The sequence below is a fragment of the Streptomyces sp. NPDC050674 genome (genome assembly GCF_040654575.1).
Classification (GTDB): domain Bacteria; phylum Actinomycetota; class Actinomycetes; order Streptomycetales; family Streptomycetaceae; genus Streptomyces.
This window is the reverse complement of sequence record NZ_JBFAIG010000012.1, coordinates 1-54,731: the sequence shown is the minus strand read 5'-3', so window position 1 is coordinate 54,731 and position 54,731 is coordinate 1. Positions and strand designations below refer to the sequence as shown.

Below are 54,731 nucleotides of genomic sequence, written 5' to 3'. Positions count from 1 at the left end.
GACGCCGTCCCGGGGCCTGGGGGCGGCCGCCCATGGAGGGACTGCCCGAACTGCGCGAGTGGTTCGCGCGGAGCATCGGCGGCGCGGTCACGGCCGCCGAGGTGCTGATCACCGCGGGCGGGCAGTCCGCGCTCACCACCGCCCTGCGCGCCCTCGCCCCGCCCGGCGCGCCGGTCCTGGTCGAGTCGCCGACCTACCCCGGCATGCTCGCCATCGCCCGGGCGGCGGGCCTGCGCCCGGTGCCCGTCCCGGTGGACGCCGACGGCGTGCGACCTGAGCTGCTCGCCGACGCGTTCCGCGCCACCGGCGCCCCGGCCTTCGTCTGCCAGCCGCTCTTCCAGAACCCCACCGGCGCCGTGCTCGCGGCCGGGAGGCGCGCCGAGGTGCTGCGCATCGCCCGGGAGGCGGGCGCGTTCGTCGTCGAGGACGACTTCGTGCGGCGGCTGGTGCACGAGGACGCCGGGCCGCTGCCGCGCCCGCTGGCCGCCGACGACCCCGACGGCGTCGTCGTCCACGTCTCCTCGCTGACCAAGGCGACCTCGCCGAGCTTCCGGGTCAGTGCCCTGGCCGCCCGCGGCCCGGTCCTGGAACGCCTGCGCGCCATCCAGGTCGTCGACACGTTCTTCGTGCCGCGCCCCCTCCAGGAGGCCGCGCTCGAACTCGTCGGCTCGCCCGCCTGGCCACGCCATCTGAGGGCGCTCTCCGCGGAGCTGAAGACCCGCCGCGACGCGATGACCGGCGCCCTCGCCCTGCACCTGCCCGAACTCGCCCTGCCGCACGTGCCGTCGGGCGGCTACCACCTGTGGCCGCGCCTGCCCGACGGCACGGACGAGTCCGTGCTGACCTCCGCTGCCCTGCGTGCCGGCGTCGCCCTCACCCCCGGCCGCCCGTACTTCAGTGCCGAACCGCCGGCCGCGCACCTCCGTCTCAGTTTCGCCGCGGTCGCCGGGACCGGGGAGATCGCCGAGGGCGTGCGGCGGCTGCGCACCGCCTGTGACGAGGTGTGGGGATAACCGCTCGACGGGTCTGCGGACGGCTGCGAGCATCGCGGACATGACCGACACGCCGCGCCCGCCCGAGGGCTACGAGATCTCCACCGACCCCGGTCGCGTCGACCGCGACCGCGTGCACCACTGGCTGTCCACCGACGCGTACTGGGCGCTGGGGCGTTCGCGCGAGCAGCAGGACCGTGCGATCGAGGGGTCGCTCAACTTCGGTGTCTACGACGCGGTGTCGGGGGAGCAGGTCGCCTACGCCCGGGTGATCACCGACCGGGCGACCTTCGCGTGGCTGTGCGACGTGTACGTCAGTCCGTCGGTGCGCGGCAAGGGCGTCGGGACCGCGCTGGTGGGCGCCGTACGGGACGAGACGCGGTCCTACGGGGTGCGGCGGGTGCTGCTCGCCACGCACGACGCGCACGGGGTGTACCGCAAGCTCGGGTTCGCCCCGCTGGAGCGGCCCGAGCACTGGATGGCGCTCCTCTTCGGCCGGTGAGGGCCGCCGCCTCTCGGTAACTCGTAGGTAACACCTCTTGACCTGCGTACTTGCGGCGCACACCATCGCCGCATGCCACTGAGGGTCACGTTCGTCGCCGCCGCGCGCAGCTCCGCGCCGCCCGCCGAGCGTTTCGAGGACGACCGGCCGCTGGACCAGGCCGGCTGGGGCGAGGTGGAGCGCGTCGCCCAGGGGCTGCTGCCGCTCGCCGCGGCGGAACTGCGCTACTGCTCGCCGGCCCCGCGCAGCCGCTCGACGGGGGAGGGGCTGGGGTACGCCCCGCTGGTGCAGCTGGGGCTGCGGGACTGCGACATGGGCCGGTGGCGCGGGCTGACCCTCGGCGAGGCCATGGCCCGGGAGCCCGACGCCGTGGACGCCTGGCTGGCCGACCCCCGCGCCACACCGCACGGCGGTGAGTCCCTGGTCGACTTCATCACCCGCGTGGGCGGCTGGCTGGACACCCGGCCCGTCGAGGACGGCTGCCGGGTGGTGGCGGTGGCCGAACCGTCCGTGATCCGGGCCGCCCTGGTGTACGTCCTGAAGGCCCCGCCCTCGACGTACTGGAACCTCGACGTCCGCCCGCTGTCGGCGACCTCGGTGACCGGCCGGGCGGGCCGCTGGAACCTGCGTTTCGACGGGGCGCCCGATCAGCCCTCGCGCGCGTAGCCGGTCCGCAGCACCAGGTCCTTGGCGGGGCCCCTGACCCGCCACACCGTCCGCCAGTGGTCCGCGTCGCGGACGGTGAACTCGCCGCGGTAGAGGTCCGCGGAACACGGGTGGCCGGCGACATGCCGGCCGGTGCTCAGGTCCAGGTCGTGGAACGGCCGCATGTCGGCGAACCGCACGTCGGCAGTGCCGTCCGGGCCCGGCAGGAAGCGCAGGGTGCGCTCCGCGGGCCGGGCGACGCCCTGCCAGACGAAGGTGCCGGACTCCAGGTGCAGCAGTGCGCCGGGCTCCTCCCCGTCCGCACGGAACTCGGTGACGCCGGTGAACTGCCCTTCCGCGCCGCTCGCGAGATCCCGCACCGAGCGTGACACCCGCCAGCGCCCGGCCAGATACCCCAGTACGTCCGGCACTGGCCAGAACCCGCCCATCCTGCCCCGCTCTCCGTCCCGGCCGTTGCTGCGCGACCCATTGACGCGCATCCGCCCCCTCCCTATCTTGCCGTTCGAAGTGCTGACCAATGTCTGATATTTCGAACACTCCTCTACCAGAGAGCCGCGGAGTATCCATGCCACGCACCGCCGCCCGCACCCGCCGGAGAGCCGGTCTCGCGACCACCGCCCTCCTGACGGCCATAGCCCTCGTACCGGCCCCCGCGCACGCCGAGGACGTCACCGACTACGCGATCACCGTCGACCCGTCCGCCCAGGGCGCGAAGATCGACGACACGATGTACGGCGTCTTCTTCGAGGACATCAACCGGGCCGCCGACGGCGGTCTGTATGCCGAGCTCGTGCAGAACCGGTCCTTCGAGTACTCCACCGCCGACAACGGCTCCTACACGCCCCTGACCGCCTGGACGGTCGGCGGTACCGCCGAGGTCGTCAACGACTCGGGCCGGCTCAACGAACGCAACCGCAACTACCTCTCCCTGGCCGCCGGTTCATCCGTCACGAACGCCGGCTACAACACCGGCATCCGGGTCGAGCAGGGCAAGCGGTACGACGTCTCCGTGTGGGCCCGCGCCGAGAGCGGCAGCACCCTCACCGTCTCCCTGAAGGACGCCGCGGGCAGCCTGGCCACCGCCCGCCAGGTCGCCGTCAAGGGCGGCTGGGCCAAGTACAGGGCCACGTTCACGGCGACCCGCACCAGCAACCGCGGCCGGCTCACCGTCGCCTCGACGAACGCCGCCGCGCTCGACGAGGTGTCCCTGTTCCCGCGCGAGACCTACAAGAACCAGCCGAACGGCCTGCGCAAGGACCTCGCCGAGAAGATCGCCGCCCTGAAGCCCGGTTTCGTGCGCTTCCCCGGCGGCTGCCTGGTCAACACCGGCTCCATGGAGGACTACAGCGCGTCCTCGAACTGGCAGCGCAAGCGCAGCTACCAGTGGAAGGACACCATCGGCCCCGTCGAGGAACGCGCCACCAACGCCAACTTCTGGGGCTACAACCAGAGCTACGGACTCGGCTACTACGAGTACTTCCGCTTCTCCGAGGACATCGGCGCCATGCCGCTGCCGGTCGTCCCCGCCCTGGTGACCGGCTGCGGGCAGAACAAGGCCGTCGACAACGAGGCGCTGCTCAAGCGGCACATCCAGGACACCCTCGACCTCATCGAGTTCGCCAACGGCCCGGCGACCTCCACGTGGGGCAAGGTGCGCGCCCGGATGGGCCATCCCAAGCCCTTCCACCTGACCCACATCGAGGTCGGCAACGAGGAGAACCTCCCCAAGGAGTTCTTCACCCGCTTCCAGCAGTTCCGCGCCGCCGTCGAGGCCAAGTACCCCGACATCACCGTCATCTCCAACTCCGGCCCCGACGACGCCGGTTCGACCTTCGACACCGCCTGGCAGCTCAACCGCGAGGCCAACGTCGACATGGTCGACGAGCACTACTACAACAGCCCCACCTGGTTCCTCCAGAACAACGACCGCTACGACTCCTACGACCGCAAGGGTCCCAAGGTCTTCCTCGGCGAGTACGCCTCACAGGGCAACGCCTGGAAGAACGGCCTGTCCGAAGCCGCCTTCATGACCGGCCTCGAGCGCAACGCGGACGTCGTCAAGCTCGCCTCCTACGCCCCGCTGCTGGCCAACGAGGACTACGTGCAGTGGCGGCCCGACCTGATCTGGTTCAACAACCGGGCCTCCTGGAACTCGGCCAACTACGAGGTCCAGAAACTGTTCATGAACAACGTCGGCGACCGCGTGGTGCCGTCGAAGGCCACCACCACGCCGAACGTCAGTGGCCCCATCACCGGCGCCGTCGGCCTGTCGACGTGGGCGACCAGCGCCGCGTACGACGATGTGAAGGTCACCTCGGCCGACGGCGCGACCCTGCTGAGCGACGACTTCGCCGGTGACGCCTCGAAGTGGAAGCACTCCGGCGCCGGCAGCTGGAGCATCCAGGACGGGGCCTACGTCCAGACCGACACCGCCGCCGAGAACACCCTGGTCACGGCGGGCGACCCGGCCTGGAAGGACTACGACCTGCATGTGAAGGCCACCAAGAAGTCCGGCAAGGAGGGTTTCCTCGTCGCCTTCGGCGTCAAGGACACCGGCAACTACTACTGGTGGAACCTGGGCGGCTGGAACAACACCCAGTCCGCGATCGAGCAGGCCGTGGACGGCGGCAAGAGCACCCTGATGACGAAGGCCGGGTCGATCGAGACGGGCCGGGCCTACGACATCGACATCAAGGTGCGCGGCCGTCAGGTCACCCTCTTCCTCGACGGCAAGGAGTGGGGCGCCTTCAAGGACGACAAGCCGGCCGAGCCGTTCCGCCAGGTCGTCACCAAGGACGCCAAGACCGGTGACCTGATCGTCAAGGTCGTCAACGCCCAGTCGGCCGAGGCCCGTACGGCCGTCGACCTCGGTGGCGCCAAGGTGGCCTCCACGGCCCGCGTGACCACGCTGGCCGCCGACGAGGACGCCGTGAACACCGAGACGGACACCCCGGTGACGCCGGTGACGTCCACCTTCCGGGGCGTGGCGGAGAAGTTCACCTACACCTTCCCGGCGAACTCGGTGACCTTCCTGCGGATCAAGCAGAAGTAGGACCCGCCGGCACGGGCCGCCGTCCCCCGGGCGGCGGCCCGTGCCGTGGCCGTCACTGGTAGCAGAGCCCGTTGCAGGACCAGGTCCACAGGGTCCCGCAGCCGCTGTCGGAGCGGACGCACGAGTTCTGCACCCAGATGCAGCTGCTGCCCCAGCACTTGTCGCTGTAGGTGTTGCACTCGCAGTCCGGCAGCGCGGCGGCCTCGGCCGGTCCGAGCGTGGCCAGCAGCGCGTGGGCCTCGGCGGGTTCGAAGGCGGCCTCGGCGGCTTCGTCGATGCGCAGGATCTCGTCGGTGCCCCGGCGGCCCCGCTCGAACTCGAACGTCGACACCCGCGACGCCGCCGCCCGCGCCCGCTCCACCACCCTGACCTGAGCGGGTGTCAGGTCGGCGTGGGCCGCCCGCCACCGGTCGATGTGCTCCACCCACAGCGCGCTGCGCACCCCGGCGGGCAGCGCGGCGTGCACGGCGCGGCGGTGGGCGAGCGGCAGGGCGGCCACGTCGTCGTAGCGGGTCGGCAGCCGGCCGGTGTGCTCGCGGACCCAGTCCTGGGCCGCCGCCGCGTCCCTGTCCCTGGCGAACGCCGGGGTCGTGCCCTTCACCAGGACGGCCGCGGCGACCGCGAGGCCCCCGCCCAGACGCAGGAACTCGGCACGACCGAGCCGCCCCCGGGCCGGTGTGCTCTCGGCGCGCGCCCGCCCCAGGGCGCGCAGCACCCGCACGGAGGACCGCGGCCCCAGCCGCCGGGCCAGCGCGACGGCGAGCCCGGGGCCGGTCCACGCCCGCACCCGTGCGCCCTCACCGCCGTCCACGGCCAGCAGCGTGGGCACCCAGGGGGCGTCCGCGCCCAGGGCCCGCTCACGCCGGTCGCGTACGTCCTGGCGCCCGAGCGGCACCACTTCCAGCTTGCCGTCGCACGCCTCGTACACGAGCGAGGAGATGGCGCGGCAGGCCCCGCAGGAGCTGTCGAAGGCCAGCATCCAGCGCACCCCGGAATCACGCATGGAGCACTCCGTCCTCCGCGTCGCGGCACGGCGACGCGGTCGCCGTGGTCAGTTGAAGCAGAGTCCGTTGCACGGATAGATGTAGAGGCTTCCGCAGCCCATGCTGGTGTGGCGGCAGCCGTTGTCGATGCAGTCGCCGTCCCAGCCGCAGTACACGTCGATCCTGTTGCACTCGCAGTTGGGCGGTGGCGCCGCCTGCGGCGCCGGACCGAGGACGGCCAGCATCGCCCTCGCCTCGGCGGGGCCGAACGCGTCGCGGGCCGCCTCGCCGAGCTTCGCGACCTCGGCGGGCGGCTCGCCCTCGAAGGTCGCCGGGTCGGAGGCGACGGCCAGGGCCCGGTCCAGTACCCGGCGCTGCGCGGCGCTCAGCTCCGGCCGGGCGGCACCGAAACGCCGCAGGTGCTCCGACCACAGACCGCTGCGGGCCTTCGCCGGCAGCGCCTCGTGCAGGGCGCGGCGGTGGCTCACCGGGAGTGCGGCCACGTCGTCGTAGGTGGTGGGCAGCGCGTCCCGGTGTGCCAGGACCCAGCGGCGTGCGGCCTCGGCCTCGTTCTCGGCGAAGGCGGGAGTACTGCCGCGCATGATGACCCCGGCCGCCACCACCAGCCCGGCCCCGGCCCGCAGGAACTGCGCACGGCGCAGGGTCCGGCCGGTCACCGGCCGGTCGGCGGTGTGGCGGGCGTCGGCGCCGCGCAGGTCGCCGAGGGCGCGCAGCACCCGCAGCGCCGAGCGCGGGCCGAGCCGGCGCAGCAGCGGCACGGTCATGGCCCCGCCGGTCCAGGCGCGCACCCCGCCGCTGCCCGCCCGCAGCAGGGTCGGCGCCCACGGGGCGTCCGTGCCGTAGGCCTGCTCGCGCCACTGCCCGACCCTGCTGTCGTCCAGCGGCAGCACCTCGAGTCTGCCGTCACAGGCCTGTGAGACCGCGCTGGAGATCTTCCGGCAGGTCGCGCACGACCCGTCGAAGGCGAGCACCCAGCGTGGATCCGGTTTCTCCATGGCTGCTTCCCCTCTGTCCGCCCGGCGGCCGACATCGCTGACGCCGAGTCTGGCCAGGAGCCCCACCGGGCGCACCGCCTTTAGAACGCAGTCGAAAAGCCCTCGTCGCGGCGTTCAGGCGGCCGAGCCGGGACGGCCTTCGAGCAGGCCCGCGCCGAGCGGCGTGACGGTGTGCAGCACGGCGTTGCCGAGCCGGTGGGTGCTGAGCAGGCCCGCGTCCCGCAGCACGGAGGCGTGGTAGCTGGCGGTGGCGGCGGAGACCCCGGTGCCCTGCGCCAGCTCCGTGGTCGTGGCGCCGTCGCCGGCGGCGTGACGGAGGATCTCCGCCCGGGTCCGCCCCAGCAGGGCGACCAGCGGCCTGGCCGGGGTGGCGGTGCCGTCGGCGGTGGGACCGGCCGGGTGGGAGCCCTCGTGCGTCATGGGGTAGACGACCACCGGAGGCAGCGCGGCGTCCTTGAGGACCGTCGGGTAGCGCCAGCAGAAGTAGGACGGCAGGACCAGCAGTCCGCGTCCCCGCAGGTGCACGTCCCGCTCCACGCGCAGGCCGCCCACCGTCAGCACGGGCGGCCGCCAGTGCAGTTCGGGGTGCAGGGTGCCGAGCAGACTGCCGGCGCCGGCGGCCGGTGTCCGGCTGCGCACGGCACGCTCGGCCTCGAAACGGGCGCGGACATGATCCCAGCAGGGCGCCAGATGAGTCGTGAAGTAGTCCCGCACGGTGCGCCCCAGATGGTGCACCGCCTCCGCGTCGCCGGCTGCCAGGGCCCGGCCCCACGGCGGCAGCCTGCGTCCCGAGGCCGCCAGTTCGAGCAGGTCGTGGCGCAGCCGCGCGCGGGGCGTGGACAGCAGGGCGTCGATGCCCGGTTCCAGACCGCCCTCGCCGGCGGCGGGTGTGAGGAAGTCCGGCGAATAGCCCACGGGCGGTGCCAGACGCAGCAGTTGGCGCTCCGGTGCGCCGAGGGCCGGGCGCACCCCGGCGCGCCAGCGGCCGAAGACCGCCCAGCCGTCCCGGCTCTGGAGCATGTGCATGCTCTGCAGGGTCTCCCACATCGGGTCGGGTGCCTGGGCGAATCGGATGCGGGTGAGGTCGTCGTCGGTGAAGTGAATGCGCAGGGCCATGCGAGCCATCCCCGTGGACACCGTGGGCATCCCCCGTGGTTGCCCCCCGGCGCCGGTCCACCCATGGTCGGCTTCCGTCCCGCGCGTCGCGAGGGCCTTCACAACATACCCACGCCGGGTACGGCCCCGTACGCCTCGTTCCGGCCACCGGGCCCCAGCCGCGCGGGCGCCGAGGTGGCGGGCCGGATCAGCCGCCCGCGGTCCAGCCCGGAACGGTGGGCAGCACCTTCTCGGCGACGCCCAGCAGCACCGCGTCGTCCGGCACCCCTCCGTCCGCGCGCCACAGCACGACGTCCAGGGAGCCGCCGCGGTCCTTCGCGTCCCGGGCCACGCTCAGGGCCCGGGCCGGGACGCCGGGACCGCTGTCGGCGTCGCCGCCGTCCAGCCGGAAGCTGATGCTGAGGGTGCGCTCGGAGTAGAGGACCCCCGGACGGCCCAGGACCTTCCGCCGGCGGGCGTCGCTGCCGAGCAGGGACTCCGACCCGGCCACCGGCAGGCCGTCGTAGGTCGCCGCCAGCGTCACGGTGTACGTCTCGAACTCCACCCGTGCCTGCGGTGTGCGGATCTCCTTGCCGCTGCCGGTCTTGAAGGAGCTGTCGCTGCCGTAGGCGGTCTGCGCGATCTCCGCCGGCGTGCCGAGCAGCGCGGCCAGGTCGGACCGGTTCAGCGCCTCGCAGAGCTGCGCGCCGGAGAGGTGCCCGCCCTTCGGGGCCGGGGTCTCCTCGTCGGAGCAGGTGGCGGGCTTCGGCTCGCTCTCCGCGGCCGACGTCTTCGCGAGGCCCCAGAACCCCGCGCCGAGCGCGCCCACCAGCACCACCGCCGCGAGCGCCTGCCCCCACGCGCTCGCGCTCGTCATGGTGTCGTTCTCCTCGGCCATGTCCCCCCACCCGCCGTGATCCCCTGAATCGTGCCCGGGGACCCTAACCTGTGGTCATGGCCAGGACAAACCTGGTTGTCTGGCGTCACGTTCGGTCACGCCGGTCTCCCATCGGGCAAGCGGCGCTTCGTCGTGGAGTCGAGGTCAGTGGAACCAGGTGACGAGTCGCACATGCTCTGCTCCATGGAGTCCGCTGAGTGTCCGCATCACGCTCCAGACCGGCCCCCAGTGGGTTTGGTTTCCGGCAACCGATTCTCGGCTTCGCGTGCCGGAGCTGTCTGTTTCCTGCCAGTCGGTCGATGCGAGCTCGGCCCACGTGATCCATGTCGTGCCGTGGGTGTCAGGAGATCCGCCGTAAGCGGCGTACTCGGTCTGGAGCCCCTCGGATGCGTCGCTCGGAAAGCCGCGGCTTTCGGCCAGAGGGCGGAAGCCGAAGTGGTTCCGGATGCCGAAGAGGCAGGCGAGGGCGTCGTAGGCGTTGCCGTTGTTGAGCAGGAAGAGGTCGATGGCGGCGTGCCACACGGAGTCCTCGTCGTCGGGGCCCCAGAGGCGGGCACCTGGCCGGCACTCGATCATCCCGCTGACTTCGGTAGACATGCACGCATGCTGCCCGCACGGCCCGTGATTCGGCACCTGCTTTTCCTGCGACCCGCTTCGCCAAGTGCGCAGGTGCCGCTATCCGCCATCAGGAGCGAGGGCCTCGCGGGCTGAGGTCCAGATGCTTCCTGGCGCTTGCGGTCGTCGAGCACCGGGGACAGGGCCTGGGAGTGGCGTCTGGCGGTTGATGAGGCCCTGCCGCTCACTGCGGCTGAGGTGCCAGCCCTCACCGCGCCGCGGCCACATCCATGCATGGGATTGCATAAACGTGCAGCGAAACGTATAGTCATGCCCTCTGAGGAGGAGGTTCCATGGCGGTACGTGCGGCAGTGGCCGGAGCGAGTGGATACGCGGGCGGGGAACTGCTGCGTCTGCTCCTGGCGCACCCCGAGGTCGAGATCGGCGCCCTGACCGGCAACTCCAACGCGGGACAGAAGCTCGGTGCGCTCCAGCCGCACCTGCTGCCCCTGGCCGGACGGGTGCTCCAGGAGACCACCCCGGAGGTGCTCGCCGGACACGACGTCGTCTTCCTCGCGCTGCCCCACGGGCAGTCCGCCGCCGTCGCCGAGCAGCTCGGCCCGGACGTGCTGGTCGTCGACATGGGCGCCGACTTCCGGCTCACGGACGCCGCCGCCTGGGAGAAGTTCTACGGCTCGCCGCACGCCGGGACCTGGCCCTACGGTCTTCCCGAACTGCCGGGTGCCCGCGCTCGGCTTACGGGGTCCAAGCGCATCGCGGTGCCCGGTTGCTATCCGACCGCCGTCTCCCTGGCCCTCTTCCCGGCGTACGCCGCGGGGCTGGCCGGGTCCGAGGCCGTGATCGTCGCCGCCTCCGGCACGTCCGGCGCCGGAAAGGCGCCCAAGCCGCACCTGCTGGGTAGCGAGGTCATGGGCTCGATGTCCCCGTACGGCGTCGGCGGCGTGCACCGGCACACCCCCGAGATCACCCAGAACCTCAGCGCGGCCGCCGGGCAGCCGGTCACCGTGTCCTTCACCCCGACCCTCGCGCCGATGCCCCGCGGCATCCTCGCCACGTGCAGCGCCAAGGCCGCCGACGGGATCACGGCCGAGTCCCTGCGCGCCGCCTACGAGAAGGCCTTCGCTGACGAACCGTTCGTGCACCTGCTGCCCGAGGGGCAGTGGCCCGCCACGGCGTCCGTCCACGGTTCGAACGCCGTTCAGGTGCAGGTCGCGTACGACGAGGCCGCGGGACGGATCATCGTGATCAGCACCATCGACAACCTCACCAAGGGCACCGCGGGCGGTGCCGTCCAGAGTATGAACATCGCTCTGGGTCACGACGAGACCACCGGGCTTTCCACGATCGGAGTCGCACCGTGAGCGTCACGGCAGCCAAAGGGTTCACGGCGGCGGGCATCGCCGCCGGGATCAAGGAGAACGGCAACCCGGACCTGGCCCTCGTGGTCAACAACGGGCCCCGCCGCGCCGCCGCGGGCGTCTTCACCTCCAACCGTGTGAAGGCCGCCCCGGTCCTGTGGTCCGAGCAGGTGCTCAAGAGCGGCCAGGTCTCCGCCGTCGTCCTCAACTCCGGTGGCGCAAACGCCTGCACGGGTCCGAAGGGCTTCCAGGACACCCACGCCACCGCCGAGAAGGTCGCCGAGGTCCTCGGCCGGGGCGCCATCGAGGTCGCCGTCTGCTCGACCGGCCTCATCGGCGTCCTGCTCCCGATGGACAAGCTGCTCCCGGGAGTCGAGACGGCCGCGGCCCAACTGTCCCAGCACGGCGGCGAGAAGGCCGCCATCGCCATCAAGACCACCGACACCGTCCACAAGACGTCCGTCGTCACCAAGGACGGCTGGACGGTCGGCGGCATGGCCAAGGGCGCGGGCATGCTCGCCCCCGGCCTCGCCACCATGCTCGTCGTCCTCACCACCGACGCCGCCGTCGACGACGCCGACCTGGACAAGGCCCTGCGGGCGGCCACCCGCACCACCTTCGACCGGGTCGACTCCGACGGCTGCATGTCCACCAACGACACCGTGCTGCTCCTGGCCTCCGGCTCCGCCGAAGTGACTCCCGCCTACGAGGAGTTCGCCGAAGCCGTACGGCAGGTCTGCGACGACCTCGGCCAGCAGCTCATCCGGGACGCCGAGGGCGCCAGCAAGGACATCAAGGTCGAGGTGATCAACGCCGCGAGCGAGGACGACGCCGTCGAGGTGGGCCGCTCCATCGCCCGCAACAACCTCCTCAAGTGCGCCATCCACGGTGAGGACCCCAACTGGGGCCGCGTCCTCTCCGCGATCGGCACGACGTCGGCCGCCTTCGAGCCCGACCGGCTCAACGTCGCCATCAACGGCGTGTGGGTCTGCAAGAACGGCGGCGTCGGCGAGGACCGCGACAAGGTCGACATGCGCTACCGCGAGGTGCACATCGTCGCCGACCTCGCCGCCGGGTCCAAGACCGCCACCATCTGGACCAACGACCTCACCGCCGACTACGTCCACGAGAACAGCGCGTACTCGTCATGAGCAGTGGAGCGACACGCAAGCACACCGCGCTGCCCAAGGCGCAGATCCTCATCGAGGCCCTGCCCTGGCTGGTCCGGCACAACGGCAAGACCGTCGTCATCAAGTTCGGCGGCAACGCCATGATCGACGAGGACCTGAAGGCCGCCTTCGCCCAGGACGTCGTCTTCCTGCACCACGCCGGCCTCAAGCCCGTCGTCGTGCACGGAGGCGGCCCGCAGATCAGCGCCGCCCTCGACCAGCACGGCATCGTCAGCGAGTTCAAGGCCGGCCTGCGGGTGACCACCGAGGACGCCATGGACGTCGTACGGATGGTGCTGGCCGGTCAGGTCCAGCGTGAACTGGTCGGACTGCTCAACCAGCACGGGCCGCTCGCCGTCGGCCTCACCGGCGAGGACGCGCACACCATCACCGCCACCAAGCACCAGCCCGAGATCGACGGCGAGCTGGTCGACATCGGGCGCGTCGGCGAGATCACCGCGATCGACACCGGCGCCATCGAGGCCCTGCTCGCCGACGGCCGCATCCCGGTCGTCTCCTCGATCGCCCGCTCCCAGGACGACGGACATGTCTACAACGTCAATGCTGATACGGCGGCTGCGGCACTCGCTGCTGCACTGGACGCCGAAACCCTCATGGTCCTCACGGACGTCGAGGGCCTCTACGAGGACTGGCCGCACAGCGACGAGGTGATCAGCCGCCTCACCGCCACCGAGCTGGAGCGGCTGCTGCCGGACCTGTCGTCCGGCATGGTGCCGAAGATGGAGGGCTGCCTGCACGCCGTGCGCAACGGCGTGACCACCGCCCGGGTCATCGACGGCCGGGTCCAGCACTCGATCCTGCTGGAGATCTTCACCGACGAGGGCATCGGCACGATGGTCGTGCCCGACGAGCAAGAGGGGGACGCCGTATGACCGCCCAGCAGGAGTACGCCGAGCGGTGGCAGGGCGCGCTCATGAACAACTACGGCACCCCGCTGCTGCCCCTGGCACGCGGCGAGGGCACCCGCGTCTGGGACGCCGACGGCACCTCCTACCTCGACTTCGTCGGCGGCATCGCCACCAACGCCCTCGGCCACGCCCACCCGGCGATCGTCGAGGCCGTCACCCGGCAGATCGGCTCCCTCGGCCACATCTCCAACTTCTTCATGGCGGAGCCGACCGTCGCCCTCGCCGAACGGCTGCTGCGCCTGTTCGGCCGGGACGGCAAGGTCTTCTTCTGCAACTCCGGCGCCGAGGCCAACGAGGCCGCCTTCAAGATCGGCCGGCTGACCGGGCGGACCCACGTGGTGGCCACCGAGGGCGCCTTCCACGGGCGGACCATGGGCGCCCTGGCGCTGACCGGCCAGCAGGGCAAGCGGGAGCCGTTCCTGCCGCTGCCCGGCGACGTCACCCACGTGCCCTTCGGCGACGCGCAGGCCCTGGCCGCCGCCGTCACCGAGGAGACCGCGCTCGTCGTCCTGGAGCCGATCCAGGGGGAGCTGGGTGTCGTCGTCCCGCCCGCCGGCTACCTCAAGGCCGCCCGGGCCATCACCGCCGCGACCGGGGCGCTCCTGGTCCTCGACGAGGTGCAGACCGGCATCGGCCGCACCGGGCACTGGTTCGAGTACCAGGCCCACGAAGGCGTCCTGCCCGACGTCGTCACCCTCGCCAAACAGCTCGGCGGCGGTTTGCCGCTCGGTGCGACCGTCGCCTTCGGGCGGGCCGCGGACCTGCTCCAGCCCGGCCAGCACGGCACGACCTTCGGCGGCAATCCCGTGGCCTGCGCGGCCGGGCTCGCCGTCCTCGACACCATCGAGAACGAGGGGTTGCTGGAGAACGTCAAGCGGCAGAGCGAGAGGTTGCGGGACGGAATCGAGGCTCTCGGCCACCAGTTGATCGATTTCGTCCGGGGCTCGGGACTCCTCCTGGGTATCGTGCTCACCGAGCCGCTCGCGCCCCAGGTGCGCCAGGCGGCTCAGGAGGCCGGATTCCTGGTGAACGCGCCCGCCCCCGACGTCGTCCGGCTGATGCCGCCGCTGAACCTCGGCGACGACGAGGTGGACGCGTTCCTCGGGGCGCTGCCCGGCATCCTCCATGCAGTGAACGGGGACGGACGATCCGGGGAATGAGACGACGATGAGCCAGGCGCAGGACCACGAGCAGCCGGGGGCGAACGGGCCCGCCGTGCCGCAGACCCGCACCGCACGCCACCGCCGGATCGTGGACATCCTCAACCGGCAGCCGGTCCGCTCCCAGAGCCAGCTGGCGAAACTGCTCTCCGACGACGGGCTGAGCGTCACGCAGGCGACGCTCAGCCGGGACCTGGACGAGCTGAACGCGGTGAAGATCCGCAACACCGACGGTGACCTGATCTACGCGGTGCCCAGTGAGGGCGGTTTCCGTACGCCCCGGGCGCCGCTGGGCGGGTCGGCGAAGGAGGAGCGGATGCGGCGGCTGTCGCAGGAGCTGCTGATCTCCGCGGAGGCGTCGGCGAACCTCGTGGTCCTGCGTACCCCTCCGGGGGCGGCGCAGTTCCTGGCCTCGGCCATCGACCAGGCCGAGCTGCACGACATCCTGGGGACGATCGCGGGTGACGACACGCTGCTGCTGATCAGCAGGGAGCCGACGGGTGGGCAGGCGCTGGCCGACCACTTGCTGAGGTTGGCGCAGAACGGGCACTGAGGGTTGTCGTCCGGGCGCGGGTGCGTCGTGGCCGTTCGCGCAGTTCCCCGCGCCCCTGAGTCGGCCTGCTGCGGGCGGCCCCGCTGAGGGCTTGGTGCTGAGGCTGGCGCGGAACGGGCACGCGTCGTAGAGGTGCGGGTGGGTGGCCGCGTGCGGGTGCGTCGTGGCCGTTCGCGCAGTTCCCCGCGCCCCTGGGTCGGCTCAGCCGCGGGCAGTCGTGCCGCCAGGGCGGCACGGGTGGGCGCGGCGGCGCCCCGCCACGCCGGGCTGCGGACCCACCCGGCGCCGGCACCGGCTCACCCCAGCCGCGCCGCCAACCCCGCGGTGCATCGGACCTCATCACCAGCCGTGATCAACAACGCCTCCACACCCGGCAGCGACTCCAGCCACTCCAGACCCTCCCGTGAGCCCATCGCGAACGCCGCCGTCGCCCAGCAGTCCGCCCACGTCAGCCGGGGACCCACCACCGTCACGGCGACCAGGTCGGTCACCGCCGAACGGCCCGTGCGCGGGTCGACGATGTGCGCGCCCCGTTCCGCCGTACCGGACGTGGCCACGGACAGCTCGTCCACCCCGGCCGCCGAGATCACCGCCGCCAGACCTCCCGGCCGCAACGGGTCGGCCACGCCCACCCGCCACGGCCGCCGCGCCCCCGGCGTCCCGAGGAGCTGCACGTCCCCGCCGCCGTTGAGGTTCACCCCGCACACCCCGGGCACCTCGGCCAGCCGGCGTGCCGCCCGCTCGACGGCCCAGCCCTTGACGATGCCGGTCGGATCGAGACGGCCCTCGTACGAGGTGCTGAACCAGCCGCCGCTCAGCCGCTCCGCCTCGGCGGCCAGTTCGAGGATCTCGGCGACCTCGGGATCGCACTCCTCGACCGTCACCTCGCCGCGCTGCAAACGGGAGATCTGGCTGTCCTCGCGGTAGGTGCTGAACACCGCGTCGACCCGGTGCAGTCCGGCGACCGCCTCGTCCAGGGCCGCGCGCACCGCGGCCGGTTCCCCGCCGCGGACGTCGAAGGAGAAGACGGTCCCCATCGTCTCCTCGGCGTGACGTACCGCGGCGGGTGCCTGTGCGGGATCGGCCACCGTGTCAGCCACCGGCCTGGTCCAGCGCGGACTGGAGGGACTTCTTGTAGCCGGCGCTGGTGTAGGTGGCGCCCGAGACCGCGTCGATGTCGGCGGTTCCGGTGGCGACGGCGGCCTGGTTGAGGCGGGGCACCGAGCTCGAGGTGATCTGGTCGCTGCGTCCGCCCTTGGGCGCCTGGACCGCTTCGGCCTTGGTGATCTTCCCGCCCGAGACGGTCACCCGCACCTGGACCGGGCCGTACTGGGTCTGCGCCACGCTGCCGGTGAGGGTCTGAGTCGCGGCCTGGCCGCCCCCCGAGCCCGCGGCCTGCGAGGAACCGCCCCCCGCGGGGGCCGCCTTGTCCAGGGCCGACTGGAGGGACTTCTTGTAGCCGGCGCTGGTGTAGGTGGCGCCCGAGACCGCGTCGATGTCGGCGGTTCCGGTGGCGACGGCGGCCTGGTTGAGGCGGGGCACCGAGCTCGAGGTGATCTGGTCGCTGCGTCCGCCCTTGGGCGCCTGGACCGCCTCGGCCTTGGTGATCTTCCCGTCCGCGACCGTCACCCGCACCTGGACCGGGCCGTACTGCGTCTGCGCGACATCGCCGGTCAGCGTCTGCGCGCCGCCGCCCGACCCCTGTTGCGGTCCGGCCGACGCCTTCGCCTTGTCCAGGGCCGACTGGAGGGACTTCTTGTAGCCGGCGCTGGTGTACGTCGCCCCGGACACCGCGTCGATGTCCGCGCTCTGCGCCGCCACGGCCGCCTGGTTCAGGCGCGGCACCGAGCTCGCGGTGATCTGGTCGCTGCGTCCGCCCTTGGGGGCCTGGACCGCCTCGGCCTGGGTGATCTTGCCGTTGTTCATCGTCAGGCGGACCTGTACGGCGCCGTACTGCGTCTGCGCCGCGTCACCGGTGACCGCGCCGTTCACACCGCCCTGCGGTGCCTGCCCGGCCGCCGCGGGCGGAGCCTGCCCCGCCGCCTGGGCAGACCCCGGGTCGGAGGCCGGCTTCAGGGACAGCAGCAGCACGATCCCGGAGACGGTGGCTGCGCCGGCGAGCACGGCGCGCCGGACGGGGTGAGACTTCCTCATCGTTTCCCAAACTCCTGAAGGGCTGTTGGTGTCCCGTCGCTCACATCTCGAACGACTCGTGATGGATACGGCGGGCGGGTACTCCCGCGCCGCGCAGTGCCTCGTAGACCGTCTGCGCGAAGCCGGGCGGCCCGCACATGAAGACGTCGTGGTTCTCGATGTCCGGGATCTTCCGCTGGAGGGACTCCGCCGAGATGTCCGGGCGTTCCCCGTCCGGGCTGTTGACCGCGTACATCAGCCGTGCGCCGCGCTCGTCGGCGATCTTGGCGAGTTCGCCCCACAGGGCCAGGTCCTGGGTGCTGTTGGCCCGGTAGAGGAGCGTGATGTCACCGGACGCGCCCGGCAGCGTCTCGAACAGGGCCCGCATCGGGGTGATGCCCACACCGCCCGCCACCAGCAGCACCTTGCCCCGGCTGCGGCGCTGCGCGGTCATCGCCCCGTACGGCCCCTCGGCCCACACCCGGGTGCCGGGCGTCAGTTCCCGCAGCCGCTCGGTGTGGTCGCCGATCGCCTTGACGGTGATCCGCAGCATGTCGGGGCGGGGCGCCGCCGACAGGGAGTAGGGGTGCGAGCTGAAGCGCATGCCCGGCGCCATGAACCGCCAGCGGAAGAAGTGCCCGGCCTCCGCGCCCATCCGGTGCAGCTTGCGCCCGCCGATCAGCACGGACACGATCCCCGGGGTCTCCTCGATGACCGCCTCGACCCGCATGCGGTGCCGCAGGTTCAGCCGGATCGGGGTCAGGATCCGGTACCAGAGGACCAACGCGGTCACCGCGCCGTACAGCCCGTACCAGAAGGTCTTGGCCGTGGGCTCGACGGCGAACTCGTTGCCCGTCGTGATCTGGTGCCAGAACGTCAGGTACACCGCGGCGTACGTGAGCAGGTGCACGTGGTACCAGGTGTCGTAGCCGATCAGCCGGCGTACGCCGCCGATCGACAGGATCCCGATGAGGAACAGCAGGCCGGTGCCGATGGCCGCCTTGCCCATGTCCGGCAGCTGGTTGATGGAGTCGGTCGTCTGCTGGACGATGTCGCCGAGCCCCTTGCCCGCCTGGAGGGCGTACCCCCACATGGTCAGGAAGACATGGGCGAGGACCAGGCAGAGCGTGTAGCGGCCGGTCATGGCGTGCCAGCGGGCGACCCGGTCCGTTCCCACCCGGCGCTCCAGCGCGGGCACCCGGGCCATCTGGAGCACCACCAGTGCCATGAGGTAACCGGCGAGGAGACCGGTGATCCGGCCCGCGGCCAGGATCTTGCTCGGGGTGTCCGCGAGGGACGGGGTGTTGTCCCACCACAGCCACAGCACGGCGGCCGCACCGGCCCACAGGGCGATCAGCAGCGGGACGGCCGGGGAGCGGCGCGGGCGGATGCGGCGCATCGTCTGGCGGCGGGCGGCACGTCCGCCTGCGAGCGTGGTGGTCACGGTTCCTCCGTGGGGACTTGACCCTTGGCCCACAGATACGTGCCGCGGCACGGGAGTGTTCAGCCACCTGCCGAGTCGTGCGCGAACAGCAGTGACCACTGGTAACACTCAGCCGGGCCGGCGGCCCTTCACAGACGCGTGACGGCCGTGCTCCCGCTCTGCGTCCCCACGGCGATGTGCGGCCGCCGCGCGGGGTCGGCCCAGAGGAGGATCCGCCGCATCGCGTTCCCGGGGACGGAGACACAACCGGCGGTCGCCCCCCGCCCGTCGACGTGGAGGAAGATGCCCGCGCCGCGCCCACGCACGGGACGCTCGTAGTTGAAGCCGATGACGAGTGCGTGCGCGTACTGCGGGCGATAGGTGATCAGGTGCTCCGACTCGGCGGCCCGGCAGTCGGCCGCGCGCGGCTCGCTCCAGCGGTTGTAGGCGCGGGAGTCGTTGTCCTGGCACCACCAGGAGTCCTGCCGCACCCGGCGGTAGCGGTACGCCGTCCCGTCCGGCGCCGCCTCGATGCCGAAGGCGTACGGCAGGCCGTACAGGCCGGTGGGCGTGGTGTTCGTGCCCTGGGTGCGGGAGGTGCCCCCGACGAGTCCGTTCGCCCCGAAGCGCGCGGGCGCAGAGCCCTGCTTCACCCAGCGTCCGCCCCGGTCGCGGTCCCACCAGGTGACCGTGCCCGTCGTCGAGGCCCGCTTCGGGGCCACCGCGGTGATCAGCTGAGTGCCGCCACCGGTGTCGGCCATCCGGGCCGGCAGTGGCGGAGCGGGGGCGGACGGCCCGGTGCCGGGCACGACGAGACAGCAGACGGCGAGGGCGACGGCACCGGGGCGCATGCCTCAGACCGTAGAGGGGGGCAGCGGCAACGGCAGCCCGGGCAGTCCGTCCAGGCTGGTGGCGATGTACTCCTTCTTGGTGAAGTAGGCGCTCAGGGAGGCGTCGTCCTCCCGGGCGAACCGCTTGGCGTGCAGATCGCGGTCCGTCTCGTACGCCATGAAGGGCACCCCGTAGCCGCAGGTGTCGCGGACGAGTTCGGCGGTGACGACGATGATCGCGCGCAGGCCGTGCCGTGCGGGGTCGATGTCCGGGAAGTGTGCGAGGAGTTCGGGGAACCGGGGGTCGTCGCGGAAGACCGGTTCCCCCTTGCCGTGCACGCGGACGATGTTCGGCGGGCCCTGGAAGGCGCACCACATCAGGGTGATCCTCCCGTTCTCCCGCAGGTGGGCGATGGTCTCGGCGTTGGAGCCCGCGAAGTCCAGGTAGGCCACCGTGTGCTCGTCGAGCACCGCGAAGGAACCCGTGAGGCCCTTGGGGGAGAGGTTGACGGTGCCGTCGGCGGTCAGCGGGGCGGTGGCGGTGAAGAAGACCGGCTGCGCCTCGATGAAGGTGCGGAGCCGGCCGTCTATGCGCTCATAGGTCTTTCCCATGTCGAACAATTATGGTCGTAGATCTTTCGAGCGTCTAAAGAATTGCGGGATCCGGTCACCTCTGCCGGATCCCGCGTGCAGGCGTCGTCCGTGGCCGCCCCGGCCGGCGCTCCCACGGGGCGGCCACAGCGCCTGTCACCTCACTTGGTGAGCGTGCAGGCGGCCAGGGAGTCCAGGCCCTGCGGCTTGGCGGCGGTGCGGCCGATCGCGGTGGCGATGCGGTTGACCGTGGAGACGCGCTTGTCCTTGAGGGGGCCGAGGATGGCGTTCTGGACGAAGTTGGGGCCGCCCTGGCCGACGGTGTCGACCAGGCGCTTGTTGGCTTCCTGGATCTGCGTGTTGAGCAGGGCCAGGTTGCGGTCGACCTCGGCCTTGGCGGAGGCGGGGACGGCCGGGAGCTTCGAGCGGACGTCCGGGCAGGAGATCGTGCCGGCGCGGCCGCCGTTGCCCGCGTTCCCGCCGTTGCCCGCGTTCCCGGCGTTGCCCGCGTTGCCGGCGTTCCCCTGGTTCCCGGCGTTGCCCGCGTTGCCGCCGGCCTGCGGCTTGCCGGCAGCGCCCCCGCCCGCGTTGGTGCCCGCCCCGCCCAGCGTGCAGGCGGCCAGGGAGTCCAGGCCCTGCGGCTTGGCGGCGGTGCGGCCGATCGCGGTGGCGATGCGGTTGACCGTGGAGACGCGCTTGTCCTTGAGGGGGCCGAGGATGGCGTTCTGGACGAAGTTGGGGCCGCCCTGGCCGACGGTGTCGACCAGGCGCTTGTTGGCTTCCTGGATCTGCGTGTTGAGCAGGGCCAGGTTGCGGTCGACCTCGGCCTTGGCGGAGGCGGGGACGGCCGGGAGCTTCGAGCGGACGTCCGGGCAGGAGATCGTGCCGGGGCCCGCGAGTGTCCGGACGCTGGTCCCGTCGCTCTTGGAGCCCTCCCCGGCGAGGGCGAACCCGGCGATCACCGTGCCGGACAGCGCCACCGCGGCGGCGCCGCCGATGAACGTGACGCGACGCTTGTTGTACTTCGGAAGAGCCCTGGACATGCGGATGCCTCACTAGGGGTCGGGGGGTTCGTCGGTCGAAACGCGGCGCCTGCGTTCGGCGAGAGGTACGGGTAAGCGGTTTCCCGTGTTCAACGGATCTTCAAATTCTTCTCGCGGAGGTCCGGAACCCGGCCCGCCCCCCGAGTTCGATTGACGAATCATGCAGAGCTCTGCATACTCATGCATAGCGATCGCGGCCCGGCGGGACCTCGCGCACGCAGTAGCGTGACGACCCCCTCCCCGGCAGCGGGGAAGCGGTGGCACATCCACACCCACAGAGGAGTGCAGCAGGTGAGCAGCAACAGCGGTGACATCCGGCTCTGGGGCGGTCGTTTCGCCGACGGTCCCGCCGAGGCCCTGGCGAAGCTGTCCGCGTCCGTCCACTTCGACTGGCGGCTGGCGCCGTACGACATCGCCGGTTCGCGTGCCCACGCGCGTGTGCTGCGCAAGGCGGGCCTGCTCACGGACGACGAACTGACCCGCATGATCGCCGGACTGGACCAGCTGGAGACCGACGTCGCCGACGGCTCCTTCGTGGGCACGATCGCCGACGAGGACGTCCACACCGCCCTGGAGCGCGGCCTCCTGGAGCGCCTCGGACCCGACCTCGGAGGCAAGCTGCGCGCCGGCCGGTCCCGCAACGACCAGGTCGCCACCCTCTTCCGCATGTACCTGCGCGACCACGCCCGGATCGTCGGCGGTCTGATCGCCGAGCTCCAGGACGCGCTGATCGGCCTCGCCGAGGCCCACCCGGACGTGGCGATGCCCGGCCGCACGCACCTCCAGCACGCCCAGCCCGTCCTCTTCGCCCATCACGTCCTGGCCCACGTCCAGTCCCTCTCCCGGGACGCGGAGCGGCTGCGTCAGTGGGACGCGCGGACGGCGGTCTCGCCCTACGGCTCGGGCGCCCTGGCCGGTTCCTCCCTCGGGCTGGACCCGGAGGCCGTGGCGAAGGACCTCGGCTTTGAACACGGCAGCGTGGGCAACTCGATCGACGGCACTGCCTCCCGGGACTTCGTCGCCGAGTTCGCCTTCATCACCGCCATGATCGGGGTCAACCTCTCCCGCATCGCCGAGGAGGTCATCATCTGGAACACGAAGGAGTTCTCCTTCGTGACCCTGCACGACGCGTTCTCGACCGGCTCGTCGATCATGCCGCAGAAGAAGAACCCGGACATCGCCGAGCTGGCCCGCGGCAAGAGCGGCCGTCTCATCGGCAACCTGACCGGCCTGATGGCCACCCTCAAGGCCCTCCCGCTCGCGTACAACCGCGACCTCCAGGAGGACAAGGAGCCGGTCTTCGACTCCATCGACCAGCTGGAGGTCCTGCTCCCGGCCTTCACCGGCATGATGGCCACCCTCACCGTCCACCGCGAGCGCATGGAGGAACTGGCCCCGGCCGGCTTCTCCCTGGCCACGGACATCGCCGAGTGGCTGGTCAAGCAGGGCATCCCGTTCCGCGTGGCCCACGAGGTGGCCGGCGAGTGCGTGAAGGCCGCCGAGGCCGAGGGCAAGGAGCTTGACGAGCTGACGGACGAGCAGTTCGCCAAGATCTCCGCCCACCTGACCCCCGAGGTCCGCACGGTCCTGAACGTCCCCGGCGCGCTGGCCTCCCGCAGCGGCAGGGGCGGCACGGCCCCGGGCGCGGTCGCCGTCCAGCTGGCCGAGGTGAAGGCCGATGTGGCGGCCCAGCACGAGTGGGCGGTGGCCGGGAAGCAGGCCTGAGGGGATCGCCCTCAGGGGTGCGGGGAACCGCGCGAACCGGCGCAGGCGGCCCGCACCCGCCGAAACACCGCAACGGCCGAGCTCAGGGACGAAGGTCATCGCGGGTTACGTTGGTCGTCAGCCGCCGACCGAACGGAGCCAGCGATGCCCTTCGCCCGTCTCGCGAACGCCACGACCCCCACCTGCCACATCGGCCTCGGCCTCGCCGCCGTAGGGCGCCCCGGCTACATCAACCTCGGCCGGGACGAAGACCTCGGCGAGGACCGCAGCGTCGAGACGCTCCGCGACCGCACCCACGAACTCCTCGACGCCGCCTACGCCCAGGGCGTGCGCTACTTCGACGCCGCCCGCTCCTACGGCCGCTCCGAGGAGTTCCTCGCCGGCTGGCTGAGGGACAGGCCCGGCCTCGACGACATCGTCGTGGGCAGCAAGTGGGGCTACACCTACACCGCCGACTGGTCCACGAACGCCGAGAAGCACGAGGTCAAGGACCACACCCTGGCCACCTACGAACGGCAGCGCGCGGAGAGCGACGCCCTGCTCGGCGACCGGCTCGACCTCTACCAGATCCACTCGGTGACCCCGGACAGCCCGGCCCTCACCGACAAGGAACTGCACGCGAAACTCGCGGAAGCCGCCACGCAGGGCCTCACCGTCGGCTTCTCCACCAGCGGCCCCGCCCAGGCGGACGCGATCCGCGCGGCCCTCGCCGTGACGGTCGACGGCGAACCCCTCTTCCGCACCGTGCAGTCGACGTACAACGCGCTGGAGACCTCCGCCGGCCCGGCCCTCGCCGAGGCGCACGACGCCGGACTCACCGTGATCGTCAAGGAGGGCATGGCCAACGGCCGCCTCGCCGGGCCGCACGCCCCCCACGCGCTGAAGGAGGTCGCCGAGCGGACCGGACTGGGCTGCGACGCGGTCGCCCTGGCCCTGATCCTCCGGCAGTCCTGGGCCGGTGTCGTCCTCTCCGGGGCCGCGACCACCGCCCAGCTCGCCTCCAACCTGCACGCCGCGGTGGTCGACCTCGACGAGGACCAGCTGGCCCGCCTCGCCGCGCTGGTCGAGGAACCGCACGCGTACTGGCAGCGGCGCGCGCAGTTGCCCTGGCACTGACCACCCGCCCCTCTCCGGTGGCGCGCACCTGGCGTGCATGCATCGGTGAATCACGCATGCCCGTCATGAGACATCAATGTCTCATCTGGGTTATGGTTGTCTCATGGCTGTCGATCCCGAGCATGTGCTGCGCGCGGCCGCGGCCCTGCTGACCCGCAAATCCACCGCGACGATGGACGAGGTCGCCAAGGCCGCCGGAATCAGCCGGGCCACCCTGCACCGGCACTTCGCCGGGCGTGACGCCCTCGTCCGGGCGCTGGAGGCACTCGGCATCGCGGAGTGCGAGGCGGCCCTGGACGCGGCCCGGCTGGAGGAGGGCACCGCGAGCGAGGCCGTACGCCGACTCGTCGGAGCCGTCGAACCGGCGGCCGGACTGCTGGCGTTCCTCTACACCGAGAACCAGCTCTTCGAAGGCGAGGAGCAGAACGCGGGCTGGACCCTCCTGGACGACCGGATCTCCGCCCTGTTCCGGCGCGGCCAGCTCAGCGGTGAGTTCCGCATCGACCTCACGCCCGCCTGGCTCACCGAGGCGCTGTACGGCCTGCTGGCCTCCAGCGCCTGGATGGTGCAGAGCGGCAAGGGCGCCCCCAAGGACTTCCAGCACATGATCGTCGAGCTGCTGCTCGGCGGCGCACTCAGAAGAGAGGAATCATGACCAGCACCCTGCGGCCGGCGAACCGCACCGAGACGGCGGAGCGCCCGGGCCGCTGGCTCGCGCTCGGCGTTCTCGTGCTCGCCGTGCTGCTGGTGGCCGTCGACGCGACCGTCCTCGGTCTCGCCACCCCCTACATCAGCGAGGACCTCAAGCCCTCTGGCACCCAGCTGCTCTGGATCGGCGACGTGTACTCGTTCGTCATCGCCGGCCTGCTCGTCTCCATGGGCAGCCTCGGCGACCGGATCGGCCGCAAGCGGATCCTGCTGGTCGGCGCCACGGCGTTCGGCGCGATATCCGTCTTCAACGCCTACGCCACGACCCCCGAGATGATGATCGTCGCGCGGGCGCTGCTCGGAGTCGCGGGCGCCACCCTGATGCCCGCCACCCTCGCCCTGATCCGCAACCTCTTCCACGACCCGCGTGAGCGCAGTCTCGCCGTCGGCATCTGGGGCGCCACCGCCTCCGCCGGTACGGCCGTCGGCCCGATCGTCGGGGGGTTCCTGCTACAGCACTTCTGGTGGGGCTCGGTCTTCCTGATCAACCTGCCCGTGATGGCCGTGCTGGTGCTCGTCGGCATCAAGCTGCTGCCCGAGTCGCGCACCGCGAACCCGGGGCCCTGGGACCTGATCAGCGTCATGCTGTCGCTGGTCGGCATGATCGGCGTCGTGTACGCGATCAAGGAGGCCGCCACCCACGGCTTCGCCTGGGGCGCCCTGGCCGCGGGTCTGCTCGGTGCGGCCGCCCTGTACGGGTTCGTCCGCCGACAGTTGCGGCTGCCGATCCCGCTGCTGGACATGCGGCTGTTCCGCCACCGCGGCTTCAGCGGGGCGGTGCTGGCCGACCTGCTGACCATCCTCGGCCTGTCCGGGCTGGTGTTCTTCCTCTCCCAGTACCTGCAACTCGTCCAGGGCAGGCGCCCGTTCGAGGCCGGCCTGGCGGAACTGCCCGCGGCCGTCGGCGCGGTGGTGGCCGGACTGATCGCGGGCCGTGCGGCCCGGCGCTTCTCGGTACGGGCCGTCGTCTCCGGTGGCCTCGCGGCGATCGGTCTCGCGCTGGCCGCGCTCACGGTGCTCGGGCAGTCCACCGGCTATCCGCTGCTCGGCACCGCGCTGCTGGTGGTCGGTGCCGGCGCCGGTTTCTCGTTCACCGTGACGGCCGACGTGATTCTCTCCAGCGTGCCCAAGGAGCAGGCGGGCTCCGCGTCCGCCGTGTCGGAGACGGCGTACGAACTCGGCGCCGCGCTCGGTATCGCCGCGCTCGGCTCGATCGTGACCGGCGTCTACCGCGACTTCACCGGCCCCGCGGGCACACCGGCCGCGGCCCACGAGTCCCTGGGCGGCGCGGTCGAGGCGGCGGCACACATGCCCGCCCACCGCGCCGACGTGATGCTGGACGCCGCCCGCTCGTCCTTCGTCGACGGCCTGGCCCTCGCGGCGGGCGTCGGAGCGGCGGTACTCCTGGCGGCGGCGGTGGCGGCATGGTTCCTGCTACGGGGCCAGAAACTGGAAGACAGCGAACCACAACCGGCATGAGAGCAACGCCCCCTCAGGGGCGCGTGGAACTGCGCCACAAGCCCCCACGCACCCGCAGCCACCCACGATCCGAAGCACCGACGATCCGAAACCGCTCAAGCCCGGGGCGGCGACCCCGGGCCCGAAAACTACGCCGCTTCCTTCGCCTTGCTCGCGTACATGTCCACGTACTCCTGCCCGGACAGCCGCATCACCTCGGCCATCACCGAGTCCGTCACGGCACGCAGCACATACCGGTCCCGGTCCATCCCCTCGTAACGGGAGAACTCCATCGCCTCACCGAACCGCACGGTGACCTTGCCCGGCCGGGGCAGCCCCGCCCCACCCGGCTGAAGCTTGTCCGTGCCGATCATGGCGAACGGCACCACCGGCGCACCCGTCATCAGGGTCAGCCGCGCGATCCCCGTACGCCCCCGGTACAGGCGTCCATCGGGCGACCGCGTCCCCTCCGGGTAGATGCCGAACATGCGGCCTTCCTCCAGCACCCGCCGCCCGGTCATCAGCGCGGCGACACCACCCCGGCCCCCGTCGCGGTCCACCGGGATCATGCCGACGCCCGTGAAGAACCAGGCCATCAGCCGGCCCTTGAGGCCCTTGCCGGTCACGTACTCGTCCTTGCCGATGAAGACGACCTGACGGTCGCAGACCAGCGGCAGGATCATCGAGTCGATGAACGTCAGGTGGTTGCCGGCGAGGATGACCGGGCCACTGCCGGGAATGTGCTCCGCACCCTCCACCTGTGGGCGGAACATCAGGCGCATGATCGGACCGAGCACTGCCTTGATGAGCGCGAAGCGGGACAACGGACCCTCCGGTGTCAAGGGGTTCTGTATGAGTCTGTGCAGGTGAGGACGATACTCGTGGCCCCGGGCATCGCGCACATCGGGCACGGCGACTTCACCGAGGTCTTACGCACTGTTGACGCGTGTTTACCTGCGGTGGCGTGTCGCCGACGACATGTCACACGGTCGACACGATGTGACGCACATCGCCCGGGAGCACACCGGGCGCGTTCCCAGAACGCGCGGGCCGAATCGAACGGATACGACGAACCGTCAACTCATCCTCCTCACCAGCCACTACGACATCCGACATCACCCGCGTGTTCCACCCGGGGTCTCCCGCCGGTCATGTACGCGCCCCTACGATCGCCCCGCACCGGCAAGCCGAACGGCCAGGGAGGGCGCTCATGGGAACGCAGGAGTCGAACGAAGAAACGAGCGGTACCGGACGACGGGCCCTGCTCGGCGCCGCGGTGCTCGGCGCCGGTGGCGCGGTCCTCGGCATGGCCGGAACGGCCCGGGCCGACGGCGCCCGGCACGGCGGCGGGGGAGTGCGCAGCCTGCCCAGGCCGACGATCATCGGCCACCGCGGTGCCAGCGGCTACCGCCCGGAGCACACCTTCGGGTCCTACCAGCTGGCTCTCGACATGGGGGCCGACATCGTCGAGGCGGGCGACCTGGTCCCGACCAGGGACGGCCACCTGGTCTGCCGTCACGAGCCGGAGATCGGCGGCACCACGGACGTCGCCGACCACCCCGAGTTCGCCGGTCGCAAGAAGACCAAGCTGCTCGACGGTGTCTCCACCACCGGCTGGTTCACCGAGGACTTCACGCTCGCCGAGCTGAAGACGCTGCGCGCGGTCGAGCGCATCCCGGCCAACCGCCCGCACAACACCCTCTACAACGGCCGCTGGGAGATCCCCACCTTCGAGGAGGTCCTCAGGTGGCAGGACGAGCAGACCCGCAAGCGCGGCAAGCAGGTGTGGATCTACCCCGAGCTCAAGCACCCCACCTACTTCCGCAAGCAGGGCCTGCCGCTGGAGGAGCGCGTGGCCAAGCTGCTGCACAAGCACCGCAAGGACCGGCGCACCTCCCCGGTCATCCTCCAGTCCTTCGAGCCGACCAGCGTCCAGCGCCTGCACAGGCTCGTCGACAACCCGCTGGTCGTCCTGCTGTCCTCGGCGGACTCGCGCCCCTGGGACTTCGTCGAGACCGGCGACCCGCGCACGGTCGCCGACTTGATCAAGCCGGCCGGCCTCAGAGAGATCGCCTCCTACGCGCAGGGCATCGGCCCCACCCTGGACCTGGTCGTCCCGCGTGACGCCCAGGGCCGTCTGACCCGTCCCACCACGCTGGTCTCCGACGCGCACAAGGTGGGCCTGCTCCTGCACCCGTACACCCTGCGCAACGAGAACCCCTTCCTGCCCGCGGACTTCCGCAAGGGCACGGAGGCGGACGCCTACGGGGACGTCTTCGGCGCGTACCGGACGTACTTCGCGACCGGCATCGACGGCGTCTTCACCGACCAGCCCGACACGGGTCTGCTGGCCCGCGCCGACTTCCGCGGCTGAGGTCGTCAACACCGCACCTCACACCCCCCGGTCGAGTGAGCTTCGGCCGCCCGGGCAACCCATCGCCCGAGCGGCCGCGTCGCTCCGCATATGACGCACGACCTGGTCACCGCCCTGCGCCCGCTGCTCACCGCCGAGGCTTCCGCGGAGGCATATTCCGCCGGAACCGAGCCGGGCGACCTGGAGCAGGCGGTCTGGCTCCGCCTGCTGGAGCGCCTCGACACCGAGGGCCCGCCGCTCGACCCCGAGGAGTGGCTCCGCAGGGCCGTCCGCTCCGAGGCGCGCCGCACCCGCCGTACGAGCCGCCTCGAACGGCCGTACGCCGTTGAACCGGTCGACGACGGCGGTCATGACCCCGAACAGCTCGCCCTCGACGCCGCCCGTGGCCGGGCCCTGCGCGAGGCGGTGCGCCGCCTCCCCGGCCGCTGCCCCCGGCTCATCGAGGCCCTGCTCTCCCCGAAGGACCTGACCTACCGGGAAATCGCAGGGGAGTTGGGTATGTCACAGGGGAGTCTTGGACCGGAACGTTCCAGATGCCTGGGATGTCTGCGGAGATTGCTCACACCGGAGGTTGCGGCCCGCTGAGGACGGGGATAGGAGTGAGGGACCACCGGTGATCAGATGAGCGGGAGGCGTGCGCACATGGGCATGAGCGTGACCATCTCTACGGCGACCGAGCAGGACGCGGAGCAGATCTTCAGGCTGCAGTACCTGTGCTTCCAGACGGAGGCCGCGCTGTACGGGAACTACCGCATCGACCCGCTCGTCCAAACCCTCGACTCGGTCCGCGAGGAAGTCGCCCGCGACTGCGTCTTCGTGGCCCGGCTCGGAGACGAGGTCGTCGGCTCGGTCCGCGGGTCGGTCACCGAGGACGGCGCCGCCGCGATCGGCAAGCTCTGCGTCCACCCCCGCCTCCAGGGCCACGGCATCGGAGCCCGCCTGCTGCGCGCGGCCGAAGCGGCCCTCACCGACCGGCACGGCGCCACCCGCTTCCGCCTCCACACCGGCCACCGCAGCGAGGGCAACCTCCGCCTCTACCGCAAGGTCGGCTACGAGACGGTGGGCACGTCCCAGGGCTCCGACGGCGTACCGATGATCATCCTGGAGAAGCCGGCCGGCACCTACGCGGCGACGGCGTGATGTTCGGCCCTCTTTAGGGGCGCGGGGAACTGCGCAACGAGCCACGGACGGCCCGCGGCCGCCTGACGAACCTCAGGCGGCATCCCCATGGCGCGCACGCGAAGCCCGCAGCCAGTAGATGGCGGACACCGGCAAGATCACCGGAATGAAGAGATACCCCATCCCGAAGTCCGACCACACGGTCGCGTCCGGGAAGGCGGACGGCTCGACCAGGGTCCAGGTCCCCACCGTCAGCACCCCCGCCAACTCGGCGACGCAGCACGCCAGTGCGGCCTTGCGTGCCGTCTCTCCGCCCCGCACCAGCGAGTACGTGATGAACCCGTACACGACACCGGCCACCGCCGACAGCGAGTAGGCGAGCGGAGCCCGGTCGAACTCCGTGGCGATCTGATAGGCGGACCGGGACACCGCCCCCACGACCATCACGCCGTACAGCCACACCAGCAGCGTGCCCGGCCCGCTGATCAGCCGCCGCCGGCCCACCTCAGCCTCCCCAGATGTCATAGAGACGCACCTCCAGCACCGCCAGCACCACGCCGCCCGCGGCGACCGTCACCGAGCCCCACCGGGTCCGCTCGGCCAGCGACATGAACCCCGCCGCCGGGACGCACGCGAACGCCCCCAGCAGATACGCCACGAAGATCGTCGTGCCCTGCTCCGGCTTCTCGCCCCGCGCCAGCAGCACGATCCCCACCACCAGCTGGATCAGCGACAGCAGCGTGACCACGGCCATCCCGATGAAGTGCCAGTCCTTCGTGGGCTGGTCACGGTAGGCCGCCCAGCCGCACCAGGCGGCCAGCAGCAGCGCGGCGACGCCGGTCACCAGCGTCAGGACATCAAGCATGCTGCGACCTTATTACGGCCGAAAAGGCCCGATGCCCGCGGCCCCGGCCCGCACCGTAGGGTCGAGGGCATGACGATCCACGCCCAGGCCCTGCTCTTCGACAACGACGGAACCCTCGTCTCCTCCCTCGCCTCGGTGGACCGCTGCTGGACGCGGTGGGCCGGGGAGTACGGGATCACGGCCGAGGAGTTCGCGCGCGTGGAGCTGCACGGCCGGCCGGCCGCCGAGATAGCCGCCGACCTGCTGCCCGCCGAGGTCGTGCCGCAGGCCGTCGCGCGGATCGAGGACCTGGAGGTGGACGACGTCCCCAACGGCGGGGTGCACCTGCTGCCGGGTACCCGGGCCCTCCTCGACGCCCTGCCCGCCGACCGCTGGGCCGTCGTCACCTCCGCGACCCGGCGCCTTGCCGAGGCCCGGCTCGACGCGGTGGGCATCCTGCCCAAGACGCTGGTCGCCGCCGACGACATCACCCGCGGCAAGCCCGACCCCGAGCCCTACCTGCTGGCCGCCCGCGCGCTCGGCGTCGACCCGGCGCACTGCGTGGTCTTCGAGGACGCCCCCGCGGGCCTCACGGCCGGCCGCGCCGCCGGCATGACCACCGTGGCGTTGACCACAACCCACCAGGCCCACGAACTCCACGCCGACCTGGTCGTCGAGAACCTGTCGGCCCTGTCCGTACTGGTCACCGAGCGGGGCGTGGAGATCTCCCCGCGCGGCTGAAACGCACCGGCCCTGTCCACGACTGTCCAGCATCCGGACAAGGCGGGGCGGGTCAGGACCGTACGCATGTTTTACTGACGGCATGACCACGACGAGCGACCGCATCCCCGCGACCGAGGCGACCATGACGCCCGGTGCTCGTTGTATGTGTCGAATGTGCGCCTTCTAGAGGGCCCCCGCACCACCCCCTGAGCTCGCGCCCCGAAGCGAGACGCGGCCCGTCCGCACGCCCTGAGCGCTGCGCGACCGTCGCCGCCCCGCGCACATGTTCTCCCCGGTCGCACTCCCCAGCGAGAACCGTGTCGCGTCTTCGACCGAATGCACCTGTGCCCGGGCACACCCACGCCCGCGCACTCGACAGTGACGGAATCCCAGTGATCACCACCTCGGGCCTGACCAAGGTCTACCGTGCACGCGGCCGCGAGGTCACCGCCCTGGACGGCGTCGACCTGCACGTCCGCGAAGGCGAGGTGTACGGCGTCATCGGCCAGTCCGGCGCCGGCAAGTCCTCGCTCATCCGCTGCGTCAACCTGCTGGAACGCCCCACCTCCGGCACCGTGACCGTCGACGGGCAGGACCTCACCGCCCTGGCCGGCCGCGGCCCGCGCGCCGGAAGGGAGCTGCGCCGGGCGCGCAGCCGGATCGGCATGGTCTTCCAGCACTTCAACCTGCTGTCCTCGCGCACCGTCCAGGACAACGTCGAACTGCCCCTGGAGATCCTCGGCACCTCCGGGCAGGAGCGCTCCCGCAAGGCGCTGGAGCTTCTCGACCTGGTCGGCCTCGCCGACAAGGCGAAGTCCTACCCCGCGCAGCTCTCCGGTGGCCAGAAGCAGCGTGTCGGCATCGCCCGCGCCCTCGCCGGCGACCCCAAGGTGCTGCTGTCCGACGAGGCCACCAGCGCCCTCGACCCGGAGACCACCCGCTCGATCCTGGCGCTGCTGCGCGACCTCAACCGCCAGCTCGGCCTGACCGTCCTGCTCATCACCCACGAGATGGACGTCGTGAAGTCGGTCTGCGACTCGGCCGCGCTGATGGAGAACGGGCGCATCGTCGAGTCCGGCACGGTCGGCGAGCTCCTCGCGACCCCCGGCTCCGAACTGGCCGCCGCCCTGTTCCCGCTCGGCGGTGAGGCCTCCGGCGAGGACCGCACGGTCGTCGACGTCACCTTCCAGGGCGAGAGCGCCACCCAGCCCGTCATCTCGCAGCTCGCCCGCACCTACAACATCGACATATCGATCCTCGGCGCCGCCATCGACACCGTCGGCGGCCTCCAGGTCGGCCGGATGCGCATCGAACTGCCCGGCCGCTACGAGGACAACGTCGTGCCGATCGGCTTCCTGCGCGAACAGGGCCTCCAGATCGACGTCCTGGGCCACGAGTCCGTACTGGTGAAGGAGAGTGCCAAGTGACCTGGTCCGAGATGCAGCCCCTGCTGGAGCAGGCGTGTTGGGACACGCTCTACATGGTCGGCTGGTCCACGCTCATCGCTGTCGCCGGCGGACTGCCGCTCGGCATCCTGCTGGTCCTGACCGACCGCGGCGGCCTGTTGCAGAACCTCGCCGCCGGCAAGGTCATCGGGCAGGTCGTGAACATCGCCCGCTCCCTGCCGTTCATCATCCTGATGGTCGCGCTGATGGGCTTCACCCGCTCGATCACCGGCACCACCATCGGCCGCGAGGCCGCCATCGTGCCGCTCGCCGTCGGTGCCATCCCGTTCTTCGCGCGGCTGGTCGAGACGGCCGTCCGCGAAGTGGACCACGGGCTCGTCGAGGCCGTGCAGTCCATGGGCGGCAACACCTGGACCATCGTCCGCAAGGTCCTCGTCCCCGAGTCCCTGCCGTCGCTGATCTCCAGCACCACCACCACGATCGTCGCCCTCATCGGCTACTCCGCCATGGCGGGCACCGTCGGCGCCGGCGGCCTCGGAGACATCGCCATCCGCTACGGCTACCAGCGCTTCGAGACCCAGCTGATGTGGATCACCGTCGCGATCCTCGCCGTCGTCATCTCGGTCATCCAGTTCGCCGGCGACTACGCGGCCCGCTCCCTGCACCGACGCGGCGCCCACTCGGGCCCCGCCCCCAAACTGCGGCTCCTCAAAGCCGCCTCCTGAACCCCCCGTACACCCATCACGGGGTCGCACCACTCACAGGTCATAAGGAAAGGCACTTTTCGTGCGTAACACCGCCAAGATCACCACCGCCGTCATCGCCGCCGGAGCCCTCACCCTCGGGCTCACCGCCTGCGGCGCGGACAGCTCGGACACCGACGGGCCCCTGATCGTCGCCGCCAGCCCCGTCCCGCACGCCGAGATCCTGAACTACGTCAAGGACAACCTCGCCAAGAAGGAAGGCCTCGACCTCCAGGTCAAGGAGTTCACCGACTACGTCACGCCGAACACGGCGACGCAGGACGGCTCCGTCGGCGCCAACTACTTCCAGAACAAGCCGTACCTCGACGACTTCAACAAGAAGAACGGCACCGACATCGTGCCCGTCGTCACGGTCCACCTGGAGCCGCTCGGCCTCTACTCCCACAAGGTCAAGAAGGCCGACGACCTGAAGAGCGGTGCGACCGTCGCCATCCCCAACGACACGGTCAACGAGGCCCGCTCCCTCAAGCTCCTCGCCGCCCACGGGCTCATCACCCTCAAGGCGGGCGTCGGCAACGAGGCGACCCCCTCGGACATCACCGAGAACCCCAAGAAGCTCACGTTCAAGGAGCTGGAGGCGGCCCAGACCCCGCGCTCCCTCGACGACGTGGACGCCGCCGTGGTCAACGGCAACTACGCGATCGAGTCCGACCTCAAGCCGTCCGAGGACGCCCTCGTGCTGGAGTCCCCGAAGAACAACCCCTACGGCAACTTCCTCGCCGTGAAGAAGGGCAACGAGGACGACCCGCGCGTGAAGAAGCTCGCCAAGCTCCTCACCTCGCCCGAGGTCAAGAAGTTCATCCAGGACAAGTACGCCGGCTCGGTGCTCGCCTCCTTCTGAGCCCCCGTCCGGCACCCGCGCACAGGGCCCTTCCCCCGCCCGCCGGGGGAAGGGCCCCGTGATGCGGACTAGTGCTTTCATGCTGCATGCTGGGCAGTTCAGCATGCCCTGAAGGTTCACCGAAGGTTACGGAGCGGCGCATGACGAGCACCTTCCCCAACATCTCCATCAGCACGGAGCGGTTGGTGCTGCGTCCCCTCGACGAAGACGACGTCGCCGCACTGGCCGCGATGATGAACGACGAACAGGTCGCGGCCTGGACCTCCGTCCCGCAGCCCTTCACGGAGCGCGGCGCGCGCACCTGGATCACCGAGTACGCCCCCGCGCAGCGCACCGAAGGACACGGAATCGACTTCGCCGTCACCGAGTTCCTCACCCAGCGCCTGGTCGGCGTCATCCAGCTCGGCAGGACCAACTGGCACGTACGCTCCACCGAGCTGTCGTACATCATCGCCCCCTGGGCCCGCGGCGAGGGCTACGCCTCCGAGGCCGCCCTGGCCACCGCCCAGTGGCTCTTCGGTGACCAGAAGTTCGAGCGCATCGAGCTGCGCACGGCGGCCGACAACACCGCCTCCCAGCAGGTCGCCCAGAAGATCGGCTGTATCAGCGAGGGCGTGCTGCGCAACGCCTGTATAGCCAGGGCCCGTGCCGAGGACGGCACATGGACCGACGTACGCACCGACTTCATCGTCTGGAGCCTGCTCCCCGAGGACCTGGAAGGCGTCGGCGAGCAGCTCCGCGACGGCTTCACGTCCTTCGGTGACTGGAACTGACCGGAACCGACCGGAGGACGACGGCGACGACCACACCGGCGCCCCCTCCGACATCTCCACCGGGTACCCTCACGGAGCCCGCCCCGGGGCGGATCCCCGCAACGACACGCACGACCTGCGAAAACCCTGGAGACTGACGACGATGGCCGACCGGGTCACGGTGATCGGCTGGGACGGTTCGCCGCTGACCGCCACGGCGAGCGCCGCCCTGGGCGCCGCCACACTGGTGGCGGGCGCCGCCCACCACCTGGCGCTCCCCGAAGTGCCGGCCGGTGCCGAACGCATCCGCCTCGGCAGTGTCGCCCTAGCCGCCCGCCGTATCGCCGCGCACCGCGGCACGGCCGTCGTGCTCGCCGACGGCGACCCCGGTTTCTTCGGCGTCGTACGCGCCCTGCGTGCCCCCGAGTTCGGCCTCGAGGTCGAGGTCGTGCCCGCCGTCTCCTCCGTCGCCGCCGCCTTCGCCCGCGCGGGCATGCCCTGGGACGACGCACAGGTGGTCGTCGCCCACCCCCGCACCCTGCGCCGTGCCGTGAACGTCTGCCGCGCCCATCCCAAGGTGGCGGTGCTCACCTCACCCGGTGCCGGACCCGCCGAACTCGGCCTGCTCCTCGAAGGAGTCCACCGCTCCTTCGTCATCTGCGAGGAACTCGGCACCGCCCGCGAGCGCGTCTCCGTCGTCACCTCCGACAAGGCCGCCGACCACACCTGGCGCGATCCCAACGTCGTCATCGTCCTCGGCGGCCCGGCCGGGCCCGGCACCGCGGGGGAGGCGGGCGGCTGGATCTCCGGCCGCGACCCGTCCGCCGGACCGCGCGGCTGGACCCTGCCCGCCGACGCCTACGGCACGGACTTCGGCGAGGGCGAGACCCCGCTGCTGCGCGCCTCCCAACTCGCCCGCCTCGGGCCCCGCGTCGGCGACCTCGTGTGGGACATCGGCTGCGGCAGCGGCGCCTTCGCCGTCGAGGCCGCCCGTGCCGGCGCCGCCGTCCTCGCCGTCGACAGCGACCGGGACGCCTGCGCCCGCACCGACGCCGCCGCGCGCCGCCTCGGCGTCCAGCTCCAGATCGTGCACGGCACCGCCCCGCACGTCCTGGAGAACCTCCCCGAACCCGACGTCGTCCGCGTCGGCGGCGGGGGAGCGGCCGTCGTCTCGGCGGTCGCCGACCGCCGCCCGCAGCGCATCGTCACGCACGCCGCCACCCGCGACGCCGCCGAACTCATCGGCCGCGACCTGACCGAGCACGGCTACGGCGTCGAGTGCGCCCTGCTGCAATCCGTCGAACTCGACACCAGGGCCTGGACGGAGAAGGAGCGGAGCGTCGCGTTCCTGCTCAGCGGCGTGCTGCCGCGACGCGGTGCCTGACCCCGCCGCCGTCCCCGTGATCGGGTTTTCGTACCGCGCGCGGTAGGCTGGCCGATCGCTGCACCGCACAAGGACGCCCGGCGCTTCGTCGGGCAATGTCCGGAAAACCCGCCCGTTTTGGGGTGTGTGTGGTACGGCAGAACCGGAGGACGCGCAACGTGGCGCAGTCCACAGCGGAACCGGCGTGGATCAAGCTGCCGTGGGGGTGGTTCGACCGCGACAATGCCAGTGAATGGCTTTGTCGCCTTTTCCGGGCGGACCGTTCGTGCCGCTGGGGACGCACGCTCGTTCTTCACTGCGGGGCGGTCGGTGCGCCGTTCCGGGCGAGCTGGTCGTAGGAGCACTAACCGATGGGCGAGGGGTACGCATGACCGACACCGGCCAGGTCCCGGGCGAGGGACTGCCGGAGAGCGCAGGCATGGTGGAGCAGCCGGGCGCCCCCGCGCACGGTGCGTACACCTACCTCTCCGAGACCACCACCGAGACCGAGGACGAAGACCTGCTGTTGCCGGGCGCCCAGGGCGCCTGGGGCAACGAGGTCCCCCCGCCCGCGCCGGAGCCGGTCGTGGAGACCGTGCACCAGCCGGGCCCGCACGAGATCTCCGGCCGCGACAGCGGCTCGGTCGACCTCGGCGGCGTCCGCCTGCCCGACCCGCCGCCGATCCCGCCCATCACCCCGCGCCGGCCCCTGCACCTCGGCCCGCCGCTGCCCGACAGCTCCACCAGCCCGGTCCGCTCCCTCGCCGACCGCGGCCCCGCCGACGCGCCCGTACGGCAGCCGGCACCGTCGCCGGCGGGTCCCGAGTACCTCGACGGCCCCCGCGCGCCCGAGACGCCCTCGGCCCCCGCCGCGCCCTGGGGCGCGCAGGTCACCCACCCGGCTCCGGTGAGCGCCGGGGCGGCACCTGCGGAAACGGTTGTTCCGGCGACGGAACCGATGGGCACGGCCCAGGCGGTCCCGACCCACACGACGACCCACACGGCCCCGCCCGTAGCGGCCGGTGAAGACCCGGCCACTGCCCAGCACCAGACGCCCGCCGAGGCCGGTCAGGCCGCCCCCGCGGCGGTCGCCGCCGACGCCGGGGCGATGGACGCGGACCCGGCACGGAACCAGGCCGACGCCACAGCGGAGCAGGCCGTCCCGGCTGACGCCGGTGGCGGGGCGGCGCAGGGTGCGGCCGCCGCTGCCCCGGAAGCCGCACTGCCGCCGGCCGTGGCGGACGCGGGCCATGACGCCGGGGTGCCGGGGCCGGACTCCGCGGGCGAACAGGCGGCGGTTGCGGATGCAGCCGAGCAGACCGTGGCTTCGGCTCCTGCCCCCGAGAACGGCCAGACTCCCGCGGCGGTTCCCTTCCCGAAGGCCGCGTCAGGCCCGGAGCACGCCGCCGTCACCTCACCGGAGACCGTCGGCACGGAGACTGCGGCGCAGGCGCCGGACGGGGCGGCCGAGGCGGTGGCCCCGGAGGCGGTCGCCCAGGTACCGGCCGCCGGCGCCGCGCCCGAGGCCGCCGCGCCGCATGCCGAGACGGCGACTCCTGAGGCGGTCGCCCAGACGCCGGCCGCCGACGTCGCCCCCGAGGCCGCCGCGCCGCTTCCTGACGCGGTGGTGCCTGAGGCGGTGGCGCAGGCGCCCATCGCGAACGGTGAGACCGAGGTCGCGGCACCTGCTGCGGACGCTGCCGCAGCTCCGCAGGCCGCCGCGCCGCTGCCTGACATGGTGGCGCCTGACGCGGTGGTGCCTGACGCAGTGGCGCAGATGCCGACGGCGAGTGCCGAACCCGCGGCTGCGGCACCCGCTGCGGACGTGACCGCAGCCCCGCAGGCCGCCGCGCCGCTTCCCGACCTGGCGACCCCCGAGGCGGCGGCGCAGGCGCCCACTCCGAGTGCTGGTCCCGAGGCTGCGGCACCGGCTGCCGAGGCGACCGCCCCGCAGGCCGCCGCGCCGCTTCCTGACATGGTGACCCCCGAGGCGGCGGCGCAGGCGCCGACGCCGGGTGCCGAACCCGAGGCTGCGGCACCGGCTGCGGACGCGACCGCAGCCCCGCAGGCTGCCGCACCGCTTCCGGAGGCGCCCGCCCCCGAGGCGGCGCCGCAGGTACCCGCCCCGGGTGTCGAGCCCGAGGCTCCCGCCGCAGTCGTGCCCACGAGCGCCCCCGAGGCCGTTGCCCACGTACCGGCAGCGGGTGTTGATCCCGAGGCCGCCGCACCGGGCGAAGACGCGAGCGCCCCCGAGGCCGCCGCACCGGCCGTTGTCGCGAACGCCCCCGAGGCCGCCGCACCGGCCGTTGCCGTGAACACCCCCGAGGCCGTTGCGCAGCCCCTGGACGTGGCCGCCCCCGAGCCCCCCGCACCGGCCCCTGAGGCCACTGCCCCCCAGATCCCCGCACCGGAGCACGTCGCCGCCCAAGAGGCCGCCCCCGAGCCCCCGGTCGCCCCTGCCGCGCCGCAGCCCGAGGCGACGGACCCCCAGGCGACGGACCCTCAGCCCGCCGCGCTCACCCCTGAAACGCCCGGCCAGGACGCCACCGCCGCCCCGGCCCCGGACGCCCCGGCCGCCGCCACCGCACTCCCCGGAACCGCCGTACCGGCCGAGGCCCCGCACCCAGCCGCCGCCCAGGACGCGCCCGCCCCGGCCCAGCCCTCCGCGGCAGCGGCACCCGAAGAGGCCCCGGCCCCCCTGGCCGCCCCCGACGCCGACGCGGTCCCGGCCGACGCCCCCGACGCCGTCACGGTCACTCCCGCCGCCGAGCCCGCGACCCCGGCACCCGCCGAGGACGTCACCGTCGTACTCCCGGCCCCCGTCGCGGCCCCGGTCGCGGACGAGTCGGCCGGGCAGCCCGTGCAAGGCCCGCAGCAGTCACTGCCGGCACCGTCCGAGACGCTGGAGCCGTCCGCACCCATGACCACCGTCCCGGCACCACGCGACGGCGACGCCGAACTCGCCCAGAACGCCGACGACCTGGACACCCGGGCCGCCGAACAGGAAGACCTGGCCGACCAGGAACGCCGAGAAGAGAGCGCGGTCGCAGTGGCAGAAGCCCGACGGTCCACCGGCCCCGCCGCCCCCGGTTACGACCCCGCCGAACGCGAGGCCGTCCTGAAGGTGATGCGCGAACGCCGCGACATCCGCAACGGCTTCCGCAGCGACCCGATCCCGCACGAGGTGCTGCTCCGTGTCCTGGAGGCCGCCCACCACGCGCCCTCCGTCGGCCACTCGCAGCCGTGGGACTTCGTCGTCATCCGCTCCGCCGACACCCGGCGCGCGATGCACGAACTGGCCATGCGCCAGCGCGACGCCTACGCGAAGTCCCTCCCCAAGGGCCGGGCGAAGCAGTTCAAGGAACTGAAGATCGAGGCCATCCTCGACACGCCGGTGAACATCGTCGTCACCGCCGACCCGACCCGGGGCGGCCGCCACACCCTGGGCCGCCACACCCAGCCCCAGATGGCCCCGTACTCGGCCGCCCTGGCCGTGGAGAACCTCTGGCTCGCCGCCCGTGCCGAAGGCCTCGGCGTGGGCTGGGTCAGCTTCTTCGACGAGCGTGAGATGGTCCGCGCCCTCGGCCTGCCCGAGCACCTTGAGATCATCGCCTACCTGTGCGTCGGCTACGTCGACGAGTTCCCGGACGAGCCCGAGCTGTTGCAGGCCGGCTGGTCCAAGCGCCGCCCGCTGTCCTGGGTCGTGCACGAAGAGACATACGGCCGCCGTGCCCTGCCCGGAGAGGAACCCCACGACCTGCTCGCCGAGACCGTCGCGCAGATCCGCCCGCTGGACGCCAAGGCGCTCGGCGAGGCGTGGGAGCGCCAGAAGCGTATGACCAAGCCGGCCGGTGCGCTGGGCATGCTGGAGATCATCTCCGCCCAGCTGTCCGGTCTGTCCCGCCAGTGCCCGCCGCCCATCCCGGAGCCCGCCGCGGTCGCCGTCTTCGCGGGCGACCACGGTGTGCACGCGCAGGGCGTCACCCCTTGGCCGCAGGAGGTGACGGCCCAGATGGTGGCCAACTTCCTCGGCGGGGGCGCGGTCTGCAACGCCTTCGCGACCCAGGTGGGCGCCGAGGTCTGCATCGTGGACGTGGGTGTCGCCGCCGACCTCCCGGCCACCCCGGGTCTGCTGCCCCGCAAGATCCGCGGCGGCACGTCCGACATGACGACCGGCCCGGCGATGACCCGCGAGGAGGCCAGGCAGGCCATCGAGGTCGGCATCGAGACCGCCCGCGACCTGGTCGCCGCCGGCAACAAGGCCCTGCTCACCGGTGAGATGGGCATCGGCAACACGACCGCGTCTGCCGCGCTGATCTCCGTCTTCACGGGTGCGGACCCGGCCGAGGTCACGGGCCGGGGGACCGGCATCAACGACGAGACCCTCGCCCGCAAGACGGAGGTCGTCCGCCGCGCCCTCGAACTCCACCAGCCGGACCCGGCCGACCCGGTCGGCGTGCTCGCCGCGATCGGCGGCTTCGAACACGCCGCGATCGTCGGCCTGCTCCTCGGCGGCGCCTCCCTGCGTACGCCGGTGATCCTGGACGGCGTCAGCGCCGGGGCCGCCGCCCTGGTCGCCCGCGCGATCGCCCCGGAGGTCCTGGCGGCGTGCATCGCGGGTCACCGCAGCGCCGAGCCCGGCCATGTCGCCGCCCTCAACAAGCTGGGCCTGCGCCCCCTGGTCGACCTCGACCTCCGCCTCGGCGAGGGCACCGGCGCCCTGCTCGCCCTCCCGCTGGTCCAGAGCACCGCCCGGGCCATGCACGAGGTGGCGACGTTCGACTCCGCAGGAGTGACGGAGAAGTAGGCCCGCTGCCGCCGACGTGGCTCCGTGACCGGGCGTTCCGCCGACCGGGACGCCCGCCCACGGACCACCCGCCGACGGGCGACCGGGTGCCCAGCCACCGGACCGCCCGAGCCGCTCTCCCGCCCGCCCATTAAAATCCGCACGTCAGGGCACTGAACACCGCCGCAACAGGAGCCGCACCCCATGGCCGAACACCCCGCCTACCCCGTAGGCCTCCGCCTCACCGGCCGCCGCGTGGTCGTCCTCGGCGGCGGCCAGGTCGCCCAGCGCCGCCTGCCGGCACTGATCGCGGCCGGCGCGGACGTCCTCCTCGTGTCGCCCGAGGCCACTCCGTCCGTCGAGGCCATGGCGGACGCCGGCGAGATCACCTGGCAGCGGCGCTCCTACCAGGAGGGCGACCTCGCCGACGCCTGGTACGCCCTCATCGCCACCAGCGACCCCGAGGCCAACACCGCCGCCTCGGCCGAAGCCGAGCGGCACCGCGTCTGGTGCGTCCGCTCCGACGACGCCGACCGGGCGACGGCCTGGACCCCGGCCACTGGCCACAGCGAGGGCGTCACGGTCGCCGTCCTCACCACCGACGCCAAGGGGCGCGACCCCCGCCACACCGCCGCCATCCGCGACGCGGTGGTCGAGGGCCTGCGCGACGGCACGCTCGTCGCCCCGCACCACCGCACCCGCACCCCCGGAGTCGCCCTGGTCGGCGGCGGACCCGGCGACCCGGACCTGATCACCGTGCGCGGCCGCCGTCTGCTCGCCGAGGCCGACGTGGTCATCACCGACCACCTCGGCCCGCGCGACCTGCTCGCCGAACTCTCCCCGGGCGTCGAGGTGATCGACGCGGCGAAACTGCCCTTCGGCAGGTTCATGGCCCAGGAAGCCATCAACGACGCCCTGATCGAGCACGCGCGCCAGGGCAAGTCGGTCGTCCGGCTCAAGGGCGGCGACCCCTTCGTCTACGGCCGCGGCATGGAGGAGGTCCAGGCCCTGGCCGAGGCCGGCATCCCGTGCACGGTCGTGCCCGGCATCTCCAGCTCCATCTCGGTCCCGGGCGCCGCCGGCATCCCGGTCACGCACCGGGGCATCGCCCATGAGTTCACCGTGGTCAGCGGCCACATCGCCCCCGACGACGAGCGCTCCCTGGTCGACTGGCCGTCCCTGGCCAAGCTGACCGGCACGCTCGTGATCCTCATGGGCGTCAGCACCATCGGCAAGGTCGCCGAGACGCTCATCGCCCACGGCAAGTCCCCGGACGCCCCCGTCGCCCTGGTCCAGGAAGGCACGACGGCCGGCCAGCGCCGTGTCGACGCCACGCTCGCGACGGTGGCCGAGACGGTGCGGACCGAGGACGTGAAGCCCCCGGCCGTGATCGTCATCGGCGACGTCGTGAAGGTCGGCCCCAAGACCCCCGCATCCCGAAAGTAACCCCGGGTAACACAACCCGTACCGAGCCGTTGGCACCGCACCCAGGACAAGGCAGTATCACCCTGTGGCCGATCTCATCACCGTCGAGGACCCCGACGACCCGCGTCTGCGCGACTACACCGGCCTGACCGACGTGGAGCTGCGCCGCAAGCGCGAACCCGCCGAGGGCCTGTTCATCGCCGAGGGCGAGAAGGTCATCCGCAGGGCCAAGGAAGCCGGCTACGAGATGCGGTCCATGCTGCTGTCGGCCAAGTGGGTCGACGTCATGCGCGACGTCATCGACGAACTCCCGGCCCCGGTCTACGCCGTCAGCCCGGAGCTCGCCGAGCAGGTCACCGGCTACCACGTGCACCGCGGGGCGCTCGCCTCCATGCAGCGCAAGCCCCTGCCCACGGCCGCCGACCTCCTCCGCACCGCCCGCCGCGTCGTCATCATGGAGTCGGTCAACGACCACACCAACATCGGCGCCATCTTCCGCTCGGCCGCCGCCCTCGGCATGGACGCCGTCCTGCTCTCCCCGGACTGCGCCGACCCTCTCTACCGCCGCAGCGTGAAGGTCTCCATGGGCGCGGTCTTCTCCGTCCCGTACGCCCGGCTGGACACCTGGCCCAAGGGCCTGGAGTCGGTCCGCGAGGCGGGCTTCACGCTCCTCGCCCTCACCCCCCACGAGAAGGCCCGGTCCCTCGACGAGGCCGCGCCGCACACCATGGACCGCGTGGCGCTCATGCTCGGCGCCGAGGGTGACGGCCTGTCCACCCAGGCCCTGGTCGCGGCCGACGAGTGGGTCCGCATCCCCATGTCCCACGGCGTCGACTCCCTCAACGTGGGCGCGGCGGCGGCCGTGGCCTTCTACGCCGTGGCCACCGGCCGGCCTCAGGTCTAGGACGCGTCCATGGCGCAGCGCGAGGCCGTCGTCGCCGTCCTCCTGCGCGGCGACCGTCTCCTCGCCGTGCGGCGCGGACCGGCGGTCGTCCGCCCCGGCTACTGGCAGCCCGTCAGCGGCAAGGTGGAACCGGGGGAGACCCAGGAGCAGGCGGTCGTCCGGGAGGTGCACGAGGAGGTCGGCCTCACCGTCGTGCCGGAGGCGAAGGTCTGGGAGTCGGAGACCGACGACCACCGCTTCCGCCTCCACTGGTGGACCGCCCGCGCCGGCACCGGCGAGGTGGTCCCCGACCCGCGCGAGGTCGCCGAGACCCGCTGGGTCACCCCGCGGGAGTTCCTGGCGCTGGACCCGGTCTTCGACGGTGACCGGGAGTTCTTCGAACGGATCCTGCCGGAGCTCTGACGGCCCGCGGAACAGCGGGCCGTCGTCCCACGGCTAGAAGTCCCGCGCAGAGCCGTCCTGCCGGACTTGCTCTTGCCGGACCTGTTCCTGCCGTACGCCGCCCCCGTCGCCGCCCAGTCCCCGGGCCGGGCCCTGACAGCCCTGCACCAGGGCGATGCCGACCGCCACCAGCAGCGTCACCACGACGAAGACGAACAGCCGCTGCCGCAGCAGCCGCGGGTTGGCGGGCCGCAGTTTGGTGCCCGTGTTCCGGGACGCCGGGCGCCCGGTGCCGCTGTGCGGGGCGGGGCGACTGCCGCTGCCCGGGCGGGTACCGTTGCGCCCGGTGGGCGTCGGCCGCGACCCCGACCGCGACGGGGCGCCGCGCGAGGCGCCGGATCCGCGCACCGGAGCCCGGCCACGCCCCGCGCCACCCGTCGAACGGGGACCGCCCCCGGCCGACCGCGATCCGCCCCTGCTCGGGGGAGGCGTACCCTCCGGCGCCCCATGGCCGTCCCGGGACGGCGACCCACCCCGCGGCGGGGGAGTGCTCCGGCCCCGCTGCGCCCCGGACGCCCCCACGCCCTGCGGCCCCTGCGGACGCCGGGTCCGCTCGGGGTAGGTGTCGGCAGGGCGGTCGGACTCGGCACCGCGCGGTGCGGGCGGCCGGACACCGGCGAGGTCCTGCGACTCCCGGGCCGCGATCTCCTTGAGCCTGAGGGACAGTTGGAGCGTGCTGGGCCGCTCCTCGGGGTCCTTGGCCAGGCACGCCCGGACGAGCGGTGCCAGCGCGTCGGGCACACCGTGCAGTTGCGGCTCCTCGTGCACGACGCGGTACAGCATCACCTCGGAACTGCCGTGCCCGAAGGGCGAGTCGCCCATCGAGGCGTACGCGAGCGTGGCGCCGAGCGAGAACACGTCCGTGGCCGGTGTGACGGTGGCCCCGCGCACCTGCTCCGGCGCGAGGAAGCCGGGCGAGCCGACCGCCGTGCCGACGTGGGTGAGCGTCGAGGCGCCGGTGGCCCAGGCGATGCCGAAGTCGATGATCCGCGGCCCCTTCGGGGACAGCAGGATGTTGGACGGCTTCAGGTCCCGGTGCACCACCCCGGCCTCGTGCACCGCGACCAGGCCCTCCGAGAGGGCGGCGCCGACGGCCGCGACATCGGCGGCGCCGAGCGGCCCCTCGGCCGCGACCTTGTCGTGCAGGGAAGGGCCGGGTACGTACTGCGTGGCGAACCAGGGGCGGTCCGCGTCGAGGTCGGCCGCCACCAGCCGGGCCGTGCAGCCGCCGCGGATCCGCCGGGCCGCCGAGACCTCCCGGGCGAACCGTGAACGGAACTCCTGGTCCTCCGCCAGGTCGGGCCGGATGACCTTGAGCGCGACCCGCTGCCCCTTCTTGTCGGAGCCCAGGTAGACCACGCCCATCCCACCCGCGCCGAGCCGTCTGTGAAGCTTGAACGAGCCGACGACGCGCGGGTCCTCGCGCCTCAGGCGCATCATCGCCATGTTCATCCCCGCTGCCCGGTCCTGTGACGAGCCACAGCTTACGTTTCCACGGCCGCCCGCGCGCAGAGGCCGCGCCCTCTCAGGGTGATGGATTGTCAGTGGCGGGCGGGAGACTTGAAAGGTGGTCAGGGAGGGCGCGAGGAGGCGGACTTCATCCGGCGGGTGCTCCCAACCGCCCGTCCCCGACGGGGGATTGGTCCTGTGCAGGGTGATCGTGTGGAGATGGTCGTGGACGCCGGGAACACGACGCACACGTCAGTGGTGGTGGTGAGCGGGGCGGGCCGCAGGGTGGAGACGGCGGGGCGCCGAGGTGTCGTGGAAGTGAGCGAAGTCACCCGGCGGGGCTCCCCCCCCCCACACCGTGTGGGCAGTGGGGGAGGGGCGCTCGCACGTACCGCCGCCGCATGGCGAATCCGGTGCCGACCCTGGCGGAACAGCCGGTTCCACGGGAGGAAAGCACCGGCAAACCGGAACGATCCGGGCGTCCCGTCGGGGAAGACCCTGAGACCCGTGTCCCCGTCTCCACCCAGGGGAGTACGCCGCAGGTGGCGACTCATCCTCCGGGAGGCCCGGCAATCGGTACGAGGGCATGACGCCCTAAGCGACCCCGACGCCTAGATTTGAGGTCAAGCGGCGGGTGGCAGCACTCGTCCCCCGAGGTCAGACGCCCGCCGCTGTCAACGACAACCGATCACGGTCAGGAGAGGGGCCATGGCCCAGACGGCTCCGCGGACGCTGCTCCGCGCAGAGGGACGCAAGGTGTACGCCGCCGCGTTCCGCCGCCGCCCGGGCCGACGCCACCCGGTGGTGGCGACGCTGATGGCCCTTCCCCTGGCGGTCCTGCTCCTCCTCGTCTTCGACGGGTGGGAGACAGTGGCCACACAGGCGTCGTCCGTGGGAGAGATGCTGGGGCGCTGAGCGGCGACCCCAGGCCCGGAAGAGCGGTCCGGGCGGGGACATCCCACCCATGAAACCCCGTGGGGACGGGGGTGCGGCGGACGGCAAAAATGCCGGCGCAGCTGGGGAGCTGCGCCGGCATTGCTTTTGCCCCGCGGGCGCCGAGCACCGGAACGGTGCGGTTTCCTACGGCGGGGCCTGCGTCTGCACGTACCCTCAGCCGGTGAACTCCGCCCCCGGGCCGCTCCTGGCCGATCTCACCGCCGAGGCCCGAGCCGCCGCCCACACGCGCTCATCGGCCTGCCCCTGCGGCGCGGCCACGCTCGCCGACCGCCCCGACGGTCTGGTGGTGCGGCACGCGGACACCGTCGCGAAGGCCCACCCCCCGGGCACCGACCCGGCCGAACTCGCCGCCCGCCTCACCCTCGCCGCCCGGCACCCCGGCATTCTCCTGCCCCCGCTGCACCCCACCCCGGTCGCCCTGCACGGCCGCCCGGTGACGTTCTGGCCGTACGGCACCCCCGTGGATCCGGGCGATCCGGACGCCGCCCCCTGGGAGGCCGCCGCCGTTCTGCTCGCCCGCCTGCACCGCACCCCGGCCCCCGCGGACCTGCCCGCCATGCGCGGCCCGGTCAAGGCGGCCCGAGCCATCGCCCGGCTCCGCGAGGCCGGCCCGCATCCCGCTGCCGCCCCGGTGCTGCGCGCCTGGGCCACCCTCCCGCCCTGGTCCAGGGGCGAGGCCCCGATGCCGCACACCGGCACCCTCTGCCACGGCGACCTCCACCTCGGCCAGCTGGTACGCCACCCCGCCCCGGCGGGCCCCTGGCTGCTGATAGACGTGGACGACCTCGGCGTCGGCACACCCGCCTGGGACCTCGCCCGCCCCGCCGCCTGGTACGCCTGCGGCCTGCTCCCGCCCGATGCGTGGGACCGGTTCCTCACCGCCTACCGGCAGGCGGGCGGCCCGGCCGTCCCCGCCGAGGGTGATCCCTGGCCCGCTCTGGACGTCGCGGCCCGTGCCCTCACCGCGCAGACCGCGGCCCGGGCCGTGGCCAAGGCGGCCGCGGCCGGCCGGGCACTGGACGAGGTGGAACAGTCGGTCGTGGACGCCTGTGACCGAATGGCCGCCGTCCCGCCGCAGTCGGCGCAGGACCACGCGAAGTAGGGTGCAACCGATCACAGCGGGACAGAGTCTGTCCTGGCGAGAGGTGAAGCAGGACCGACCGGCGAGGAGTTGAACGACCATGCAGTGTCCGAAGTGCCGTGCGCCGATGCACACGTACAACCGCAACGGTGTCCAGATCGAGCAGTGCAGCGGCTGCCGAGGGATCTTTCTCGACTACGGCGAGCTGGAATCGCTGACCCGTCTGGAGGCCCAGTGGTCCCAGCCGGCTCCGCCACCCCCGCCCGCCCCGCAGGCCTACCCGGCCCCACCGGCTCCCGCCTGGGGCGCCCCGCACGGCGGCCACGGCCACCACGGTCACCACCGACACAAGAGCTTCGGCCACATGCTGTTCTCTTCGTGACGTGAGGTCGTGACATCACCGGAGCCCCCGGCCGAGAACGGCCGGGGGCTCCGGTGTGATGTGGACGATACTGGGATTGAACCAGTGACCTCTTCCGTGTCAGGGAAGCGCTCTCCCGCTGAGCTAATCGTCCTCGGGACCATGACCACGATCAGCGACGGGTCATGGGCACTGCGTGCGCGATACTGGGATTGAACCAGTGACCTCTTCCGTGTCAGGGAAGCGCTCTCCCGCTGAGCTAATCGCGCGGGGCGGATCTCGAAGATCCAGTGGACGATACTGGGATTGAACCAGTGACCTCTTCCGTGTCAGGGAAGCGCTCTCCCGCTGAGCTAATCGTCCTTGGAGGTGGAGACGGGATTTGAACCCGTGTAGACGGCTTTGCAGGCCGTTGCCTCGCCTCTCGGCCACTCCACCAGGAGTGCGGGGGACCGGGATCCCCCTCTTCCTTCGAGCGGACGACGAGGTTCGAACTCGCGACCTCAACCTTGGCAAGGTTGCGCTCTACCAACTGAGCTACGTCCGCCTGTCGGTTCGGTCCGCTCTCGCGGCCCGGCGACGTGTTGAACTCTAGCGGATTCCGGGGCCAGTACAAAAACGCGTTTGTGCAGCGTGCTGCGCTTCCCCTGCTCAGCGACGTCACAGGGCCGCCCGGGGAGACATCCCCCGGTCACCCGCGGGACACCCGCCTAGACTCGACTGCGTGCTCGACCTCCCTCCTCTGGCCCGCTTCGGTGACCGTGTCGCCACCGGGCTCCTCGATGTCACCGACGATCCCGAAGCCCTGGAGTCCAGCGGCTTCTGGGCCGTCTGCGCCGACTTCGAGGGCCGTCTGGCCTGCGCCCGCTTCGCGGAGGTCCGGACGGCGCACGTGCCGGCTCCCGTGCCCGGCGCGTGGCACGGACCGGCCGCCGGCGACTGGACGTCCTCGCTCGACCGCGCCGCGTACACGGCCGCCGTGCGGCGGATCCGCGCCCACATCGCGGCCGGGGAGGTCTACCAGGCGAACCTGTGCCGGGTGCTGTCCGCGCCCGTCCCGCCCGGCGCCGACGTCGACGCGCTCACCGCGCTGCTGGCCCGGGGCAACCCGGCCCCCTATGCCGGAACGATTCGCCTGCCGGGGCACGGCGTGGAGATCGCCACCGCCTCCCCCGAACTCTTCCTGCGGCGCGACGGCCGGACCGTCGAGTCCGGGCCCATCAAGGGCACCGGCAGGACCGAGGCGGACCTGCTGGAGAAGGACTACGCCGAGAACGTGATGATCGTGGACCTCGTCCGCAACGACATCGGGCGGGTCTGCGCCACGGGCAGCGTCACGGTGCCCGACCTGTGCGCCGTGGAGAAGCACCCCGGGCTGGTCCATCTCGTCTCGACGGTCCGCGGCGAGCTGGCGGACGGGGCCGGCTGGGCCCAACTGCTCGGCGCCGCCTTCCCGCCCGGCTCGGTCACCGGCGCGCCCAAGTCCAGCGCCCTGCGGATCATCGACGCCCTGGAGACGGCGCCCCGGGGCCCCTACTGCGGCGGGATCGGCTGGGTGGACGCCGACCGGGGGACCGGGGAGCTGGCCGTCGGCATCCGTACCTTCTGGATCGACCGGTCCGACGCCACGCTGCGGTTCGGCACCGGCGCCGGCATCACGTGGGGCTCCGACCCGGAGGGGGAGTGGCGGGAGACCGAACTGAAAGCGGCCCGGCTGCTCGCGATAGCGTCGGGAACCTACGAGGCGAGGGAAGAGGACCTGACGTGAAGATCTGGCTCGACGGCGGGCTGCGGGACATCGAGTCCGCCCGTGTCTCCGTCTTCGACCACGGGCTGACCGTGGGCGACGGCGTCTTCGAGACCGTGAAGGCCGTGGACGGCCGGGCCTTCGCGCTCACCCGGCACCTCGACCGGCTGACCCTCTCCGCGCGCGGCCTGGGCCTGCCCGACCCGGACCACGACGAGGTGCGCCGCGCCTGCGCCGCCGTCCTGGAGACCAACCCCGCGCCGCTCGGCCGGCTGCGCATCACCTACACCGGCGGTCACGGCCCCCTCGGCTCCGACCGCGGCCAGCACGGCCCCACCCTCGTCGTCGCCCTCGGCGAGACGACCCGCCGCCCCGACTCCACCGCCGTGATCACGGTCCCCTGGACCCGCAACGAGCGCGGCGCCCTCACCGGCCTGAAGACCACCTCGTACGCCGAGAACGTCGTCGCCCTCGCCCGCGCCCGCGAACAGGGCGCCTCCGAGGCCCTGTTCGGCAACACCGTGGGGCGGCTGTGCGAGGGCACCGGGTCGAACGTCTTCGTCGTCCTCGACGGTGAGATCCACACGCCGCCGCTCGCCTCCGGCTGCCTCGCAGGCATCACACGCGCGCTGACGGCCGAATGGACCGGCGCCATCGAGACCGACCTGCCGCTGGACGTCCTGGAGCGGGCCGACGAGATCTTCCTGACCTCCACCCTGCGGGACGTGCAGGCCGTGCACCGCGTCGACGGCCGTGAGCTGCCCGGCGCGCCGGGCCCGGTGACCGCCAAGGCCATGCGGATCTTCGAGGAGCGGTCCGGGAACGACCTCGACCCGTGAACCGCCCGGATAATCGGCTGACCGGGGCCGTGGTTGCGGGTAGAACACCCCTGATGACCACGACCCTGCGGCCGACCGAGCCGCTTCAGCAGAACGACGACGGGACGCGCTCACGCCGTTTCCAGGTGTGCGTGAACAGCCGTCCCGTGGGGGCGATACACCTTGGCACCCACCCCGTCTTCGGCGCGGCGGTGGCCCGGATCATGAAGCTGCGCATCGACGAACCGGACCGCGGCCGCGGCCGCGGCACCGTGGCCGCGCTCGCCGCGGAGGAGGTCGTGCGCGGCTGGGGATGCCGCCGCATCGAGACGACGGTCCCCGCCGAGTCCACGGCAGGACTCCGGCTCGCCACGGCGCTCGGCTACGTCCTCCGCAACCGCGGCATGGAGAAGCCTCTCGGTGACACCCCGCCCGACCTGCCGGAGGGCAGTCGCGCACGACCCATGACCGAGGCGGAGTTCGGCCCCTGGCTGGAGCAGGGCAAGGAGCACTACGCCCGCGGCTGGATGGAGCGGGGCGTCCCGGAGGCCGAGGCCCGGGCCAAATCGCAGCGCGACCACGCCACCCTCCTGCCCGAGGGGCTCGCCACCCCCGGCATGCTCATCAGCGTCGTCGAACACCTGGGCACACCGGTCGGCACGCTGTGGCTGGCGGTACGCGAGGACAGCGCGTTCGTCTTCGACGTCGAGGTCGACGCCGCCCACCGGGGGAAGGGCCACGGCCGCACGCTCATGCTCCTGGCGGAAGCACAGACGATCGCCGAGGGCAGGCGGACCCTCGGCCTCAACGTCTTCGCCGGCAACACCCCGGCCGAACGGCTCTACGCGTCGCTCGGCTACGAGACGACGCAGTACGCCCTGTACAAGCCGCTGTTGTAACGGCCCGGGAGCCGGGCGAGGGCGGTCAGCGCTCCTGCCCGGCCAGCAGCCGGTCGGCGATCTCCTCGATCCGCTCGCGCAGCCCCTCCTGGCTCTTGCCGCCGTCCAGCCGCTCACCACCGATGACGTACGTCGGGGTGCCGGTCACGCCGAGCGCCTTGCCCTCGGCCTGGTCGGCGTCCACGATCAGGATGTGCCGGCCGTCGACCAGTGCGGTGTCGAACTCCTCGGCGTCCAGGTCCAGTTCGCGGGCCAGCTGGACCAGGAAGGGCTCACCCGCACGGGCCAGTTCCTCGACCCGCCCCAGCAGCGCCTCCACGTACGGCCATCCCCGGCCCTGCTCCCAGGCCTCCTCAGCGGCCTGGGCGGCGGCGAAGGCGTGCTTGTTCTTCTCCAGCGGGAAGTGCCGCAGCCGCAGCTCCAGACGGTCGCCGTAGCGGGCGCGCAGGGCACGGAGATCGTCCAGCGCGGTACGGCAGTCCGGGCACTGGAGGTCGCACCAGATCTCGAGGACGGGAGCGGTGGAACGGTCGGGGGTGGAGTCACTCATGCCGACAGTCTCCCAGCAGTGGCGGCGGGGGGCGCAGCGCACCGGCACCTGCGGAGGAGACGACCCGGAGATGTCCCTGATGTCGGAGCGGACCATGGCCCGCCGGGGTGGGGCGGGTGCAGGATGGAAGGGACGAAGTGCCCCGACCCGACCGCGCCACGCCTGGAGGACCGGATGATTGCCGAGACCGTCTGCTCCGCCGTGTCCGCGGCAGGCCTGGGCATCGCGGTGATCACGGCGTACCGCAAGCGCTACCTCGCGGCGGTCCGCGTCGCCGCCTACGCGCTCGTCCCGATCGGCCTCGTCATGACGGGGGTCGTCGAATGGCTGGCCGACACCGCGTTCAGCCCGACGGCCTGGGCCGGATTCGGTGTGCTCGGTCTCGCGTGGGTGCTCTTCATCACCACACGAGCCGTGGAGCGCCGTCGCGGCGGCACCCGCAAGGAGCGCAGGGCCGCGGCCCGCGCGGCGGAGCGGCCCGGCGCGGTGGCCCCGGCGGCCTCGACACCCGGTCTCGCCCAGGGGAGCCGCCCGGCTGCGGCCCCCCGTCCCGCCCCCGCCTCCCGTGGTGACGACGACTTCAGCGACATCGAGGCCATCCTCAAGAAGCACGGCATCTGACCGAGCGGCCCGCCCGGGGCTGAATCGTCACAGAGGGTCCGCCGGTGCGCGGAAGTGATCACAACCCGAACCGGACCTCACGGAATCGGCGCACTCCCGCACGTGACGACGTCGCCGATCGCGCCCGGCGGGGCGACTGCGTCATCATCGCCGCGAGATGCTGGACACGACGAAACAGAGCCACCCCGCACCGCCGCAGGACCGGCCGCACCCCCCGCGGGACGAGCCACGTCCCGGGCAGGACGAGCCGCGCGGTTGCCTCTTCGCCCTCTCCCAGCCACCGCTGATGATCTTCCTGGCGGTGATCGGGTGCCTGCTGCTCATGGCCTCGTTGCACGATCTGCTGTTGCTGTGAGCCTGAACCCGCGGACCCGGCGCCACCCGCCGGGTCCGCGCCGGCACTCTTTCCCGGCCTCGCGGACCTGCGGCGGCTGTCAGCCCGCCGCCTCCTTGCGGCGCGCCCGGTACGCGGCCACGTGCAGACGGTTACCGCAGGTACGGCTGTCGCAGTACCGCCGCGAGCGATTGCGGGAGAGATCGACGAAGGCGCGCCGGCAGTCGGGCGCCTCGCACCGCCGCAGCCGCTCCTGCTCCCCGGCCACCACGAAGAAGGCCAGCGCCATCCCGCAGTCGGCGGCCAGGTGATCGGCGACCGAGGCACCGGGCGCGAAGTAGTGCACGTGCCAGTCGTAGCCGTCGTGATCCGTGAGCCGGGGGGTGGTGCCGGCGGCCGCGACCAGCTCGTTGATCTGTCCGGCGGCGCTCCGGGCGTCGGGGGCCGCGAAGACGGCGGCGAAGCGTTCGCGGATCCTGCGCACCGCGGAGAGGTCGAACTCCGAGAGCACCCCGACGTCGCTGATCTCGTGGTTGCGCACGAAGTCCGCGAGGGCCGCCACGTCCGGCAGCCCGTCCGCGGCGGTGTCGTCCTCCGGTGCGGTGTTCACCAGATCGACCACGGTGTCGAGGGCGCACCGGGTGTCGTGGGTGATCAGCACGATTCGCTCCCTGGCCTGAGGGTCGGGCGGGCGCCCGCCGATGCTGGCCGATGGTAACGGCTCCACCGCCGCCGGACCGCCCTCATGCCCGCACATGGCTTCGAATAGAACGCCGCCGGGCCCGCCGTGGTTCCCGCGGGCACGGGCAGGGGAGGTACCGGGGGAGTGGCGGGCACGCGAACCGGCGCCGAGCCGCGTGAGCCGCGGTACCGGCGCCGGTGTCATCCCGTATGCGGTTGTCCGAGCCCGAGCCGTCTCCCCGAGTCGACGGCGCCGGGCGGCTTGGTGAGCGCCTCGCCCTAGCTTTCCGCCAGGATGTGCGAGAGCTCCTGGTCGAGGTCGAAGTGCCGGTGTTCCGTGCCGGGGGGCACGGCGGCGTCGGTCCGCTTCAGGAAGGACTCCAGGGCCCGCGCCGGGGCCTCGAGCAGGGCCTCGCCCTCCGGCGAGCTCAGGGCGATGCACACGACGCCCTGACCATGACTGCGCGACGGCCAGACACGGACGTCGCCGGTGCCCGTAGGGCGGTGAAGTCCCTCGGCGAGGAGGTCGCGGGCGAACACCCACTCGACGGTTTCCTCGGCTCCGGTGTGGAAGGTGGCGTGCACGGCGTAGGGGTCGGCCGTGTCGTACCGCAGGCCTGCGGGGACAGGCAGGGATGACTCGCTCGACACAACGAGGCGCAGGTGCAGCTCGCAGCTGACCGTGGTGTTCATAAGCGCCAGGGCCTTTCGCTCAGTGTGCGCTCGGGGATTCGCACGTCGGCGAAATCGACATGCCACCTACGGTGCCGTTGTAAACCCCTCTGAGTGTTTTGCGTGCCTTTACGTAACTCTTCCGGCCGAGAGATCGTTCGCGGCATGCGGCCATTCCGGTGACTGGTTTCGCTCCGGTAGTGTTCGTCCGTATGAATACGGGGAGTAACGAGCCGGGCGAGGTGGCCATGGCGTCGGACGAATCGGGGACGGGCGAGGTGCACGGCGAGCAGGACCGGGGCCTCGGCTCCCGGGCGCCGGAATTCATCAAGGCGCGTCGCGCGCTGCATCTGAGCTGGCAGGTCGGCGTTTTCATCATCGGCCTCGCGGTGGTCGTGGCCGGCATCATCATGCTGCCCCTGCCCGGGCCGGGCTGGGTCGTGATCTTCGGCGGCATGGCGATCTGGGCGACGGAGTTCGTCTGGGCGCAGCTGGTGCTGCGCTGGACCAAGCGCAAGGTCACGGAGGCCGCCCATCGGGCCCTCGACCCCAGGGTGCGGCGCCGCAACATCATCCTGACGTCGGTCGGGCTGGTGATCGTGGGCGTGATCGTCGGTTTCTACCTGTGGAAGTTCGGCATCGTCATGCCGTGGAAGATCAAGGACCAGTGAGCGTCACACGCACCCCCTGACATGGGGTAATGTTCTTCCTGCGTCCGGGCGATTAGCTCAGTGGGAGAGCGCTTCGTTCACACCGAAGAGGTCACTGGTTCGAACCCAGTATCGCCCACCCGGACCGGCGGCCCCCCAGCGGCCACCAGGGGGGCCCCCGGAGGGTGAGGCC

54 protein-coding genes, 6 tRNA genes and 1 pseudogene (1 of these 61 running past the window's edge) are annotated in these 54,731 nt (G+C 72.3%); 37 read left to right on the top strand and 24 right to left on the bottom strand.

Annotated features, from left to right (window positions below):
- From AB0I06_RS20740 to AB0I06_RS20730, 3 genes are all read left to right on the top strand, one after another.
- Nucleotides 1-1,013: the 3' portion of a PLP-dependent aminotransferase family protein gene (locus AB0I06_RS20740; RefSeq protein WP_363120283.1), read on the top strand. Its footprint begins 424 nt before the window's first position; only the last 1,013 of its 1,437 coding nucleotides appear in the window; its start codon lies off the left edge, out of view; it ends in the stop codon at nt 1,011-1,013.
- 40 nt (nt 1,014-1,053) lie between these two features.
- The gene (locus tag AB0I06_RS20735) at nt 1,054-1,494 is read left to right on the top strand and encodes a GNAT family N-acetyltransferase (RefSeq protein WP_363120282.1); all 441 of its coding nucleotides are present in this window, start codon (nt 1,054-1,056) and stop codon (nt 1,492-1,494) included.
- Between the two features lie 72 nt (nt 1,495-1,566).
- A complete protein-coding gene (locus AB0I06_RS20730; protein ID WP_363120281.1) occupies nt 1,567-2,160 on the top strand; it encodes a histidine phosphatase family protein in 594 nt (197 codons plus the stop codon).
- Here the strand turns inward: AB0I06_RS20730 and AB0I06_RS20725 are convergent.
- A complete protein-coding gene (locus AB0I06_RS20725; protein ID WP_363120451.1) occupies nt 2,142-2,588 on the bottom strand; it encodes a DUF6314 family protein in 447 nt (148 codons plus the stop codon). The genes AB0I06_RS20730 and AB0I06_RS20725 overlap by 19 nt on opposite strands.
- A 137-nt stretch (nt 2,589-2,725) precedes the next feature.
- On the opposite strand from AB0I06_RS20725, the gene AB0I06_RS20720 reads away from it, so the two are divergent.
- The gene (locus AB0I06_RS20720; protein WP_363120280.1) at nt 2,726-5,212 is read left to right on the top strand and encodes an alpha-L-arabinofuranosidase C-terminal domain-containing protein; all 2,487 of its coding nucleotides are present in this window, start codon (nt 2,726-2,728) and stop codon (nt 5,210-5,212) included.
- Nucleotides 5,213-5,264: 52 nt separating this feature from the next.
- On the opposite strand, the gene AB0I06_RS20715 is transcribed toward AB0I06_RS20720, so the two are convergent.
- The 5 genes from AB0I06_RS20715 to AB0I06_RS20695 all read right to left on the bottom strand — a co-directional run bounded on the left by AB0I06_RS20715 (nt 5,265) and on the right by AB0I06_RS20695 (nt 9,801).
- The gene (locus tag AB0I06_RS20715; RefSeq protein ID WP_363120279.1) at nt 5,265-6,215 is read right to left on the bottom strand and encodes a bacteriocin fulvocin C-related protein; all 951 of its coding nucleotides are present in this window, start codon (nt 6,213-6,215) and stop codon (nt 5,265-5,267) included.
- Between the two features lie 48 nt (nt 6,216-6,263).
- Nucleotides 6,264-7,211 carry a bacteriocin fulvocin C-related protein gene (locus AB0I06_RS20710; protein ID WP_363120278.1) on the bottom strand — a complete coding sequence of 316 codons (948 nt, stop codon included), beginning with the start codon at nt 7,209-7,211 and terminating at the stop codon, nt 6,264-6,266.
- A gap of 114 nt (nt 7,212-7,325) precedes the next feature.
- Complete coding sequence (locus tag AB0I06_RS20705) at nt 7,326-8,327, bottom strand: winged helix-turn-helix domain-containing protein (protein ID WP_363120277.1); 1,002 nt, start codon at nt 8,325-8,327, stop codon at nt 7,326-7,328.
- A 187-nt stretch (nt 8,328-8,514) separates the two neighbouring features.
- Nucleotides 8,515-9,204: a DUF6215 domain-containing protein gene (locus tag AB0I06_RS20700; protein ID WP_363120276.1), complete on the bottom strand. Its 690-nt coding sequence runs from the start codon at nt 9,202-9,204 to the stop codon at nt 8,515-8,517.
- A gap of 144 nt (nt 9,205-9,348) precedes the next feature.
- Nucleotides 9,349-9,801 (bottom strand): hypothetical protein, encoded by a 453-nt coding sequence (locus AB0I06_RS20695; RefSeq protein WP_363120275.1) that lies wholly within the window; start codon nt 9,799-9,801, stop codon nt 9,349-9,351.
- A 311-nt stretch (nt 9,802-10,112) separates the two neighbouring features.
- Here AB0I06_RS20695 and argC point away from each other — a divergent pair, with 311 nt between their 5' ends.
- Genes argC through AB0I06_RS20670 form a run of 5 tightly spaced genes read left to right on the top strand, consistent with a single transcriptional unit; the run spans nt 10,113 to nt 14,949 of the window.
- Complete coding sequence (argC, locus tag AB0I06_RS20690; protein ID WP_363120274.1) at nt 10,113-11,141, top strand: N-acetyl-gamma-glutamyl-phosphate reductase; 1,029 nt, start codon at nt 10,113-10,115, stop codon at nt 11,139-11,141.
- Nucleotides 11,138-12,289 (top strand): bifunctional glutamate N-acetyltransferase/amino-acid acetyltransferase ArgJ, encoded by a 1,152-nt coding sequence (gene argJ, locus AB0I06_RS20685; protein WP_363120273.1) that lies wholly within the window; start codon nt 11,138-11,140, stop codon nt 12,287-12,289. The genes argC and argJ overlap by 4 nt, the downstream gene beginning before the upstream one ends.
- Nucleotides 12,286-13,200 carry an acetylglutamate kinase gene (argB, locus tag AB0I06_RS20680; RefSeq protein WP_161368351.1) on the top strand — a complete coding sequence of 305 codons (915 nt, stop codon included), beginning with the start codon at nt 12,286-12,288 and terminating at the stop codon, nt 13,198-13,200. Before argJ ends, argB begins: the two co-directional genes overlap by 4 nt.
- Entirely contained in the window at nt 13,197-14,396 is a 1,200-nt protein-coding gene (locus AB0I06_RS20675; RefSeq protein ID WP_363120272.1) for an acetylornithine transaminase, read from the top strand. The genes argB and AB0I06_RS20675 overlap by 4 nt, the downstream gene beginning before the upstream one ends.
- A 7-nt stretch (nt 14,397-14,403) precedes the next feature.
- Entirely contained in the window at nt 14,404-14,949 is a 546-nt protein-coding gene (locus tag AB0I06_RS20670) for an arginine repressor (RefSeq protein ID WP_363120271.1), read from the top strand.
- Nucleotides 14,950-15,245: 296 nt separating this feature from the next.
- Here AB0I06_RS20670 and AB0I06_RS20665 read toward each other — a convergent pair whose 3' ends face one another.
- The 6 genes from AB0I06_RS20665 to AB0I06_RS20640 all read right to left on the bottom strand — a co-directional run bounded on the left by AB0I06_RS20665 (nt 15,246) and on the right by AB0I06_RS20640 (nt 20,969).
- Nucleotides 15,246-16,037 carry an FAD:protein FMN transferase gene (locus AB0I06_RS20665; protein ID WP_363120450.1) on the bottom strand — a complete coding sequence of 264 codons (792 nt, stop codon included), beginning with the start codon at nt 16,035-16,037 and terminating at the stop codon, nt 15,246-15,248.
- A 4-nt stretch (nt 16,038-16,041) separates the two neighbouring features.
- Entirely contained in the window at nt 16,042-17,103 is a 1,062-nt protein-coding gene (locus AB0I06_RS20660) for an FMN-binding protein (protein ID WP_363120270.1), read from the bottom strand.
- 40 nt (nt 17,104-17,143) lie between these two features.
- Nucleotides 17,144-18,526: a ferredoxin reductase family protein gene (locus tag AB0I06_RS20655; RefSeq protein WP_363120269.1), complete on the bottom strand. Its 1,383-nt coding sequence runs from the start codon at nt 18,524-18,526 to the stop codon at nt 17,144-17,146.
- Nucleotides 18,527-18,654: 128 nt separating this feature from the next.
- A complete protein-coding gene (locus AB0I06_RS20650) occupies nt 18,655-19,356 on the bottom strand; it encodes a L,D-transpeptidase family protein (protein WP_363120268.1) in 702 nt (233 codons plus the stop codon).
- Nucleotides 19,357-19,359: 3 nt separating this feature from the next.
- On the bottom strand, nt 19,360-19,947 hold the full coding sequence (locus tag AB0I06_RS20645; protein ID WP_363120267.1) for a pyridoxamine 5'-phosphate oxidase family protein: 588 nt from the start codon (nt 19,945-19,947) through the stop codon (nt 19,360-19,362).
- A 140-nt stretch (nt 19,948-20,087) separates the two neighbouring features.
- A complete protein-coding gene (locus AB0I06_RS20640) occupies nt 20,088-20,969 on the bottom strand; it encodes a hypothetical protein (RefSeq protein ID WP_363120266.1) in 882 nt (293 codons plus the stop codon).
- A 291-nt stretch (nt 20,970-21,260) separates the two neighbouring features.
- Between AB0I06_RS20640 and argH the strand changes: the two genes are divergently transcribed.
- The 4 genes from argH (at nt 21,261) to AB0I06_RS20620 (ending at nt 25,997) form a co-directional block, all read left to right on the top strand.
- Nucleotides 21,261-22,694: an argininosuccinate lyase gene (gene argH, locus AB0I06_RS20635; RefSeq protein ID WP_363120265.1), complete on the top strand. Its 1,434-nt coding sequence runs from the start codon at nt 21,261-21,263 to the stop codon at nt 22,692-22,694.
- Between the two features lie 144 nt (nt 22,695-22,838).
- Nucleotides 22,839-23,810: an aldo/keto reductase gene (locus tag AB0I06_RS20630; protein ID WP_363120264.1), complete on the top strand. Its 972-nt coding sequence runs from the start codon at nt 22,839-22,841 to the stop codon at nt 23,808-23,810.
- 103 nt (nt 23,811-23,913) lie between these two features.
- Complete coding sequence (locus tag AB0I06_RS20625) at nt 23,914-24,465, top strand: helix-turn-helix domain-containing protein (protein WP_363120263.1); 552 nt, start codon at nt 23,914-23,916, stop codon at nt 24,463-24,465.
- Nucleotides 24,462-25,997 (top strand): MFS transporter, encoded by a 1,536-nt coding sequence (locus AB0I06_RS20620; RefSeq protein ID WP_363120262.1) that lies wholly within the window; start codon nt 24,462-24,464, stop codon nt 25,995-25,997. Before AB0I06_RS20625 ends, AB0I06_RS20620 begins: the two co-directional genes overlap by 4 nt.
- A 128-nt stretch (nt 25,998-26,125) precedes the next feature.
- Here AB0I06_RS20620 and AB0I06_RS20615 read toward each other — a convergent pair whose 3' ends face one another.
- Complete coding sequence (locus tag AB0I06_RS20615) at nt 26,126-26,800, bottom strand: lysophospholipid acyltransferase family protein (RefSeq protein WP_363120449.1); 675 nt, start codon at nt 26,798-26,800, stop codon at nt 26,126-26,128.
- Nucleotides 26,801-27,186: 386 nt separating this feature from the next.
- Between AB0I06_RS20615 and AB0I06_RS20610 the strand changes: the two genes are divergently transcribed.
- The 3 genes from AB0I06_RS20610 (at nt 27,187) to AB0I06_RS20600 (ending at nt 29,490) form a co-directional block, all read left to right on the top strand.
- Nucleotides 27,187-28,350: a glycerophosphodiester phosphodiesterase gene (locus AB0I06_RS20610; RefSeq protein WP_363120261.1), complete on the top strand. Its 1,164-nt coding sequence runs from the start codon at nt 27,187-27,189 to the stop codon at nt 28,348-28,350.
- A 90-nt stretch (nt 28,351-28,440) separates the two neighbouring features.
- Complete coding sequence (locus AB0I06_RS20605; protein WP_363120260.1) at nt 28,441-28,935, top strand: sigma-70 family RNA polymerase sigma factor; 495 nt, start codon at nt 28,441-28,443, stop codon at nt 28,933-28,935.
- Nucleotides 28,936-28,992: 57 nt separating this feature from the next.
- Nucleotides 28,993-29,490 (top strand): GNAT family N-acetyltransferase, encoded by a 498-nt coding sequence (locus AB0I06_RS20600; protein ID WP_363120448.1) that lies wholly within the window; start codon nt 28,993-28,995, stop codon nt 29,488-29,490.
- A 72-nt stretch (nt 29,491-29,562) separates the two neighbouring features.
- Here the strand turns inward: AB0I06_RS20600 and AB0I06_RS20595 are convergent, their stop codons facing one another.
- Together AB0I06_RS20595 and AB0I06_RS20590 are read right to left on the bottom strand one after the other, a co-directional pair.
- A complete protein-coding gene (locus AB0I06_RS20595) occupies nt 29,563-29,994 on the bottom strand; it encodes a hypothetical protein (protein ID WP_363120259.1) in 432 nt (143 codons plus the stop codon).
- Entirely contained in the window at nt 29,975-30,334 is a 360-nt protein-coding gene (locus tag AB0I06_RS20590) for a hypothetical protein (RefSeq protein WP_363120258.1), read from the bottom strand. Before AB0I06_RS20590 ends, AB0I06_RS20595 begins: the two co-directional genes overlap by 20 nt.
- A gap of 69 nt (nt 30,335-30,403) precedes the next feature.
- Here AB0I06_RS20590 and AB0I06_RS20585 point away from each other — a divergent pair, with 69 nt between their 5' ends.
- From AB0I06_RS20585 to AB0I06_RS20540, 10 genes are all read left to right on the top strand, one after another.
- Nucleotides 30,404-31,054: an HAD family hydrolase gene (locus tag AB0I06_RS20585; protein ID WP_363120257.1), complete on the top strand. Its 651-nt coding sequence runs from the start codon at nt 30,404-30,406 to the stop codon at nt 31,052-31,054.
- Between the two features lie 374 nt (nt 31,055-31,428).
- On the top strand, nt 31,429-32,463 hold the full coding sequence (locus AB0I06_RS20580) for an ATP-binding cassette domain-containing protein (RefSeq protein ID WP_363120256.1): 1,035 nt from the start codon (nt 31,429-31,431) through the stop codon (nt 32,461-32,463).
- Nucleotides 32,460-33,167 (top strand): methionine ABC transporter permease, encoded by a 708-nt coding sequence (locus AB0I06_RS20575; RefSeq protein ID WP_363120255.1) that lies wholly within the window; start codon nt 32,460-32,462, stop codon nt 33,165-33,167. Before AB0I06_RS20580 ends, AB0I06_RS20575 begins: the two co-directional genes overlap by 4 nt.
- A 61-nt stretch (nt 33,168-33,228) precedes the next feature.
- A complete protein-coding gene (locus AB0I06_RS20570; RefSeq protein WP_363120254.1) occupies nt 33,229-34,047 on the top strand; it encodes a MetQ/NlpA family ABC transporter substrate-binding protein in 819 nt (272 codons plus the stop codon).
- Between the two features lie 140 nt (nt 34,048-34,187).
- Nucleotides 34,188-34,820, top strand: a complete 633-nt coding sequence (locus AB0I06_RS20565) for a GNAT family N-acetyltransferase (protein ID WP_363120253.1) — start codon at nt 34,188-34,190, stop codon at nt 34,818-34,820.
- Nucleotides 34,821-34,962: 142 nt separating this feature from the next.
- Nucleotides 34,963-36,183 carry a precorrin-6y C5,15-methyltransferase (decarboxylating) subunit CbiE gene (gene cbiE, locus AB0I06_RS20560; RefSeq protein ID WP_363120252.1) on the top strand — a complete coding sequence of 407 codons (1,221 nt, stop codon included), beginning with the start codon at nt 34,963-34,965 and terminating at the stop codon, nt 36,181-36,183.
- Between the two features lie 367 nt (nt 36,184-36,550).
- Nucleotides 36,551-40,969, top strand: coding sequence for a nicotinate-nucleotide--dimethylbenzimidazole phosphoribosyltransferase (cobT, locus tag AB0I06_RS20555; protein ID WP_363120251.1), 4,419 nt, complete (start codon nt 36,551-36,553; stop codon nt 40,967-40,969).
- Between the two features lie 183 nt (nt 40,970-41,152).
- A complete protein-coding gene (gene cobA / locus AB0I06_RS20550) occupies nt 41,153-42,394 on the top strand; it encodes a uroporphyrinogen-III C-methyltransferase (protein ID WP_363120250.1) in 1,242 nt (413 codons plus the stop codon).
- 64 nt (nt 42,395-42,458) lie between these two features.
- Nucleotides 42,459-43,277: an RNA methyltransferase gene (locus AB0I06_RS20545; protein WP_363120249.1), complete on the top strand. Its 819-nt coding sequence runs from the start codon at nt 42,459-42,461 to the stop codon at nt 43,275-43,277.
- Between the two features lie 9 nt (nt 43,278-43,286).
- Nucleotides 43,287-43,679: an NUDIX domain-containing protein gene (locus AB0I06_RS20540; RefSeq protein ID WP_363120248.1), complete on the top strand. Its 393-nt coding sequence runs from the start codon at nt 43,287-43,289 to the stop codon at nt 43,677-43,679.
- Between the two features lie 33 nt (nt 43,680-43,712).
- Here AB0I06_RS20540 and AB0I06_RS20535 read toward each other — a convergent pair whose 3' ends face one another.
- Complete coding sequence (locus AB0I06_RS20535) at nt 43,713-45,170, bottom strand: protein kinase (RefSeq protein ID WP_363120247.1); 1,458 nt, start codon at nt 45,168-45,170, stop codon at nt 43,713-43,715.
- Nucleotides 45,171-45,365: 195 nt separating this feature from the next.
- On the opposite strand from AB0I06_RS20535, the pseudogene AB0I06_RS20530 reads away from it, so the two are divergent.
- The 4 genes and pseudogenes from AB0I06_RS20530 to AB0I06_RS20515 form a co-directional block, all read left to right on the top strand.
- Nucleotides 45,366-45,673 (top strand): annotated as a pseudogene (locus AB0I06_RS20530) (hypothetical protein); the annotation flags it as partial.
- A gap of 202 nt (nt 45,674-45,875) precedes the next feature.
- On the top strand, nt 45,876-46,082 hold the full coding sequence (locus tag AB0I06_RS20525) for a hypothetical protein (RefSeq protein ID WP_363120246.1): 207 nt from the start codon (nt 45,876-45,878) through the stop codon (nt 46,080-46,082).
- A gap of 202 nt (nt 46,083-46,284) precedes the next feature.
- On the top strand, nt 46,285-47,226 hold the full coding sequence (locus AB0I06_RS20520) for an aminoglycoside phosphotransferase family protein (RefSeq protein ID WP_363120245.1): 942 nt from the start codon (nt 46,285-46,287) through the stop codon (nt 47,224-47,226).
- 79 nt (nt 47,227-47,305) lie between these two features.
- Nucleotides 47,306-47,587: a zf-TFIIB domain-containing protein gene (locus AB0I06_RS20515; RefSeq protein WP_311684290.1), complete on the top strand. Its 282-nt coding sequence runs from the start codon at nt 47,306-47,308 to the stop codon at nt 47,585-47,587.
- A 61-nt stretch (nt 47,588-47,648) separates the two neighbouring features.
- Here the strand turns inward: AB0I06_RS20515 and AB0I06_RS20510 are convergent.
- The 5 genes from AB0I06_RS20510 to AB0I06_RS20490 all read right to left on the bottom strand — a co-directional run bounded on the left by AB0I06_RS20510 (nt 47,649) and on the right by AB0I06_RS20490 (nt 48,113).
- Nucleotides 47,649-47,720 (bottom strand) — tRNA-Val (locus AB0I06_RS20510).
- A gap of 43 nt (nt 47,721-47,763) precedes the next feature.
- Nucleotides 47,764-47,835 (bottom strand) — tRNA-Val (locus tag AB0I06_RS20505).
- 22 nt (nt 47,836-47,857) lie between these two features.
- Nucleotides 47,858-47,929 (bottom strand) — tRNA-Val (locus tag AB0I06_RS20500).
- A 1-nt stretch (nt 47,930) separates the two neighbouring features.
- Nucleotides 47,931-48,004: transfer RNA gene (locus tag AB0I06_RS20495), tRNA-Cys, on the bottom strand.
- Between the two features lie 36 nt (nt 48,005-48,040).
- Nucleotides 48,041-48,113, bottom strand: a tRNA-Gly gene (locus AB0I06_RS20490).
- Nucleotides 48,114-48,290: 177 nt separating this feature from the next.
- On the opposite strand from AB0I06_RS20490, the gene AB0I06_RS20485 reads away from it, so the two are divergent.
- The 3 genes from AB0I06_RS20485 to AB0I06_RS20475 are packed head-to-tail and all read left to right on the top strand — an operon-like array spanning nt 48,291 to nt 51,030.
- Nucleotides 48,291-49,334 carry a chorismate-binding protein gene (locus AB0I06_RS20485; RefSeq protein ID WP_363120244.1) on the top strand — a complete coding sequence of 348 codons (1,044 nt, stop codon included), beginning with the start codon at nt 48,291-48,293 and terminating at the stop codon, nt 49,332-49,334.
- Nucleotides 49,331-50,152 carry an aminodeoxychorismate lyase gene (locus tag AB0I06_RS20480; protein WP_363120243.1) on the top strand — a complete coding sequence of 274 codons (822 nt, stop codon included), beginning with the start codon at nt 49,331-49,333 and terminating at the stop codon, nt 50,150-50,152. The genes AB0I06_RS20485 and AB0I06_RS20480 overlap by 4 nt, the downstream gene beginning before the upstream one ends.
- A 53-nt stretch (nt 50,153-50,205) precedes the next feature.
- Entirely contained in the window at nt 50,206-51,030 is an 825-nt protein-coding gene (locus AB0I06_RS20475) for a GNAT family N-acetyltransferase (protein WP_363120242.1), read from the top strand.
- 25 nt (nt 51,031-51,055) lie between these two features.
- On the opposite strand, the gene AB0I06_RS20470 is transcribed toward AB0I06_RS20475, so the two are convergent.
- On the bottom strand, nt 51,056-51,580 hold the full coding sequence (locus AB0I06_RS20470) for a DsbA family protein (RefSeq protein WP_363120241.1): 525 nt from the start codon (nt 51,578-51,580) through the stop codon (nt 51,056-51,058).
- 174 nt (nt 51,581-51,754) lie between these two features.
- On the opposite strand from AB0I06_RS20470, the gene AB0I06_RS20465 reads away from it, so the two are divergent.
- Nucleotides 51,755-52,201, top strand: a complete 447-nt coding sequence (locus AB0I06_RS20465; protein ID WP_363120240.1) for a hypothetical protein — start codon at nt 51,755-51,757, stop codon at nt 52,199-52,201.
- A 157-nt stretch (nt 52,202-52,358) separates the two neighbouring features.
- Entirely contained in the window at nt 52,359-52,556 is a 198-nt protein-coding gene (locus AB0I06_RS20460; RefSeq protein WP_363120239.1) for a hypothetical protein, read from the top strand.
- A gap of 79 nt (nt 52,557-52,635) precedes the next feature.
- Here AB0I06_RS20460 and AB0I06_RS20455 read toward each other — a convergent pair whose 3' ends face one another.
- Entirely contained in the window at nt 52,636-53,196 is a 561-nt protein-coding gene (locus AB0I06_RS20455; RefSeq protein ID WP_363120238.1) for a CGNR zinc finger domain-containing protein, read from the bottom strand.
- A gap of 299 nt (nt 53,197-53,495) precedes the next feature.
- Nucleotides 53,496-53,909, bottom strand: coding sequence for an SsgA family sporulation/cell division regulator (locus AB0I06_RS20450; RefSeq protein WP_004002642.1), 414 nt, complete (start codon nt 53,907-53,909; stop codon nt 53,496-53,498).
- Between the two features lie 191 nt (nt 53,910-54,100).
- On the opposite strand from AB0I06_RS20450, the gene AB0I06_RS20445 reads away from it, so the two are divergent.
- Together AB0I06_RS20445 and AB0I06_RS20440 are read left to right on the top strand one after the other, a co-directional pair.
- Nucleotides 54,101-54,559, top strand: coding sequence for a TIGR02611 family protein (locus tag AB0I06_RS20445; RefSeq protein ID WP_363120237.1), 459 nt, complete (start codon nt 54,101-54,103; stop codon nt 54,557-54,559).
- 46 nt (nt 54,560-54,605) lie between these two features.
- Nucleotides 54,606-54,677: transfer RNA gene (locus AB0I06_RS20440), tRNA-Val, on the top strand.
- The last annotated feature ends 54 nt before the right edge of the window (nt 54,678-54,731 follow it).

What these genes read in the sequence shown, in the direction of transcription:
- cbiE (WP_363120252.1), top strand. Translation starts at nt 34,963, where the DNA reads ATGGCCGACCGGGTCACGGTGATCGGCTGGGACGGTTCGCCGCTGACC.
- AB0I06_RS20525 (WP_363120246.1), top strand. Translation starts at nt 45,876, where the DNA reads ATGGCCCAGACGGCTCCGCGGACGCTGCTCCGCGCAGAGGGACGCAAG.
- AB0I06_RS20515 (WP_311684290.1), top strand. Translation starts at nt 47,306, where the DNA reads ATGCAGTGTCCGAAGTGCCGTGCGCCGATGCACACGTACAACCGCAAC.
- AB0I06_RS20660 (WP_363120270.1), bottom strand. Translation starts at nt 17,103, where the DNA reads ATGAGGAAGTCTCACCCCGTCCGGCGCGCCGTGCTCGCCGGCGCAGCC.
- AB0I06_RS20735 (WP_363120282.1), top strand. Translation starts at nt 1,054, where the DNA reads ATGACCGACACGCCGCGCCCGCCCGAGGGCTACGAGATCTCCACCGAC.
- AB0I06_RS20475 (WP_363120242.1), top strand. Translation starts at nt 50,206, where the DNA reads ATGACCACGACCCTGCGGCCGACCGAGCCGCTTCAGCAGAACGACGAC.
- AB0I06_RS20630 (WP_363120264.1), top strand. Translation starts at nt 22,839, where the DNA reads ATGCCCTTCGCCCGTCTCGCGAACGCCACGACCCCCACCTGCCACATC.
- AB0I06_RS20650 (WP_363120268.1), bottom strand. Translation starts at nt 19,356, where the DNA reads ATGCGCCCCGGTGCCGTCGCCCTCGCCGTCTGCTGTCTCGTCGTGCCC.
- AB0I06_RS20675 (WP_363120272.1), top strand. Translation starts at nt 13,197, where the DNA reads ATGACCGCCCAGCAGGAGTACGCCGAGCGGTGGCAGGGCGCGCTCATG.
- AB0I06_RS20585 (WP_363120257.1), top strand. Translation starts at nt 30,404, where the DNA reads ATGACGATCCACGCCCAGGCCCTGCTCTTCGACAACGACGGAACCCTC.
- AB0I06_RS20625 (WP_363120263.1), top strand. Translation starts at nt 23,914, where the DNA reads ATGGCTGTCGATCCCGAGCATGTGCTGCGCGCGGCCGCGGCCCTGCTG.
- AB0I06_RS20535 (WP_363120247.1), bottom strand. Translation starts at nt 45,170, where the DNA reads ATGAACATGGCGATGATGCGCCTGAGGCGCGAGGACCCGCGCGTCGTC.
- AB0I06_RS20460 (WP_363120239.1), top strand. Translation starts at nt 52,359, where the DNA reads ATGCTGGACACGACGAAACAGAGCCACCCCGCACCGCCGCAGGACCGG.
- cobT (WP_363120251.1), top strand. Translation starts at nt 36,551, where the DNA reads ATGACCGACACCGGCCAGGTCCCGGGCGAGGGACTGCCGGAGAGCGCA.
- AB0I06_RS20670 (WP_363120271.1), top strand. Translation starts at nt 14,404, where the DNA reads ATGAGCCAGGCGCAGGACCACGAGCAGCCGGGGGCGAACGGGCCCGCC.
- AB0I06_RS20715 (WP_363120279.1), bottom strand. Translation starts at nt 6,215, where the DNA reads ATGCGTGATTCCGGGGTGCGCTGGATGCTGGCCTTCGACAGCTCCTGC.
- AB0I06_RS20445 (WP_363120237.1), top strand. Translation starts at nt 54,101, where the DNA reads ATGAATACGGGGAGTAACGAGCCGGGCGAGGTGGCCATGGCGTCGGAC.
- AB0I06_RS20450 (WP_004002642.1), bottom strand. Translation starts at nt 53,909, where the DNA reads ATGAACACCACGGTCAGCTGCGAGCTGCACCTGCGCCTCGTTGTGTCG.
- AB0I06_RS20565 (WP_363120253.1), top strand. Translation starts at nt 34,188, where the DNA reads ATGACGAGCACCTTCCCCAACATCTCCATCAGCACGGAGCGGTTGGTG.
- AB0I06_RS20645 (WP_363120267.1), bottom strand. Translation starts at nt 19,947, where the DNA reads ATGGGAAAGACCTATGAGCGCATAGACGGCCGGCTCCGCACCTTCATC.
- AB0I06_RS20700 (WP_363120276.1), bottom strand. Translation starts at nt 9,204, where the DNA reads ATGGCCGAGGAGAACGACACCATGACGAGCGCGAGCGCGTGGGGGCAG.
- AB0I06_RS20710 (WP_363120278.1), bottom strand. Translation starts at nt 7,211, where the DNA reads ATGGAGAAACCGGATCCACGCTGGGTGCTCGCCTTCGACGGGTCGTGC.
- AB0I06_RS20610 (WP_363120261.1), top strand. Translation starts at nt 27,187, where the DNA reads ATGGGAACGCAGGAGTCGAACGAAGAAACGAGCGGTACCGGACGACGG.
- AB0I06_RS20695 (WP_363120275.1), bottom strand. Translation starts at nt 9,801, where the DNA reads ATGTCTACCGAAGTCAGCGGGATGATCGAGTGCCGGCCAGGTGCCCGC.
- AB0I06_RS20590 (WP_363120258.1), bottom strand. Translation starts at nt 30,334, where the DNA reads ATGCTTGATGTCCTGACGCTGGTGACCGGCGTCGCCGCGCTGCTGCTG.
- AB0I06_RS20620 (WP_363120262.1), top strand. Translation starts at nt 24,462, where the DNA reads ATGACCAGCACCCTGCGGCCGGCGAACCGCACCGAGACGGCGGAGCGC.
- argC (WP_363120274.1), top strand. Translation starts at nt 10,113, where the DNA reads ATGGCGGTACGTGCGGCAGTGGCCGGAGCGAGTGGATACGCGGGCGGG.
- AB0I06_RS20725 (WP_363120451.1), bottom strand. Translation starts at nt 2,588, where the DNA reads ATGGGCGGGTTCTGGCCAGTGCCGGACGTACTGGGGTATCTGGCCGGG.
- AB0I06_RS20540 (WP_363120248.1), top strand. Translation starts at nt 43,287, where the DNA reads ATGGCGCAGCGCGAGGCCGTCGTCGCCGTCCTCCTGCGCGGCGACCGT.
- AB0I06_RS20605 (WP_363120260.1), top strand. Translation starts at nt 28,441, where the DNA reads ATGACGCACGACCTGGTCACCGCCCTGCGCCCGCTGCTCACCGCCGAG.
- argB (WP_161368351.1), top strand. Translation starts at nt 12,286, where the DNA reads ATGAGCAGTGGAGCGACACGCAAGCACACCGCGCTGCCCAAGGCGCAG.
- AB0I06_RS20640 (WP_363120266.1), bottom strand. Translation starts at nt 20,969, where the DNA reads ATGTCCAGGGCTCTTCCGAAGTACAACAAGCGTCGCGTCACGTTCATC.
- AB0I06_RS20600 (WP_363120448.1), top strand. Translation starts at nt 28,993, where the DNA reads ATGGGCATGAGCGTGACCATCTCTACGGCGACCGAGCAGGACGCGGAG.
- AB0I06_RS20730 (WP_363120281.1), top strand. Translation starts at nt 1,567, where the DNA reads ATGCCACTGAGGGTCACGTTCGTCGCCGCCGCGCGCAGCTCCGCGCCG.
- AB0I06_RS20470 (WP_363120241.1), bottom strand. Translation starts at nt 51,580, where the DNA reads ATGAGTGACTCCACCCCCGACCGTTCCACCGCTCCCGTCCTCGAGATC.
- cobA (WP_363120250.1), top strand. Translation starts at nt 41,153, where the DNA reads ATGGCCGAACACCCCGCCTACCCCGTAGGCCTCCGCCTCACCGGCCGC.
- AB0I06_RS20705 (WP_363120277.1), bottom strand. Translation starts at nt 8,327, where the DNA reads ATGGCCCTGCGCATTCACTTCACCGACGACGACCTCACCCGCATCCGA.
- AB0I06_RS20465 (WP_363120240.1), top strand. Translation starts at nt 51,755, where the DNA reads ATGATTGCCGAGACCGTCTGCTCCGCCGTGTCCGCGGCAGGCCTGGGC.
- AB0I06_RS20720 (WP_363120280.1), top strand. Translation starts at nt 2,726, where the DNA reads ATGCCACGCACCGCCGCCCGCACCCGCCGGAGAGCCGGTCTCGCGACC.
- AB0I06_RS20595 (WP_363120259.1), bottom strand. Translation starts at nt 29,994, where the DNA reads ATGACATCTGGGGAGGCTGAGGTGGGCCGGCGGCGGCTGATCAGCGGG.